The organism is Streptomyces sporangiiformans, from assembly GCF_005768555.2.
GTDB lineage: Bacteria > Actinomycetota > Actinomycetes > Streptomycetales > Streptomycetaceae > Streptomyces > Streptomyces sporangiiformans.
Genome location: NZ_VCHX02000339.1, coordinates 1 through 44,136 on the forward strand (window position 1 = coordinate 1; position 44,136 = coordinate 44,136).

Below are 44,136 nucleotides of genomic sequence, written 5' to 3' on the forward strand. Positions count from 1 at the left end.
CACGGCCTGGCGCTCGCGCCCGAGCCGCCCGGCCCGGGCGAGGTGCGCGGGGCCGCGGGCCGCTGGCTCACCGGACGCTCCGTCGGCGGCGTCCTGTCCGACCCGGTGCTGCTGCGGCATCTCCTCTGGATCGCCGTCGCCTCGGGGCGGCCGCTCCAACTGCACGCGGGGCTCGGCGAATCAGGCCTGCGCCTCGACCGCACCGACCCCGTGCTGCTCACGGACTTCGCCCGCGCCACGGCCGGCCTCGGCACCGACCTCGTGCTGTTGCACGGATATCCGTTCCACCGGCACACGGCGCACCTCGCCGGGGTCTTCCCGCATGTGTACGCCGACCTGGGCGCGGCCCTCGTCCGTACGGGCGCCCGCGCGTCCGCCGTACTCTCCGAGATCCTGGAACTCGCCCCCTTCGGCAAGCTCCTCTTCTCCTCCGGTGCCCAAGGCCTGCCCGAACTGCATGTGGTCGGGGCCCGCCTCTTCCGGGAGTCGCTGACCCGGGTCCTCGGCACCTGGGTGGCCGAAGGAGCGTGGTCACCGGCGGACGCGCAGCGGGTGGCGGAACTGATCGCGGCGGGGAACGCGCGGCGGGTGTACGGGCTGGACTGAGCTGTCCAGACTGTGCGCATGCCCCGCAGCGACGCGACCGACCGGCTCCTCGACCGCTTCCTCACCGAACTGTGCGACCTTGCCCCGGTCGCCGTATGGGCCCACGGCTCACTCGGCGGCGGCGACTATCAGGAGGGCCGCAGTGACCTGGACCTGATCGCGGTGCTGAACGGCCCGATCACGGTGAGGACGGTCTGGCGGGTGGCGCGGCTGCACGCCCGCCTGCGTGCCGAGCGGCTCGTCGACAAGCTGCACTGCAGCTATCTGACACCCGACACGGTGGGCGGCGCCGAGCGGCGGCACCTCACCTGGGCGCACGAGCACCTGTTCAAGCGGCCGGTCACCCCGGTGACCCGGCGTGAGCTGCACACCTTCGGGCTGGTCCTGCACGGTGAGCCGCCCATGGGCCTGCTGCCGCCGGTGCCGGACAGCGAACTCGCCGAGTTCGTCGTGCGCGACCAGCGGGACTTCTGGCGTCGCCAGGTCGACCGGGCCGCCAACTGGACGCAGGACGTCTGGGTGGACCTGGGGCTCGTCACGTACGCCCGTGCCGCGGTCACCCTGAAAGAGGGGCGGCTGATCACCAAACGGGAGGCACTGGATCTGCTGCCCGGACTCGGCGCGCCCGGCGAGGTGGTCGAGGACATCCGGCGGCGACGGTACGGGGACCGTGGGGCGCCGAGCGAGGAGTGGGCCGCCCGCCGCGGTGGGCTGACCCGGGACTATCTCGGCCCGGCGATCGACGCCCTCGTACAGGCGTACGCGTGACTCACGAACGCGTCACTCGCGAACGTCATGCGTGACTCAAGCCGGCGTGGCGACTCTCACGCGCGCGTGGCCACCGGTTCCGTCGACGGACCCGGTACTTCCACCAGGTCCTCCGGCCGTTCCCGGAGGGACAGCAGGACGCGCAGCGTCGCGATCCAGACCACGCAGGAGCCGAACATATGGAGGCCGACCAGGATCTCGGGGAGGTCGGTGAAGTACTGGACGTAGCCGATGACGCCCTGGGCGAGGAGGACCAGGAAGAGAACGCGGGTGCGGACGAGGGGGCCCTTGGGGGCGTCGACCGCCTTCAGCACGAACCACAGGGCGAAGGTCAGCGTCACCACGATCCAGGCCAGGACGGCATGCAGCTTGCTGACGTCCTCCCAGCTCACGGGCATGCGTTCGACGTCCCTCGAGTCACCGGCGTGCGGGCCCGCACCGGTGACGACCGTGCCGACCGCGATCAGCAGGACGGTGGCGGCGACCATGAACCACACGAGCTGCCGCACCGACTTGCCGACCAGCGGGCGCGACGCGCCGTCGCCCTCGCGGGTGCGCTGCCACATCACCGTGGCGACGGCGATCAGCGCACTGGAGAGAAGGAAGTGAGCCGCGACCGTGTACGGGTTGAGGCCCACCAGGACGACGATGCCGCCGAGTACCGCGTTGCCCATGACGACCCAGAACTGCGTCCAGCCCAGCCGCGTGAGGCTGCGCCGGTACGGCTTCTCGGAGCGTGCGGCGATGATCGCCCAGCCGACCGCGGCGCACAGGACGTACGTCAGCATGCGGTTGCCGAACTCGATGTAGCCGTGAATGCCCATCTCGCTCGTGTTGGTGAGCGAGTCCTCGGTGCACTTGGGCCAGGTCGGGCAGCCCAGCCCCGAGCCGGTCAGCCGTACGGCACCGCCGGTGACCACGATGAGCACCGCCATGACCAGCGCGGCGAGGGCCGCGCGCTGAACCGTCCGGGGACCGGGAGTCCAGCGTGCGGCGATGAAGGCGAGGGGGTTGCGTACGGCCTCGGTGGCCTCCGCGCGGGTCAGATTCGGCACGGGCACCATCGTAGGGGGCCGCTTGTGCACGCCTTCACGAGGGGGAGGTCTCTACTCCCACCGGAAGAAACGGGCGGCGGCCGCGAGGCCGACAACCCCCCAAACGGCCAGGATCCCGAGGTTCCCCCACGGCATCCCGGCCCCGTGCTGGAGCACGTCCCGGAGCCCGTCCGAGAGGGCCGAGATCGGCAGCAGGCCGAGGACGTCCTGCGCGGCGTCCGGGAACTTGTCCAGGGGCACGACGACTCCGCCGCCCACGAGCAGCAGCAGGAAGACCAGGTTCGCGGCGGCCAGCGTGGCCTCCGCCTTCAGCGTGCCCGCCATCAGCAGGCCCAGGCCCGAGAAGGCGGCCGTGCCGAGGAGAAGCAGGAGCAGAACGGCGAGAGGGTTGCCGCCGGGGGACCAGCCGAGGGCGAACGCGATCACGGTCAGCAGGAACACCTGGAGGATCTCCGTGACCAGCACGGAGAGCGTCTTCGCCGCCATCAGCCCCCAGCGCGGCAGCGGCGAGATCGCGAGCCGCTTCAGTACCCCGTACCGCCGCTCGAAGCCCGTCGCGATGGCCTGGCCCGTGAAGGCCGTCGACATCACCGCGAGCGCGAGGATGCCGGGGGCCAGGAAGTCGACGGCCTCGCCCTCGCCCGTGTCGACGACGTCGACCGAGCTGAACAGCACGAGCAGCAGCGTCGGGATGACGACCGTGAGCAGCAGCTGCTCGCCGTTACGCAGCAGCATCTTCGTCTCGAGCACCGCCTGCGCCGCGATCATGCGGGACAGCGGGGCCGCCCCCGGCTTCGGGGTGTACGTACCGGCGGTGGTCACGAACGCAGCTCCTTGCCGGTCAGTTCCAAGAAGACGTCTTCCAGCGTGTGCCGCTCCACCGAGATCTTCTCCGGCATCACGCCGTGCTGGGCGCACCAGGACGTGACGGTCGCGAGGAGCTGGGGGTTCACCTTGCCGCCCACCCGGTACGCGCCCGGGGTCAGCTCGGCCGCGGTGCAGTCCGGTGGGAGGGCCTTGAGGAGGGAACCTATGTCGAGGGCGGGACGCCCGCTGAAGCGGAGGGTGTTCTCGGCGCCGCCGCGGCACAGCTCCTCCGGCGAACCCTGGGCGATGACCCGGCCCGCGTCGATGATCGCCACGTCGTCGGCGAGCTGCTCGGCCTCGTCCATGTGGTGCGTGGTCAGGATGGCCGAGACGCCGTCCGTGCGGAGATCGCGTACGAGGTCCCAGGTCGCCCGGCGGGCCTGCGGGTCGAGACCCGCGGTCGGCTCGTCCAGGAAGACCATTTCGGGCCGGCCGACCACGGCCATCGCGAGCGCGAGCCGCTGCTGCTGGCCGCCGGACAGGCGCCGGTACGTCGTGCGGCCGCAGCTGCCGAGGCCGAGGCGCTCGATCAGGGCGTCCACGTCGAGCGGGCGGGCGTGCAGCTGGGCCACGTGGCGGAGCATTTCGTCCGCGCGGGCGCCCGAGTAGACGCCGCCGGACTGGAGCATCACGCCGATGCGGGGGCGCAGGGCGGCGGCCTCGCGTATCGGGTCGAGACCGAGCACCCGTACCGTTCCGGAGTCCGGCTTCCGGTATCCCTCACAGGTCTCGACCGTGGTCGTCTTGCCCGCTCCGTTGGGACCGAGTACGGCGGTGATGCCTGGCCCGGCCGCCAGATCGAGGCCGTTCACCGCGGTCTTCGTGCCGTACCGCTTCACCAGGGCCTGGACCTGGACGACAGGGTCACTTCGCATGGGGGCCAAGTCTAGGGAACGGGTGCGGGGGCCCCGCCCGGCGGGGCGGCCCGCGGTGGAGAACCGATCGATCAAAGATCATTTCCGCAGGTCAGCTTAGGTAGACCTAAGTGATACAGCGCACCGTCGGTCGGCAGGGGCGCGGCTTGTCACTCTCTGAGGAATTACGCAACAATGGTGTTGTGAAAAACGTCGGCGAGGCTCCGCAGGAGGAACTCGCGACCGGGGAGCGCTCCACGCGCAACCGGGTCGCGCGATCCATCCTGGACCACGGCCCCTCGACCGTGGCCGACCTGGCCGGCCGTCTCGGCCTCACCCAGGCCGCCGTCCGGCGGCATCTCGACGCACTGGTCGCCGACGACGTCGTGGAGGCCCGCGAGAAGCGCGTCTACGGAGCGCGTACGCGCGGCCGGCCCGCCAAGATCTTCGCCCTGACGGACTGCGGCCGGGACGCCTTCTACCAGTCGTACGACAAACTCGCCGCCGACGCACTGCGCTGGATCGCGGAGCGCGAGGGTGGGGACGAGGCCGTCGCGGCCTTCGCCCGCGCCCGGCTCGCCGCCCAGGCCGGGGCGTACCGCAAGGCCGTGGAGGCCGCGACACCCGAGAAGCGCACCGAAGCGCTCGCCAAGGCCCTGAGTGTGGACGGGTACGCTGCTACGGCGCGTAGCGCGCCCCTTCCGCAGAGGGGCGAACAGCTCTGCCAGCACCACTGCCCGGTCGCCCATGTCGCCGAGCAGTTCCCGCAGCTGTGCGAGGCGGAGACCGAAATCTTCTCCCAGTTGCTCGGCACACATGTCCAGCGGCTGGCCACCATCGCCCACGGTGACGGCGTCTGCACGACGTTCATCCCCAAGGCGAGCCATCAGACCACCGATAACGCATCCGCAAGCACGGCCGGGAGGAACCCCGCATGACTCTCCCCACGGAGACTGCCCACCCCGAGCTCGAGGGCCTGGGCAAGTACGAGTACGGCTGGGCCGACTCCGACACGGCCGGCGCCTCTGCCAAGCGCGGCATCAACGAGGACGTCGTCCGCGACATCTCCGAGAAGAAGAACGAGCCGGAGTGGATGACCAAGCTCCGTCTCAAGGGCCTGCGCCTGTTCGAGAAGAAGCCCATGCCGAACTGGGGCTCGGACCTCTCGGGCATCGACTTCGACAACATCAAGTACTTCGTGCGCTCCACGGAGAAGCAGGCGGAGTCCTGGGAGGACCTGCCCGAGGACATCAAGAACACGTACGACAAGCTCGGCATCCCGGAGGCGGAGAAGCAGCGCCTCGTCGCCGGTGTCGCGGCCCAGTACGAGTCGGAGGTCGTCTACCACCAGATCCGCGAGGACCTGGAGGAGCAGGGCGTAATCTTCCTGGACACCGACACGGCCCTGAGGGAGCACCCGGAGCTCTTCAAGGAGTACTTCGGGACCGTCATCCCGGTCGGTGACAACAAGTTCGCCTCGCTGAACTCCGCCGTGTGGTCCGGCGGCTCCTTCATCTACGTGCCGAAGGGCGTGCACGTCGAGATCCCGCTCCAGGCCTACTTCCGCATCAACACGGAGAACATGGGCCAGTTCGAGCGGACGCTGATCATCGTCGACGAGGGCGCCTACGTGCACTACGTCGAGGGCTGCACCGCCCCGATCTACAAGAGCGACTCGCTGCACAGCGCGGTCGTCGAGATCATCGTCAAGAAGAACGCCCGCTGCCGCTACACGACCATCCAGAACTGGTCGAACAACGTCTACAACCTGGTCACCAAGCGCGCCGTGGCGTACGAGGGCGCGACCATGGAGTGGATCGACGGCAACATCGGCTCCAAGGTGACGATGAAGTACCCGGCCGTCTACCTGATGGGCGAGCACGCCAAGGGCGAGACCCTGTCCATCGCCTTCGCGGGCGAGGGGCAGCACCAGGACGCCGGCTCCAAGATGGTCCACATGGCGCCGAACACCTCCTCCAACATCGTGTCGAAGTCCGTCGCTCGCGGTGGCGGCCGTACGTCGTACCGCGGCCTGGTCGAGATCGGTGAGGGCGCCGCGGGCTCGAAGTCCAACGTGCTCTGCGACGCGCTGCTGGTCGACACGATCTCGCGGTCCGACACGTACCCGTACGTGGACGTCCGTGAGGACGATGTGTCCATGGGCCACGAGGCGACCGTCTCCAAGGTCTCCGAGGACCAGCTCTTCTACCTGATGAGCCGTGGTCTCTCCGAGTTCGAGGCGATGGCGATGATCGTGCGCGGCTTCGTCGAGCCGATCGCCAAGGAGCTCCCCATGGAGTACGCCCTGGAGCTCAACCGGCTGATCGAGCTGCAGATGGAAGGCGCGGTCGGCTAACCCCGCCCCATCGGTCAGCACACGTCTTACTCAGAGAGAGAGCACTACGACAGCCATGGCTGAGGCTCAGAACATCCCGGTGGGCTCCACCACCGCCGGCCAGATCGCGGTGGCCGCAGAGTCGACCGTCGCCACGCGCATGAGCGCGCCCCCGTCCTTCGACGTGGCGGACTTCCCGGTCCCGCACGGTCGCGAGGAGGAGTGGCGGTTCACGCCGCTGGAGCGGCTGCGCGGGCTGCACGACGGCTCCGCGGTCGCGACCGGCGACGGCCTGAAGGTCGACATCGACGCTCCCGAGGGAGTCGTCGTCGAGACCGTCGGCCGTGACGACGCCCGGATCGGCAAGGCGGGCACCCCGGTGGACCGCGTCGCCGCCCAGGCGTACTCCGCCTTCGAGAAGGCCTCGGTCGTGTCCGTCCCCAAGGAGACGGTGCTGAGCGAGCCGATCCGTATCGCCGTGCACGGCGAGGGCGGGATCGCCTACGGCCACCAGGTCATCGAGCTGGGAGCCTTCGCCGAGGCCGTCGTCGTCATCGACCACACCGGTGACGCCGTGCTCGCGGCCAACGTCGACTACATCCTGGGCGACGGCGCCAAGCTGACCGTCGTCTCCGTCCAGGACTGGGACGACAAGGCCGTGCACGTCGGCCAGCACAACGCGCTGATCGGCCGCGACGCCACCTTCAAGTCGTTCGTCGTCACCTTCGGCGGCGACCTCGTACGCCTCCACCCGCGCGTCTCCTACGCCGGCACCGGCGGCGAGGCCGAGCTCTTCGGCCTGTACTTCACCGACGCCGGCCAGCACCAGGAGCACCGCCTCCTGGTCGACCACAACACCCCGCACTGCAAGTCGAACGTCGCCTACAAGGGCGCGCTCCAGGGCGACGACGCGCACGCCGTGTGGATCGGTGACGTCCTCATCGAGGCCAAGGCCGAGGGCACGGACACCTACGAGATGAACCGCAACCTCGTCCTGACGGACGGCGCGCGGGTCGACTCGGTGCCGAACCTGGAGATCGAGACCGGCGAGATCGTCGGCGCCGGTCACGCGAGCGCCACCGGCCGCTTCGACGACGAGCAGCTCTTCTACCTGATGGCCCGCGGTATCCCCGCCGGCGAGGCCCGCCGACTCGTCGTGCGCGGCTTCTTCGCCGAACTGGTCCAGCAGATCGGCGTCGACGACATCGAGGAGCGCCTGCTCACCAAGATCGACGAGGAGCTGGAGGCGTCGGTCTGATGACTGCCCCTGCGACGTTCCTGCGCGCCTGTGGGCTGAGCGAGCTGGAGGAGGGCACCCCGAAGAGGGTGGAACTCGACGGCACGCCGGTCTCGGTCGTGCAGACCGAGGGTGAGGTGTTCGCGATCTATGACATCTGCTCGCACGCGAACGTCTCGCTCTCCGAGGGCGAGGTGGAGGACTGCCAGATCGAGTGCTGGCTGCACGGCTCCAGCTTCGACCTCCGTACCGGCAAACCGTCCGGCCTTCCCGCGACGCGCCCCGTCCCCGTATACCCCGTAAAGATCGAAGGGGACGACGTGCTCGTCTCCCTCACCCAGGAGTCCTGAGGCACCCATGGCAACGCTTGAAATCCGAGACCTGCACGTCACCGTCGAGGTCGAGAACGGCACGAAGGAAATCCTCAAGGGTGTCGACCTCACCGTGAAGCAGGGCGAGACGCACGCCATCATGGGCCCCAACGGCTCCGGCAAGTCGACTCTCGCCTACTCGCTCGCGGGTCACCCCAAGTACACGATCACCGAGGGCACCGTGCTGCTCGACGGCGAGGACGTCCTGGAGATGTCCGTCGACGAGCGCGCCCGCGCCGGCCTGTTCCTGGCCATGCAGTACCCGGTCGAGGTCCCCGGCGTCTCGGTCTCCAACTTCCTCCGCACCTCCGCCACCGCCATCCGCGGCGAGGCGCCGAAGCTGCGCACGTGGGTGAAGGAGGTCAAGGAGGCCATGCAGCACCTCAACATGGACCCCGCCTTCGCCGAGCGCAACGTGAACGAAGGCTTCTCCGGCGGTGAGAAGAAGCGCCACGAGATCCTTCAGCTGGAGCTGCTCAAGCCGAAGATCGCGATTCTCGACGAGACCGACTCCGGCCTCGACGTCGACGCGCTCCGGGTCGTCTCCGAGGGCGTCAACCGCGTCCGCGAGACCGGTGAGGTGGGCACGCTGCTCATCACGCACTACACGCGCATCCTGCGCTACATCAAGCCCGACCACGTCCACGTCTTCGCCGCCGGGCGGATCGCCGAGTCCGGCGGTCCCGAGCTCGCCGACAAGCTCGAGGCCGAGGGGTACGAGGCATACACGAAGGGTGGCGTATCCGCGTGACACAGCTGCCGGGCCTCCTCGACACCGAGGCGATCCGCAAGGACTTCCCCGTCCTGGACCGTCTGGTCCACGACGACAAGAAGCTCGTGTATCTGGACAACGCGGCGACCTCGCAGAAGCCGCGCCAGGTACTGGACGCCCTGAGTGAGTACTACGAGCGCTACAACGCCAACGTCCATCGCGGTGTGCATGTGCTCGCCGAGGAGGCCACGGCGCTGTACGAGGGCGCGCGCGACAAGGTCGCGACGTTCATCAACGCGCCCAGCCGCGACGAGGTGATCTTCACCAAGAACGCCTCGGAGTCACTGAACCTCGTGGCCAACATGCTCGGCTGGGCCGACGAGCCCTACCGCGTGGACCACGAGACCGAGATCGTCATCACGGAGATGGAGCACCACTCCAACATCGTTCCCTGGCAGCTGCTCTCGCAGCGCACGGGCGCGAAGCTCAAGTGGTTCGGCCTGACCGACGACGGACGTCTCGACCTCTCGAACATCAACGAGGTCATCAACGAGAAGACGAAGATCGTCTCCTTCGTGCTGGTCTCCAACATCCTGGGCACCTTCAACCCGGTCGAGGCGATCGTGCGCCGCGCCCAGGAGGTCGGTGCCCTGGTCCTGATCGACGCCTCGCAGGCGGCACCCCATATGCCGCTGGACGTCCAGGCCCTCCAGGCCGACTTCGTGGCCTTCACCGGCCACAAGATGTGCGGTCCCACGGGCATCGGTGTCCTGTGGGGACGCCAGGAGCTGCTGGAGGACCTGCCTCCGTTCCTCGGCGGCGGCGAGATGATCGAGACGGTGTCGATGCACTCGTCGACGTACGCGCCGGCGCCGCACAAGTTCGAGGCCGGTACGCCGCCGATCGCGCAGGCGGTCGGCCTGGGCGCGGCGATCGACTACCTGAGTGCCATCGGCATGGAGAAGATCGCGGCCCACGAGCACGCGCTGACCGAGTACGCGGTCAAGCGCCTGCAGGAGGTCCCCGACCTGAAGATCATCGGCCCGACCACGGCCGAGGATCGGGGCGCCGCGATCTCCTTCACGCTCGGCGACATCCACCCCCACGACGTGGGCCAGGTTCTCGACGAACAGGGCATCGCGGTCCGGGTCGGCCACCACTGCGCCAGGCCCGTCTGCCTCCGGTACGGAATTCCTGCGACCACGCGAGCGTCGTTCTATCTGTACTCCACGCCGGGTGAGATCGACGCGCTCGTGGAAGGCCTGGAGCACGTACGGAACTTCTTCGGCTGAGGGATTGGCGAGCGATCGCATGAAGCTGGATTCGATGTACCAGGAAGTCATCCTGGACCACTACAAGCACCCCCACGGGCGTGGTCTGCGGGATGGCGACGCCGAGGTGCACCACGTCAACCCGACGTGCGGTGACGAGATCACGCTGCGCGTGAAGTACGAGGGCTCGCAGATCACGGACGTGAGCTACGAGGGCCAGGGCTGCTCGATCAGCCAGGCCTCGGCCTCCGTACTGAACGAGTTGCTCGTCGGCAAGCAGCTCGCCGAGGCGCAGAAGATCCAGGAGACCTTCCTGGAGCTGATGCAGTCCAAGGGCCGCATCGAGCCGGACGACGCGATGGAGGAGATCCTGGAGGACGCGGTCGCGTTCGCCGGAGTCTCCAAGTACCCGGCACGGGTGAAGTGCGCGCTGCTGAGCTGGATGGCCTGGAAGGACGCGACGGCCCAAGCCCTGGGCGAGGCCGACGCCGAAAGGAAGACGGCATGAGCGAGACCATTGAGATGAAGCCGGCCTCCGAGGAAGAGGTCCGTGAGGCGCTGTACGACGTCGTCGACCCCGAGCTGGGGATCGACGTCGTCAACCTCGGCCTGATCTACGGCATCCACATCGACGACGCGAACATCGCGACGATCGACATGACCCTGACGTCCGCGGCCTGTCCGCTCACCGACGTCATCGAGGACCAGGCCAAGTCCGCCACGGACGGCCTGGTCAACGAGCTGCGCATCAACTGGGTGTGGATGCCGCCGTGGGGTCCCGACAAGATCACGGACGATGGCCGTGAGCAGCTCCGGGCGCTCGGCTTCAACGTCTGAGCCTTGCTGGTGCTCTGAATGTGGTGTGGACCTGACGGTCCGCTTTTCTGTGGCCCCCGGCATACGCCGGGGGCCACAGGTGTTGCCACGGCCGGGCAGGCGCTCAGCTAAGACCCTTGACCAGACGGAACGCGGTGTCGGCCCGATAGAGGCCGCTGTACTCGTAGGGGTCCAGGCGGAGCTGGAAGTCCCGGTGGCGCAGGAAGCGGCCGGGGTAGTTGACCGACTCCAGCATGACGGCGCCGGAGTACGACGCCTGGCGCGGACAGAACGTCGCGTCCTTCTCGAAGAGCTCCGAGCCGTCGTCGCTGTCGGGACGGAGGCGGAAGCTTTCGTGGCGGAGATAGCCGCCCTCGCCGGTGGAGAAGGAATAGCAGTCGGAGTCCGCGAGGCCCGGGACGAGCTGGAAGGTGGCATCCTGCCTGGTCCCGGCGGAACTGCTCGAACTGACCGGGTCGAGACGGACGCTGCTGCCGCTCACGTGCCAGAAGCGGTCGGGATAGTTGACCGCCTGGACGGACTTCCGCGGGGCGGACGGCTCCTTGGCCGGAGGCTTGCCGGAGGCGGTGGGCTTCGACGGCTCGGGGACGGGCTCGGAGCTGCGCTGCTGAGCCTCGGGGGAGCGGGAACTCTCCGAGGATGCCCTGTCGTCGGGCTGCGGAGAGGAGAAGCCGCTCTTTCCGCTGGGCTCCGTGGCTGAGGCCTCGATGGACAAGTCCGGGATCGGTTCGTCGGCGGAGGTCGTCTGCCCCACGCCTTCTTGGGACGTCTCGTCCCTGCCGCTGTCTAACAGGGAGATCGCGGTCACGGCGGCGGCGACCACGGCGACGAAAAGCGCGCCGGCCAGATAGAGCCGACGCGTCCCGGGTATGCGGGATTCGTCCAGGTGCCCGGTTTCCCACACCTTCGGGGTCTGCTCAGGAGCAGGTTCGGGCTTTCTTTCGAGCATGCGCGGTTCCCTCGGCGTCGCTTGGGGCGGACGCGTATTGGTCATGTGTCCTCGGCATAAGAGGAACACGAGAGGAAGCAGAGGACGCAGACACCCGGAACGAACGGCTGTGGCCGCAACACCGGGTGCGCGCCGGTGAAACAGTAGTGGACCCGGTGGCTCCGGAGCAGCGGTTTCGGAGGGCCGCTTCAGAATTCTGACAGCGGTTCAAGAGCCGGTGGCGCGAGCGCGCGCCCGCACCACCGGAGTTGGGTTCACCTGTGTCGTACTGCCCGCGTACGAGGGGCGGTTGGACTCCAAGCATCGGAGCAACAGGGTGCGGGGATTCGGGGATTCGGGGCTTCAGGGCTGGCGGGCGAACGCCGACAGGCGCGTGGCGATCTGTTCGCGCTTTCCGTCGTTCTGGACCGGGGCCGCCGTGATGACGTCCAGATGCTGGTAGCCGGGCAGGACGACGGGGTTCTTGTCCTCGGGGATGTGGTCGGCCAGGATGCCGTCGCCCGCGACGAAGGTGACGGAGGGATTGGCCTTCAGGCCCTCGGTGTGGGGCATATGGCCGGCGATCTGCGGTTCGTCGACCAGGTAGAGATCGGTGACGAGCTTCGTCGGGAAGTAGTCCTCGGTGAAGTCCAGCGGCTGTTCGGAGAGGCTGCGGGCCAACTCCCCGATGTCCGTGACCTCCTTGGCGGCCGTGGTGAACGGCGTGCCGTCGGCCGAGCGGTGCACCGGGTCGTCCGCCGCGCCCACCCGGTCGTAGTTCCGCCAGGTGTAGAGGGGGCCGTCCGGCTCGTCCGGGATCGCCTTCAGCTCCGTACCGAACAGGGCGGGCGAGCCCTGCACGTCGTTCGAGAGCGGGAAGTTCTTGTCCACGATCCTGCCGCCGTCGAAGAGGCCCACACTGGACTGGATGAAGGACAGCGGCGCCGAGTTGTCGTCCATGAAGGTGCCCAGGACGGCCGCGTTGGTGAGCCGGAAGTCGCGGATGGAGGGCTTGCCGGTCAGGAACGTGGCCGCGTTCTTGGAGAACATGGTGCGGGACGTGGTCTCGATGTTGACGTTCGACGGGACGGTGCCGAGGAGCTCGGACTCGGCGCCCGGGGCGACCCGTGCGGCGAGGCCGCCGATCGCGAGCAGGTTCATCGTCTCGGGGTTGAGCACCACGGGCAGGGCCAGGAAGCGGGGCAGCACGCCGCTGCGGAGACCGGCCTGTAGGGCGGTGAAGCCGAGGCCCGTGTCCGGGACGGTGCCCTCGGGCAGGACGCTGCCGTTGAGGGTGCCCGAACTGCCGTTGAGATCATCCAGGTTGGTGGCGATCGTCGTGTCCAGCGCGAAGTATCCCGCGCACTGGTTGAAGCCGGCGTCCGCCTTCGTCGCCTTGTTCCCGTCGAAGTCCCAGGTGGCGAAGACACCGGTGAGGACGCCGCCGAGCGAATGCCCGCCGCACATCACCTTTTCCTTGCGCAGCTTCTGGTCGGGCAGTTCGGCGGCGAGCAGGTCGTACTGGTCACGGACGGTCCGCTCCAGGCCGACCTCGGCGAGCCATCGCACCTGATCGCTCTTCAGGAAGCCGTCGAACTTGCGCCCGTCCACCCGCTTGCCGCGGTAGTAGTAGTCGACGGCCTTGGTGGCGTCGCCCGTCGCGATCCCGGTGTTGTCCTCAAGGCAGTTGGAGCGGCGGTCCAGCGCCCAGAACTCGATGTGCTGACCCTTCTCGGCCGCCGCCTTCACCGTGTTGCGGGCCACGCTGTCGAAGGCACCCGCGCCCTCCAGGATGCCGGGCTGGGCGACCAGGATCCTGTCCGCCTCGGCGGACTTCGACGGGCCGCCCGAGGAGCGGTAGCGCAGATAGGACAGCCAGTCGCACTGCGCCGGGCGGCTGCCGACCGAGGCGGGCAGCGGGATCCGTACGGAGACCTTGGTCTCGGTGACTCCGGTGACCGGGGACGTGGAGGCCACCGGGGACTCGGTGCGGGCCGGGGCCCCGGTACGGGCCGACGCTCCGTCGGCCGAGGGCGCCGCGGTCAGCACGGCCGCGCCGAGGGCTCCGGCGGCGAGTGCGCGCGGCCACCGCCCGTGACGGCGGGGGACTGCTGTACTCATGTTCTCTCCCATGGGACGACGGCGTTCCGGCGAGCCGCACCGTAACCGTCGGTAACTTCCATACGCCATAGGGAAAGTGCGCAATCGAGCGCCGCTTGTGCGCACATCCGCACAGGTGGTGCGGCCGACGCGCTGCCCGGGATCTGTTTCGTGCCGGTCCTTCCCGCCCCCCTTTGTGTACAGGTGTACGCATCGATGTGTACACTCGTACGCATGGGATACGCACTGCTCACCGGAGCCATCGCGGCCGAGGTGGCCGCCACGACGGCGATGAAGTACACCGACGGCTTCAGCAGGTTGTGGCCCTCGCTGCTGACCGTGCTCGGATACGCGATCGCCTTCGTGCTGCTCGCCCAGACGCTGAAGACCGTCTCGGTCGGCACGGCGTACGCGATCTGGGCCGGAGTCGGCACGGCTGCCATCGCCGCGATCGGCATGGTGTTCCTGGGGGAAGGGCTGAGCGCCGCGAAGCTGACCGGGATCGCGCTGATCATCGGCGGCGTCGTGGTGCTGAACCTGGGCGGGGCGCACTGATGGCCAGACGCTACGACCCCGAGCGGCGCCAGCGGATCATCGACGCGGCCATCCGGGTCGTGGGCGCCAAGGGCATCGGCGGGCTGAGCCACCGCTCCGTCGCGGCCGAGGCCGATGTGCCGCTGGGCTCCACCACCTACCACTTCAAGACCCTCGACGAGCTGATGGTCGCCGCGCTGCGGCAGGCGAACGAGGGCTTCGCCAAGGTGGTCGCCGCGCGCGGCGCGCTGGAGGACCCCGGGACCGATCTGGCCGGTGAACTCGCCGGCCTGGTGGGCGAATGGCTCGCGGGCGACCGTACGGGGGTGGAACTCGAGTACGAGCTCTACCTCGCAGCCCTCCGCCGCCCCGCCCTGCGGTCCGTCGCCGCCGAGTGGTGCCAGGAACTGGCCGAATGCATCAGCCGCCGCACGGACCCGGTCACCGCGCGGGCGCTGGTCGCGCTGCTGGACGGGATCTGTCTGCAGGTGCTGCTGACGGGGGCGGCGTACGACGAGGAGTACGCCCGGGAGGTGCTGGCCCGGGTCATCCCCTGAGCCCTTGCTGTGCGGTGCCCAGGTGCCGTGAACCTTCTGCCGCCCATCGGGGAACAGCGGGTGACAAGCTCGGCATGACGAAGCAGGGGGAGGCCTTGTGACGGGACCACCGCAACCGGAGGCGCGCACGCCGGACGGGCGGGACGGGCAGGGCCGGCAGGACCTGCAGGACCGACAGGCCGGGGACGACGCGGAGGTCGTCGCCCAGTCGCTGGAACAACCGGAGCTCTTCGCCCGGCTCTACGACCGGCACGCGCCGGACATCCACCGCTACGTGTCCCGTCGCCTCGGCGACGGCATGGCGGACGACATCACCGCGGACACCTTCCTCACGGCGTTCCGTATCCGCGGCCGCTACGACCTGACGCGCACCAACGCGCGCCCCTGGCTCTACGGCATCGCGGGCAACCTCATCGGCAAGCAGCGCCGCGCCGAGGTCCGGGCGCTCAAGGCGCTGGCGCGGACCGGGCACGACCCCGTCGCGGCCTCCTGGGTCGAGGAGACGGAGAGCAGGGTCGCGGCGCAGCGACCGCTCGCCGGCGCCCTGGCGGCACTTCCGGCGGGGGACCGGCATGTGCTGCTGCTCGTCGCCTGGGCGGACCTGACGTATGTGGAGGTCGCCGAGGCGCTCGACATCCCTGTGGGCACCGTCCGGTCCCGGCTCAACCGCGCCCGCCGCAAGGTGCGTTCGGCCCTCGGCGCCGACCCCGCATTCACGATCGACGCCACGGAGGTGGTCTAGCCATGGACGAGATGACGGCGGTTCGTGAACTGAGGGCCGAGGCTCCCGTACCCCGGCGCGGCAGGCTCGCCCCCGGGCGTGAGCTGCTGCTGCGGGAGGCGGCGCGCGGCCGTCGGAGCCGGAGAATTCGCGCCGACTGGCGGCTCGCCGCGGTGGGGGCGGCCGCCGCGATCACGGTGGCGGCGGTGCTCGGCACCCAGGTGGTGAGCGACGGGCGTGATGCGCAGCCCGGCGCCCAGCCGACGTACTTCCTGGAACTGGGCAGCGCCAAGGACCTGCTGAACGAGGCCGCGGACGTGATCGCGGCCGGCCCCTCGGTCACCGCGCGCGACGGCCAGTGGATCTACGTCAAGTCCGTCGAAGTGAACATCACCGACGACGAGCAGCCGGGGCCGCAGACGGGCGAGGACTGGATGAAGTACGCCGATCCCTCCATGGAGGACGGGCGGGCCGGGGACGACCACTCGCCCAGGGAGGAGTACGAGTTCCTCAAGAGCCTGCCCGACGACCCGAAGAAGATCCGGGAGAAGGCACGCAAGTTCTTCTACGCCACCGACGAGTCCGAGACCCGTACCGAACACGAGTACCGCGCCCTCACCGCGGTCGTCAGCCGGGCGTACGCGTACGACGCCGAGGATCTCGCCAAGGTCTACCGGGCCATGGCCACGATTCCCGGCCTGCGGGCCGCACAGGTCCAGGACGCGGCGGGGCGCGACGCCATCGCGCTGTACCTGCCGAGCAAGGACACGATGGTGGACCGGAACGAATTCCTCCTGAATCCCGGCACCTACCTCTACAGCGGTCATCGGCTGGTGGCCCGGAGGGGCACCGAGGAGTGGAAGAAGGGGGACGTCGTCATCAGCGGTGCCCGGCTGGCCATGGCGGTGGTCGGCAAAAAGGGCGAGCGCCCCTGACGCCGACCTTGGTGCGCCCGGCACGTGAGATGCCGGGCGCACCGGTTAGCCCCTGGCGGCCCCGGCCGGTTAGGTTTCACCCATGACCGACACGACTGCTTCTCGCACCACCGGCGCCGTCGCCGCCGGCCTCGCCACGGTCGCCGCCGACGGCACCGTTCTCGACACCTGGTTCCCCGCCCCCGAGCTCGTCGCCGAGCCCGGCCCGGCCGGCACGGAGCGGCTGTCCGCCGAGCGGGCCGCTGAGCTGCTCGGCACAGGCGCGACGGCGGCGGTCGGGCCGGACGCCCGCCGTGGCGTCGAGGTGGTCGCGGTCCGCACGGTCATCGCCTCGCTCGACGAGAAGCCGCTCGACGCGCACGACACGTACCTGCGGCTGCACCTGCTCTCGCACCGCCTGGTGAAGCCGCACGGCCAGAGCCTGGACGGCATCTTCGCCCACCTCGCCAACGTGGCCTGGACCTCGCTCGGCCCGGTCCCCGTCGACGACCTCGAGAAGGTCCGGCTGAACGCCCGTGCCGAGGGGCTGCACCTCCAGGTGACGTCCGTCGACAAGTTCCCGCGCATGACCGACTACGTGGCACCCAAGGGTGTACGCATCGCCGACGCCGACCGGGTCCGGCTCGGCGCGCACCTCGCCGAGGGCACCACGGTCATGCACGAGGGCTTTGTGAACTTCAACGCCGGCACGCTCGGCACGTCGATGATCGAGGGCCGCGTCTCGGCCGGCGTCGTGATCGGCGACGGTTCGGACATCGGCGGCGGCGCCTCCACCATGGGCACCCTCTCCGGTGGCGGCAACGTCCGCATCACCATCGGCGAGCGCTGCCTCATCGGCGCCGAGGCGGGCGTCGGGATCGCGCTCGGCGACGAGTGCGTGGTCGAGGCGGGCCTGTACGTCACCGCCGGCACCCGGGTCACGATGCCCGACGGCCAGATCGTCAAGGCCCGCGAGCTGTCCGGCGCCTCGAACATCCTCTTCCGCCGCAACTCGGTCACCGGCACGGTCGAGGCCCGCCCGAACAACGCGGTCTGGGGCGGTCTGAACGACGTCCTCCACAGCCACAACTGACGCTGCACGACTTCACGCTCAGCGCCACACCGAGCGCCCTCCCACGGACACCGTGGGAGGGCGCTCGCCTGTGTGGCACTGCGGGGCGGCGCGGTGCGGAGTCTGGGAAATCGCGGAGTCTGGGAAGTTGCGGAGTCTGGGAAGTTTCTCTGCGGCGAAGGCATAGCGGGAGAGGGCCGGGCGCGTCACAAGGGGTGGAAAGCGGGGGAGAACCCGCCGGGGAAGAGAAGGTGACGATGGATGCCCAAGGGCAGGAGCGCTTCCGGGAGTTCGTGGAGAACCGGTCGTCGGCGTTGTTGAAGACCGCTGTCCTGCTCAGCGGCGGGGACCGGCACGCCGCCGAGGACCTGCTGCAGAACGCGCTGATCAAGGCCGCGGGGCGGTGGCAGCGGATCGACGACCCGGAAGCGTACGTACGGCAGATTCTGTATCGCCAGCAGGTGAGCCGCTGGCGGCTGAAGTGGCGCAGGCGGGAGCTGAGCGTCGCCGAGCCGCCCGAGGGGAAGACGGGCGGAGGTGACGCCGCCTCCGCCGCCGATTTGCGGATCGTCATGCGCGGGGCGCTGGCGCGGCTCACCGCGCGGCAGCGGACCGTGCTCGTGCTGCGCTACTTCGAGGACCTGCCGGAGGCCGACGTGGCCAGGATCCTCGGCTGCTCCGTCGGGACCGTGCGCTCCACCACCCACCGCTCGCTCGCCCGGCTGCGCGCCCTCGCGCCCGAACTGGCCCTGCTCGGCCTCGCGGACGTCGAAGAGGCACCGTCCCGTGACTTCTCGCCCGTGGAGGTACGCCCGTGAACGTCGACGAACTGGTCCGTGACTCCCTGCGGGAGCAGGCCGCCGAACCACTGTCCGTCGGTCCGGGGTTCGCCGACCGGGTGCTGACCGTCCGGCGGCGCCGGCACACCCGTAGGCTCGCGGCCCTCGCCGCGGCCACCACCGCCGTGGTCGCCATCGCGGTGTCGGTACCGATGCTGGACTCCGGCAAGGACGACGTGCGGCTCGCGAGCGAGAAGAACCAGAGCGACATCATCGCCCACCCCGACCAGTCGCCGCCCCGCGCCCTGATCGCGGCCGGTGACACCGCGCTGGCCGCGTACTACACCTGGAGCATCGACAAGCAGACGAAGGACCGCGCCGTCCACGTCCGCGACTACTGGCTCCTGAACCAGAAGACGGGCAGGTACGAGAAGACCACCAAGTGGTCCTTCATCGACGTCGCCCCCGGCATGCGCACCGCCGCCGTCCTGGAGAAGGACCTCCCGGCCAAGCGAATCGGCCTGCTCGACCTGCTCACCGGCAAGGTCGAGCGCTGGATCCCGGTCGACCGGGGGGTCGCGGGTGTCGAGTTCTCGCCCGACGGCAGCAAGCTCGTCGCGACGACGTACGGCAAGAACCCGGACCTGCTGTACAAGGGGGACTACGACAGCGACGGCGACGGCAAGAACAACGACTGGATGCCCCAGTGGGGCGAGTCGAGCCGGACCGGCTTCTACGTCATCGACGTGGACTCCGGCGAAAGCTCGTGGAGCGCTGTCTCGTACGAGGCCCAGGACCTCAACGTCCGCCAGGACTTCGGCTTCAGCCACGACGGCAAGCTGGTCTACTCGGGGCTCACCACCGAGCCCCACATGCAGTACTACGACTTCAAGGGCAACGAGGTCGACAAGCCCGCGAACGAGAAGTACACACACTGGATCAGCGACGCGGGAGTGTCCCCGAACGGCAAGCTCGTCGCGGCGGACGGTGGTGCGGTCCTCGACGCCTACACCGGCAAGGTGGTCACCAAGGTGGCCGGAGGGCAGACGCCGCTCGCCTGGGCCGACGACAAGCGGCTCGTCATCTGGGGATGCGATCCCAAGAAGTGCGACGGCAAGAACGAATTCCGCAACCAGCTCCTGCTGGTCACCATCGGCAGCGACAAGGTCGTCCCGCTCAGCGACTTCCGCAAGGCCTCGGCCGTGACCCCGGGCCGCTGGACGCCGATGTTCAGCGAGCGCTGACCAGGTCCTCGAACGCCGCAAGCAGCCCGTCGACCGCCTCGCGGCCGGCGGGCCGCAGCGGTGCGCGCACCGGCCCGGCGGGCAGAGAGAGGCTGTTGAGGATCGCCTTCGCTGTCACGGTGCCGGGAAGCCCCAAGCCCATCATCAACTCCGTGAGCGGAATGGTGAGTCGCTGAAGCCGGGCGGCCTCGTCCGTCTCCCCCGCGTCGAACGCGTCGATGATCGCTCGGAAGTGACGCGGCGTCACATTGGCCACCGTACTGATGTAGCCGGAACCACCGATCGCGTACAGCGCGAGCGCGTACTCGTCGCAGCCCGTGTAGTACGCCAACTCCGTCTCCGCCAGTACCTTCTGGGTGCCCAGCAGGTCGTAGGCGCAGTCCTTCACCGCCGTGATCCTCGGGTGCTCCGCGAGGCGGACCATGGTCTCCGGCTCGATGCGGGTGCCGGTACGGCCGGGGATGTCGTACAGAACGAGCGGCAGCCCACAGGCATCGGCGAGCTCGCGGAAGTGGGCCTCGACGGCGTCCTGCGGGGGTCTGCTGTAGTACGGTGTGACCGCCAACAGGCCGTCCGCGCCCGCCTTTTCGGCCGCCAGGGCGAGCTCCACGGTGTGCCGCGTGTCGGCTGTGCCGACGCCCGCGACGATGTGCGCCCGGTCGCCGACCGCCTCGCGGACCGCGCGCACGAGCTCGGCCTTCTCCGTGTCCGAGGTGGTGGGCGACTCGCCCGTCGTACCGGACAGGACCAGGCCGTCGCAGCCCCCGGCCACCAGCCGGTCGGCGAGCCGTTGCGCGCCGTCGAGGTCCAGCGCCCCGGAGGCGGTGAACGGCGTGATCATCGCGCAGAGGGCGCGGCCGAAGGGAGCGGGGCGCGAAGTCGTCATGGACGTAGTGTCGACAGCACCACCGTGAAGCTCCACTTAATTCTTCTACGAAGTACTGCTCAGGCCTGCTACGTAAAGTGCTGCGCGCCCGAGCAGCACGGCGCCGAGGCCCTGGTGCCAAGGCGCCCTTGATACGTCACCATGGCGAGGACGGTAGTTGGCTGTCGGTCACGGGAGGCGTTATGAGGCTGGGTAAGGCGCTCGCCACCGGAGTCGCGGAAGAGCAGCCGCGGGTAACGGACGAGGAGCTGCGACTCCCTGAGGAGATCGGGGAGATCGGGGAGTTGGAGCCCGCCGCCGAAGAGGTTCCGGTCGCACGATGAGGGTGCGGCTCCCCGAGGAACGTCCGGCGGAGCCGCCCACCGGATTCAAGGTCGCCCACCCGATGCTGTCGCAGGACGGCACCCGGGCCGGGTTCACCGGTGTGTCGCTGGGCGCCGCGCTGCCGTACGAGGTGCTCGACGAGGCGGGGTGTGTGTACGGGCGACGGCACCGGGCGCCGCACCGCCGCTGCGACTGCGGCTTCCACTGTGTGCACGACCGCACGGCGGCGGAGGCGATGCTCTGCACCGCCGAGCACCGGAACGCCGTACTTCTGGAAGTGACCGTCCTCGGTGCGTACATCCGCTTCGAGCGCGGGTTCCGATACGCGCGCCAGCGGGTCCGTACCGCCACGGTCGGCCCCTGCGCCTGCGGCGCCGCGGCCGTGGCGCTGGCCGACGCGGGGTGGGGAAAGCCCGGCTGGCGGGCCCTGGCGGCGGCCTGCGCCGGATGCGTACGCGGTCGTCCGTCCGTGTCCCTGGCGACCTTCGCACGGCTGGGCGGAGAAGGGCTGCGGGTACGGGCCGGTCACGGTGACCGGCTCGCCGGTGCCGACCTGGCGGCGGCCGATCTGCCCCAGGGGCTCGGCGTGTCCGAGCTGGTCGCCGAGGCCGCGCTCCTCCAGGCCCGGCTCGACTGGTTCCAGAGCCAGCTGGCGCGGCTGGACGGCCGCGAAGCCGGACAGGGATAGCGGCGGCTCGGCGGGGTACTCGGAGATCCCGAGACGAGAGGAGGTGGGACGCCGTGACCGGGACCATCCACCGGCTGCCGGAAGAACACCACTCGGTTGGCGAGCTCGTCGGACAGGCCACCGAACAGCTCTCCGAGCTGGTACGGCAGGAAGTGCGGCTCGCGAAGGAGGAGCTGGCGCAGAAGGGCCGGCGCGCGGGACGCGGTGGCGGGCTGCTCGGTGCGGCCGGAGCCGTCGCGTATGTGGGCCTGATGGCCCTGGCCGGCGCCGGTGTCGCCGCGCTCTCCCTAGAGCTGTCGGTGTGGGCGTCCGCGCTCATTGTCGCGGGCGTGCTCTTCGCGCTCGCCGGCGTACTGGGCTTGACCGGCCGCGCCCAGCTGGGCCGCGCCGCGCCGCCCCTCCCCGAGGAGACCCTCAACAGCGTCCGGGCCGATGTCGACGAGATCAAGGAAAGGGCGCATCGATGAAGGAGAGGAAGGACAAGAAGGGCATGGAGGCTGCTGAGCCGGCCGAGGCCACTGGCGCCGGCGCCGCCGGTGCCCCGGAGACCTCGGAGACTTCGGAGACCCCGCAGACCGCCGGCGCCGAGGAGGGCGCCCGGACGGCGGGCCGTGGAGCCAAGGGCCCGGACGAGCTGCGGCAGCAGATCGCGCAGACCCGTCAGCAGCTGGGCGACACCGTGGAGGAGCTGGCCGCCAAGGCGGATGTACGGGGTCGCGCGCGAGCGCGGGGCGCCGAACTCAAGGGCAAGGCTTCCGGGGCCGGGCATGCCGTGCAGGACAAGGCGGCGCGAGCCGGGCACGCCGTTCAGGAAGTGCCGCGGCCCGTGCGTACCACCGCGACCGCCGCCCTGGTCGCCGGAGCCGGAGCCGTGGTCGCGGCAGGGATGCTGCGCCGTCGGCCCCACGGCCATCGCTACCTCACCGGCCACCGCCAGCTCACCGGGCGCCACGCCCTCGTGGGGCGCCGCCACACCAGTGCCCTGAAGCGCGCCATCGGCCGCGGAGGCACCAGTGGTTTCGGCCTCGGCCGTATGGGGCTGCACCGTAAGCACGGCCTCCGTGCCATGCGGCTCCGCGGCGCCAAGGGCCTGGGCAGGATCGTCCCCCGTCGCTCCGGTGGCCTCGCCGACGCGCTCGGCGCGCGCCGCACGAGTGGCCTCCGCGGCGCCGTCGGCCGGCACTGACACCCAGGGGGTGTCGTTCGGATCACCCAGGGGACCCCATGAGCGGAGGGACCCCCATGATGCCGCGACCTGATCCGGCGTGATCCAGAACGACACCCCCAGGGCCTGTCCCCAGTCGTGATCAAGGTATGGGTCGCCGACCGAAGGCGACGAAGACGGCGGCGAAGAACCTGATCTCGGTCCCGTCCTTTTCTGCGTGCCGGAACGCCTCGTCCCAGTGGGCGATGTCGGCAGGTGTGACCAGGCCGTCGGCGACCAGGGCGTCCCGGGCTGCCCAGACCGGGCCGCGCATGCCCGGCGGTGGCTTGACGATGTCGATGTGGCCCTGGAAGGCGACGACTTCCAGGCCGGCCGTGGTGAGCAGTTCGTCGAGCCGGGTGCCGACGGTCAGATCGTTGCCCCGGAGCCGGTGCAGTTCGCGGTAGCAGTCCTCCATCTCCTGGAACGCGGGATCGCCGACCCCGCGCATGCGAGAGGAGTCCGCGTCGATGTCGGCGAGGTAGACCGCGCCGCCGGGCTTGGCCAGCCCGGCGAGGTGGTCCACGATCTCCTGTTCGCGGCCGCCGTTGTGCGCCAGGACGTGCCTGAGCATCACCAGGTCGCACGTGCCCGGGGCCAGTCCCGTGGCATCGGCGGATCCCCTCACGGTATGCACCCGCACGCCGGATCGTTCGGCGAGTGCGTCGGCGACGGCCAAGGCATCCCTGTCCCGGTCGACGGCCCACACTGCGCCGTCCGGAGCGGCCATGGTCGCCAGCCGTGCCGCTATGGCGCCCGGTCCGCAGCCCACGTCGGCGATCCGCGCGCCTGGGACCGCCCCGGCGGCGGTCCAGAGGCCGCGTTCTCTCTGCTCGGCCATGTCGGCCATGAGTTGGTAGCGAGCGATCTCCGGATCGCTCAGAGCCAGTGAGTATTCGGGCATCTTGGCCTCTCCCATCACGCTGCCGGCCGTGGCTGCGGTCGGTGCGATCGGTCGGTCGTGACGACCGGGGCGGCGGCCGGTGTCAGCGGTCGCGGTCGGCGGTCGCGGTCAGCGGTCGATATAGGGGTCGGTGATCTCGCGAAGCCTGGTGAGGGTGTCGCGGAGCTGCTCCATCCGACGTTTACCCAGGTAGGAGGTCCACTCGGCCTCGACCTCGGAAACCGCCGCAGCGCCGATGGGGAGCAGGTCACGAGCCTTGCCGGTGAGGCGGACCAGACGGGCTCGGGCGTCGCCGGGATCCGGGCAGCGTTCCACATAGCCGCCGCGCTCCAACTGGTCGACCAGGTAGCCGGCGGTCTGCTTGGTCACCTGGGCGGACTCGGCGAGCTCGCTGAGGCGGGAGCCGTCCTCGTCGACGCGCTGCAGGAGCTTGCCCTGTGCAGGGGTGATGTCTTCGTACCCCGCCGCCGCGACCGCGGCGAAGGCCCGGTTTTCCATCGCCCGGTAGGCGACGAAGAGCAGGACTCCGATGTTGACCTCGTCGGTCATGCGACTACGACTCCTTGACACTGGTCAGAGCTTCTGACTAATTTGAGTGGGAAGGTAGTCAGAGATACTGACTACTTTGGTCAGAGCATCGTACCGACTTCACCTCTGGGGGCGGTCATGGCGGGCATGCACAAGGCGGCGATGTGGAGGGTCATCGACGAGGAGCGGGCCGACCTGGCCGACCTCTTGGTCTCGCTGACCCCTGAGCAGTGGGCGTGCCCGTCGCTGTGCGAGGGGTGGACCGTGCGGCATGTGGCCGCACATCTGAGCCTCGCTCCGCGGGCCCGACTTGCGCCAGTGCTGTGGGACGTCGTCCAGGCCCGCGGCAACTTCGACCGCTTCGTCGACAACGTCACTCGCCGGGAAGCGGTCCGCCCCCCGGCCGACCTCGTCACCGAACTGAGGGCGGCATCGGGCTCCCGGCGCCTGGCGCCGGGCCAGAAGCTCGCCGACGCCATGATGGACGTCCTGGTCCACGGCCAGGACATCGCCGTACCGCTCGGCATCGATCGCCCCATGCCGTTGGAGGCAGCCCGCCACTCCACCGAGCACGTCTGGCGGATGGGCTTCCCCTTCCATGCCCGCAAGCGGCTGCGGGGCTTGCGCCTTGTGGCCACCGACACGGACTGGTCCGCCGGGGAGGGCGGCGACGCCGTGGTCGAGGGACCGATCGCTGCCCTTCTGCTCCTCGTCGCCGGCCGTCACGCAGCGGCCCTGGCCCGGCTGAGCGGGCCTGGAGTGGCTGTACTGGCGAAGCACTAGAGGGCGAGTGCCGGGATCAGGGCGGGGCCGGCGGCCGAGCGAGCGCCGACCGCGCCGGTCTTTCTTCTTGTGGTCGGCGGCCTTGTCGACCTTCTCCGGAATCACGGCTTTGATCTGGCGTTTACGCAGGTAGGCGCGGTCGGCGCGGGACGAGTACGCCTTGTCGTCGGCGACCGCGTCGGGTCGGGTATGTACTCGTGCTCGGCCCCGTCCCCGAGTGACTCCTCGCGCACCGCACCAGGCGTAGCGCAGCCCCGTTGGCGCAGCCCCTTCTCACCGAACACTGGAACCGTCTGGACAAAAAAAGTTTTCGGTGGAAGGGTGGAGTCATGTTGGACGTCACCGTGATCGAGGACCCGGCCGCAGCCGCCGCCTCCCTGGACCCCATGAGGGCCCAGCTGCTCGCCGAGCTGGCAGCCGGCCCGGCGTCGGCCACCATGCTGGCCGGCAAGGTCGGGCTGCCACGTCAGAAGGTGAACTACCACCTCAAGGCACTGGAGCGGCACGGCCTGGTCGAGCTCGCGGGCGAGCGCCGCAAGGGCAACGTCACCGAGCGGCTGATGCGCGCGACCGCCGCGTCGTATGTCATCTCGCCGCTAGCCCTCGCCTCCGTGCAGCCCGACCCGGACCGCTTCCGGGACCAGCTCTCGGCGCGCTGGCTGCTGGCGCTCGGTGCCCGGCTGGTCCGGGACGTCGGTTCGCTCATCACGGGTGCGGCCAAGGCCCGCAAGCGGCTGGCGACGTACGCGCTCGACGGCGAGGTGCGCTTCGCCTCGGCCGCGGACCGGGCCGCGTTCATCGAGGAACTGACGGCGGGCGTGAGCGCGCTCATCCGCAAGTACGACGCGCCCCACGCCGAGGGCGGCCGCAGCCACCGGATCGTCGTCGCCGTCCACCCCACGGTCAAACCCCAGGCCGACGAGCCCCAGGTCGACCATCCCCAGGTCACGGAGCCCGAGGCCCCCGAACTCCCCCAATGACAAGCTGCCTTGACGCACAGGAGCCCATCATGTCCAAGGAATTCGAGATCACCAGCGAGTTCGAGGTCGACGCCACGCCCGAGCAGGTGTGGGATGCCGTCACCAGCGGCACAGGCGGCTGGCTGTGGCCGATGGAGGCCCCCGAGCCGCGCGAGGGCGGCAAGGGCCCCTTCGGGTCCACCGTGACCGCCTGGGACCCGCCGCACCGGTTCACCAACCGCGTCGAGGACGTCGAGGGCATCTCCGAGCAGACCCTCAACCAGCTCGACTACACCATCGAGCCGCGCGACGAGGGCCGCCGCGCCTGGGTGCGGTACGTGCACAGCGGCATCTTCGTTGACGACTGGGACAACCAGTACGACGGTGCGAGCAAGCACACCGACTTCTACCTGCACACCCTGCGCCAGTACCTGACGCACTTCGACGGCCGACCGGTCGCCTTCGCCACGTTCGACGGGCCCGAGGCGTCCAAGGCGTCGGATGCGTTCGCCGCCGTCGGCCGGGCGCTCGGCCTCGCGGACGACACCAGCGAGGGTGCGCGTGTCCAGGCACAGGGCCCCGATGGACAGCCCCTCGACGCCTCGGTCGACTACCGCAACCCGTACTTCATCGGACTGCGCACCGACACCGCGCTCATCCGCTTCTTCGGCCGCAACCACTGGGGCTACATGGTCGGCGTCAGCATCCACGACTTCGCCCCGGACGCCGACGCCGAGCGCAACGAACTCGCCTGGCAGGGCTGGCTGAACGGGGTGTTCGGCGGCTGAGCCCGCGCCCGCGCATTCGAAAGCGAGCGAGCAGGGAACGAGCCCGGCCCCCCGGACGACGGGGCCGGGCTCGTCCGCGCGCAGGAACTACGGCACTTACGGCACTACGGCTCGAAGCGCAGCACCTGCGGGTCGTGGTCGCTGATCTGGTCGGCGAACTCGGCGTTGATGTGGACGCTGTCGTAGCTGAAGTCGCAGTCCCTGCGGATCGACGGGCTGATCAGGATCTGGTCGAGGACCTGGCTGTTGCCCTGGAAGTCGTAGCTGTAACGCTCGCTCTTCGGCAGGGACTTGACGGCCGACCAGAGAGCGCCGTCACTCTCCAGAAGCTTCGTCGTCTCGGAGAACTCGAAGTCGTTCATGTCGCCGAGCGTGACGACGTCCGCGCTCTTCTGCGCCGCGAGGATGTCCTTGACGAAGGCGTTCACCGCGGTCGCCTGGAGGTGGCGCTGGGTCTCCGAGGAGCGGACCGGCGGCTGGTACTGGGAGTGCAGCGCCTGATCGCCGCCCTTCGACGAGAAGTGGTTCGCGATGACGAACACGGTCTTGCCGCGGAAGACGAACTCGCCCGCCAGCGGCTTGCGGCTGTTCTTCCACGCCTCGCCCGCCGGGTCGATACGCCCCGGGGACAGGGTCAGGCGTGCCTTGCCGTTCGCCTTCGTGACGCCCACGGCGGTCGTCGCGTCGCCGCCCGCCCGGTCGGTGAAGGAGACGCGCGCCGGGTTGAAGAGGAAGACCTGCCGGATGTTGCCGCCCGGCTCGCCGCCGTCCGCGAGGTCGACCGGGTCGATGGACCGCCAGTCGTACGCCGGGCCGCCCGCCGCCGCGATCGCGTCGACCAGCTTCCGCATGGTCTGGTCGGCGGCGACCGTGCCGTCGTTCTTCGCGCCGTTGTTGTCCTGGATCTCCTCCAGGGACACGATGTCGGGCGATCGCAGGTTGTTCACGATCGCGGCCGCGTGGTCGGCGAAGGAGTCGTCCGTCGGGTCGAGGTTCTCGACGTTGTACGTCGCCACCGCCAGCTCGTCGCGCGCCTGCTTGCGGGTCGTCTCGCGCTTCAGGCCGCCGTCGGCGACCGTGCCCAGTGTGCGGGCGGTCAGCGTGTAGCCGCCGAACTGCGTGTAGTCGAGCGGGCCCTCGGTGGTGCCCTTGAGGGTGTCGCCGACGTTCGCCGTCGGGAACGGCTGCGTGGCGGTCGGGACCAGCGACTGGATCTGCAGCCGGCCGGTGTTCTGCGAGCTGTACGAGCCGTAGACGGTGCCGCCGCGGCGGTTCGGGTTCTCGTACGGCTTCACCGTCACCCACAGCTCGGAGAACGGGTCGGTCGCGGTGACCACGCGGGACGAACCGATCTTGACGTTCATGCCCTCGAGGGACTCGTAGAAGTCGAGGGCGTACTTCTTCGGCTGCAGGGCGAGCCCATTGACGGAACCCTTCGCCGCCGAGTCGCCCGCGGGCGTGTACGCGTCCGGTACGGAACGGCTGTTGATGACCGTGGCCGCCGGCAGCGCGTTGCCGCTCGACACCACCGTCACCGTCGGCTTGGTGATCTGCGTGACCGACTGGTTGCCCGAGGAGGCGCCGCCCGGCACGAACTCCGTGACCGTGCCGGAGACCTTCACCGAGTCCCCGACGGCCACAGTCGGCGTGGAGCCGGTGAAGACGAAGATGCCCTCACTGGTGGCCGGGCTGTCGTCCGCGGCCGGGTCCTGGAGCCAGAAGCCCCGGGACGAACCGTAGGTTCGTACACCCGTCACGATGCCGGTCACGTCCGTGACCTGCTGGCCCGCGAGCGGGGATATCCGGGTACCGCCCTGGATGTCGTGGACGGCGACGGCGTCCGCCTGGGCGGGTGAGGTGAACACCACGGCGGAGACCGTGGAACAGATGGCGGCGACGGTGAGCGCGGCTGTGCGCGCGGAAGACTTGCTCGGCAACGGGATCACTCCGGAACGTACGTGGGCGCCGGGACGAGGATGGAGCAGCAGAGACACACAACCGGTGCGGCGGTGGCGACGCGCGTAGAAACTGACCCGGGTAGCCATGGGGGAGCTACCCGGGAGTTTCTACGCGCGTCAATCTCGTGTGTGGCCAGGGCAGTTGTCAAGGTTTCCCGGATTACTGGCTTCTGACAGGTTCATGAACTGGGCGGCATGGGTGGAAATCCGTCTAGGCTGAAGCTGCATTTCCGGGGCGGCCGGTACGCGATGTCCGGGACGTCCCGTGGACCCGTGTACGTCCCGAGGAGAACCAGCCGATGTCAGACAGCTCCCCCCTCCCGCCGGTGCGGCTGCGCTCCGAAGCGGAGCTCGCGCGAGACGCGCTCGCCGCGCCTCTGCTCGCGCGTGCCGTGCGACTCGCCCGCTGGGCCGGCCCGGACACCCGGGTCGGAGCCGGTGGCGAACTCGTCGAGGAGCAGCTGCCGGGCGCGGCTCGGGAACTCGGCCTCGAAGGTGAGGACGCCGCCGCCTTCGCGAGTGAGGCGTGGCGGGTGGCCGTCGACACCGGTCTCGTCGACGTGGTGGACGAGGAGGAGGGCACGGTCGCGCCGGGCGCGGACCTGGAGCTCGTCACCTCCGGGGCGCCACGGGACGTACTGGGCCTGTGGCTCGGCGCGCTGGAGACGGCGCTCGCCGACGCGAGCGTGCCCGATCTCGACGATCTCGTGGAAGCCATGGACGGCGGCGGCGAGATCGACCTCTCCGAGCTCGACTGGGACCCGGAGGCGGAGGCCGAGTTCCTCGACGGCGTGCTCGGCAACCTCTATCTGCTGACCGTCAACGAGGACGGCCCCGGCGAGGAGCCGGTGCCGCTGCCCGCGCTCGCCGCGTCGATGATCGTGCCGGACGACATGGGAGAGCCCACCAACGACGTCCTGGAGCAGGTGTCGGACGCGATGATGCGCCTCGACGACCAGTTCCGGCTCCTGGAGCCCGTCGGGCTCGTCGACTTCCAGCCCGTCGACGAGGCGCTGATGGCCGACGCCGAGGAGGAACCCGCGTCGCCGGTCGACGACACGGACGTCTCGCGGTACGGGATGGTGCGGCTCACCCCGCTCGGGCTGTACGGCGTCCGGGCCCGCCTGCTGGAGGCGGGGCTCGTGGCGCCGGCGGTGGGGGACCTGGCGGACAAGGGTGCGGACGTACTGCTCGACGGCACGTCCACGTTTCCGCCCGCGGCCGCTCAGGCCGAGACCGAGCAGTGGCTCGCCCGGCGCGAACCCCTCGAAGCCGCACGGGAGTTGCTCGCCGCGGCCCGTGGCCTGGACGCGGGCGCCCCGCTGCGGCGGCTGCGCTGCCAGCAGGCCCTGTCGCTGGTCGGCACGGAAGCCTCGCCGGCGTTGCGCGAGGTGCTCGACGACGCCGAGCTGGGCGGACTCGCACGGGTGTGGCTCACGGAGCGGGGCGCCCCGGACGTGCCCGCGCCGTCCGAGGACATGGTCTTCTGGCTGACCGTCGACACGATCGCCGCCCAGCTGGCGGCGGAGGGCAACTCGGAGGAACTCCGCGCCCTCGTCGAGGGGCTGGCGGCGCAGCACAGCAGCTTCTTCACCGCCGCCTGGCGCGTCGACCACCCGGCCACCCCGGACGTCCTCGAGGCCATGGGGCGGCTCCACCCGGACAAGAAGGTCGCCAAGCAGGCCCGCAAGGCGGCGTTCAAGGCCCGGTCGCAACAAGGGGGTTGAGTCACCGTCCGGCTCCGGAGCCAGGGCGCCCGGCGCCGGTGCCGGCCCGTCCGGTGCCGGAGCCGGAGTCGGACCTCGTTCGGCCGGTGCCGGAGTCAAGGATGTCCCCAGGGCCGGACAGGCCTGGGGCCTAGCCCTCGTCCTGCTCCTCGGTGCCGTCCTGCCCGTCCTGCCCGTCGTCCCCGCCCATCCCGAGGACGCGGACCGGCACACCCTCGAGGTCGTCCGGGATCACGTCCTCGGGACGGAGGCGGTCACGGGGGACCTTGTGGGTGACGAAGACGACGATCACGTCCTCACCCGAGCTCTCGTCCTCTCCGATTCCGACTCCGGTCACGTTGGCCATGGCCATCAGCCGGTCTTCATGGAGGCGGCGCGCCTGACGTGCGTCCACTGCGGCTCGCCTCCCAGGAGTAGTGCGGGTCGGTGGTGTCTATTTTACGAAGATTCTTCCAGCCGTCCGTCCGGACGCCAGGTTTGCTGGGCCGTACGGGTGCGCCGTTGGCCCGGACGGGCGCGGATGCGAACGGATCCGGCGTGCCGATCCGAACGGGTTTACGGAAGGAGGCCCGGGACGTCGGCTCGTGTTCAGCGGGCGTTCAGGCATGAGCGCAACCGTGTCGCCCGAGGCTCACTCCGCCCACCGGTCACCCTCCACCGCCACGGTCCCACTCCACTGTCACAGGAGACAGCATGTCGCTCACCCGTAGGGACTTCGCCAGACGCTCAGCGATCACCGGCGCCGGTGTCGCACTGGTCGGCAGCGTCGGTGCCTTCGCCACCACGCCCGGTGCTCTCGCGTCCCAGGACACCGAGACCACGGGCGACGACCCGGACGTGCAGGGCGGCGGGGTCGGCTACGGCCCGCTCCTCCCCGACCCCCAGGGCATCCTCGCGCTGCCCGCCGGCTTCTCGTACCGCGTCCTCACCTACAGCGGCAAAACCAAGCTGGAGTCCGGCGAGATCACCCCGTCCAACCACGACGGCACGGCCGCCTTCGCGGGCCCGCGCGGCACGACCCTCCTCGTCAACAACCACGAGCTCAAGGGTCCGCGCGCCAAGTGGACGTACCCCGTGCCGCTCACCGAGGGCCTCGTGTACGACCCGGCCGCGTCCGGCGGCTGCACGGTCGTCGAGGTACGCCCCGACGGACACGTCGCCGAGTGGGTCGGCATCGCCGGCACCTCCACCAACTGCGCGGGCGGCAGCACGCCTTGGGGCACCTGGCTCACCTGCGAGGAGAACTCCGACCGGGCCGGCGAGAACGGCATGACCAAGGACCACGGCTACGTCTTCGAGGTCGACCCCGTCGACCAGCGCGCCAACCGCGACCCCAAGCCCCTGAAGTTCTTCGGCCGTTACGACCACGAGGCCGTCGTCATCGACCCCAAGCGCGGCCACGCCTACCTCACCGAGGACGACTCCGAGCCCAACGGCCTGTTCTTCCGCTGGACCCCGCCGAAGGGATTCCAGTACGGCCCCGGCAAGTTCCGTACCCTCGCCGACGACGCGGGTGTTCTCCAGGCTCCCACGTGCTACGACTCCGGCGGTCGTTACGTCGACGACCTGTCCCGCGCCACGAAGATCGGCACCGTGTACGGAGTCGACTGGACCGACGTACCGGACCGTGACGCCAAGACGGTCGCGGTGCGTGAGCAGTTCGCCGAGGGCGAGGTCACCCGCGCCCGCAAGCTCGAAGGCATGTGGTGGGGCGACGGCGGCGCGTACATCGTCTCCTCGTACGCCCGTGAGGAGAGCCCCGTCCAGCACGACGGCCAGGTCTGGTTCTACGACCCGAGGCGCCGCACCCTGACCCTGAAGGTCCTCCTCGGCGTCAACCCCGACCCGTCCGTGGACGGCGCCTTCGACGGCCCCGACAACATCACCGTCTCCCCGTACGGCGGCATCGTCCTCGCCGAGGACGGCGAGGGCGTCTCCCACCTGTTCGGCGCCACTGACAGCGGCCGTACGTACCCGATCGCCCGCAACGACCTGAACGTCGGCACCGAAGAGGAGCCGGAGTACAGCGAGTTCGCCGGTGTCACCTTCTCGCCCGACGGAAAGACCCTCTACGCCAACATCCAGACCCCGGGCATCCTGCTGGCCATTACGGGTCCGTGGAAGCGCCAGCGGCGCGCGTAATTAATTCAGTCGCTCACCCCGCGGTACGCCTCCTAAAGTGATGCATGTCCAGGTGCGAAGGCAGGACCTACTTCCACTGATAATGGGGCGGCCGCGGGTTCGAGTCCCGCCACCGGCACAACGCGCCGGTGTAGCTCAGGGGTTAGAGCACCTACGTCGGTTCCGCCGGCCTTGAACTCTGGACACCACAACTTCACGCACCTCCCGGTGCGCTGGCTGCGGCTACTTCTTTGGGTGAAACTATGCCGCCGCCGACTTGATCTCGGGAGGCGCGACATATGGTGTGCGCCCGGTGTGCAGGCTGCGGTTACTTCTCTGGATCAGACGGTTGCGGGTTCGAGTCCCGTCATCGACTTCGGGTCGGTGTAGCTCAATTGGTAGAGCTTCTGGCTAAGTCCGTCGCCGACCCCTGATCTCGGGCACGCTCCATTTTCGCGGCTCCCCCAGAAAATCGATGAATTCGGGGGAATTCTCATGGCGCGTTTTAACACCAAGTCCGTCAAGGCGCAGCCCACTTCGCGCGTGACGTCGACCGGGCGCGTGCTGCGCACGTATCAGGGCGGCCGCGGCCAGGAGCGCGACGCACGATCGGAGCTCTTCCTGCTGGCTCTCGCCAACTTCGTTTCGCAGAAGACCTTCTACGAGACCGGTGCCGATCGCGACGACCGGTTCTCCGCGCTCGTACGCAAGCTCGCTGTCGAGGACCCGGTGTGGACCGCGGGTCTGCTCGGCTGGCTGCGTGGCGAGGGCAACCTGCGGACCGCCTCGATCGTGGGCGCCGCCGACTACGTGAAGGCGCGCCTCGACGCGGGCGCGACGGACGGACCCGCGAACCGGCAGGTCATCGCCTCCGTACTGCGGCGCCCCGACGAGCCCGGTGAGCTGCTGGCGTACTGGACCTCGACGTACGGCCGCGCCATTCCCAAGCCCGTGAAGCGGGGCGTCGCCGACGCCGTGCGCCGGCTCTACAGCGCCAAGTCGCTGCTGAAGTACGACACCGCGTCCAAGGGCTACCGCTTCGGCGACATCCTCAACCTCGTGCACGCGGCGCCGGACCCGGACAAGCCGTGGCAGGGGGACCTGTTCCAGTACGCCCTCGACCGGCGGCACAACCCGGACACGGCCGTCGTGCCCAAGTCGCTGCCCGTCCTCACGGCCCACCGTGACCTGATGGCCCTGCGGCCCGCCAAGCGGCGCAAGGTCGTGACCGGAGCGCACGGCGCACAGCGCCTTGCGGACGCGGGAATGACCTGGGAGGCGCTGGCCGGCTGGCTGCAGGGGCCGATGGACAAAGCGGCCTGGGAGGCCGTGATCCCGTCCATGGGCGCCATGGCGCTGGGTCGTAACCTGCGGAACTTCGACGAGGCGGGTGTCTCGGACGAGGTGGCGGCCCAGGTCGCCGCGAAGATCAGCGACCCGGCGGAGGTCGCGCGCTCGCGGCAGTTCCCGTTCCGCTACCTCGCCGCCTACCAGCACGCTCCCTCGCTGCGCTGGTCGTACCCGCTGGAGCAGGCGCTCGGCCACTCGCTGGCCAACGTGCCGGCGCTGCCCGGACGGACGCTGGTGCTCGTCGACCGCTCGGGCTCGATGTTCTACTCGCGGCTGTCCGACCGCTCGGAGCTGACCCGGGCGGACGCCGCGGCGATCTTCGGTACGGCGCTCGCGCTGCGGGCGGCCGACGCGGACCTCGTCGAGTTCGGTACGACGAGCGACCGCGTGCGGTTCCGCAAGGGCGAGTCGGTGCTGAAGGTGCTCGAGCGGTTCGGTGACCTCGGCGGTACCAACACCAGCGAGGCGGTGCGCCGCCACTACAGGAAGCACGACCGGGTGCTGATCGTCACGGACGAGCAGTACGCGTACAGCCACCAGGGCGACCCGACCGAGCAGGTCCCGGCACAGGTGCCGGTCTACACCTGGAACCTGGCCGGCTACCGGGCGGGCCACGGCCCGTCGGGGCAGGGAAACCGCCACACCTTCGGCGGCCTCTCGGACGCGGCTTTCCGGATGGTCCCGCTGCTGGAGGCCGCGCGGGACGCGGACTGGCCGTGGGCCGTGTGAGGACGGGGGACGACGGGGGGTGACTGTGGCCCGCACTTTGGTGCGGGCCACAGTACGTGCTCGGGCGGGGAGCCCGAGAAGGCATCTCGGCGTGGTCTCCGGAGAGCAACTGTGCGAGGCGTGCACCTGATGGCTCTTCGCGCGAGGTCATTGTTGTACGTCGCTGTGGAGCGTGAACCAGACCGTCTTGCCGATGCCGCCGGTACGAGGTTCCGCGCCCCACTCGTCCGCCAGCGTCGCCACCAGGGGCAGGCCCCGGCCGGACTCGTCGGCCGGTGTTGCCTCCCGGAGCGTCGGCAGCGTGTCGTTGGTGTCCGCCACGGACACGCGGAGACGGCCGGCGTCCAGGACGCAGCGGGTCCGGATCTCGTGGCCGGAGGCGACCGTCGCGTGGCGGTACGCGTTCGTCATCAGCTCGCTGAGCAGGAGTACGGCCGTTTCCGCCATCTCGTCCGGGAGCTTCCATGCGGTGGCCTGTTCGCGGAGGAGGGCGCGGGCCCGGCCGACGCTGCGGGCGTGGCGGGGCAGGTGCCATTCGACGTCTTCGATGAGCCCGGCGTCGTCGCGGTTCTTGGGCATGCGTGCGCTGTTCCTTGCGTGTGATTCTCCGTCATTTGCGGTGATCAGGCTGGTGCTTGGTGCGTAGCCTCGGGGAGTGGCGGAGTGGGTACACAGCGTGCTTGTACACGGTGTGGCAGCGGGAGGCGGGTGGGTGCATGGCTTCCGGGGAGTCGCAGCAGGCGCAGCAGAACTGGCGGTACTGCGGTGGGCAGATCAAGTTGTGGCGGGAGGAGGCGGGGGTCAGCCGGCAGCAGTTGGCGAGTGAAGCCGGCTACGACTTTGAGTACGTCAAGTCGATGGAGTGCGGGAGGCGTAGGTCGACGCTGCGGCTGTTGCAGGTTGAGGATCAACTGTGCCGAGCACGGGGCAAGTTGGTGGCCGCGCACGAGTTTCTGAAGCCTGAGTCGTTTCCTCAGCGGACGCAGCAGTACGTGCTGGTGGAGTCAGAGGCGATCACGGTGCAGTGGTACGAGACGATGCTGATTCCGGGGCTGCTGCAGACGGCGGAGTACGCACGGGAGTTGATCAGCAACGACTGCCCGCCGCTTGATGAGGAAACGGTGGCGGAGCGGGTCGCCGCGAGGCTCAAGCGACAGGAGAAGCTGACCCGCAAGCCACTCGCGCTCTTCAGCTTCGTCCTCCATGAGGCCGCACTACGTGGCGTAGTCGGCGACGAAGGGGTGATGCCCAGGCAGCTTGAGCACCTGTTGGAGGTGGGGCAGCAGCGCAACGTCTCTATCCAGGTGCTGCCGTTCAAGTCTGCCCCAGCGGCTGCACTCAGCGGGCCGATCGTACTGGTGGAGACCGCCGACCACGAGCAGTACGCATTCGCCGACGGCCAAGAGACGGGTGCGCTGTACGGCAGCGGGGACAAGCTCAGCATTCTCACTCAGCGGCATGGCATGATCCGCATGCAGGCGCTTAGCGTTGAAGAGTCTGCCCGGTTCATCAGGAAGTTGGCGGAGGAGCTATGAGCGCCGAGCTGTCGTGGTTCAAGTCCAGCTACAGCGATTCGTCGGGCAGCGCCTGCCTCGAAGTCGCTTGCCGTCGACGCGACTCCAGCCCTCACACCATCCACATCCGCGACTCGAAGCTCGGCCCTGGGAGCCCCCGCTTTGCCGTCCCCGCCGACGCCTGGGCCGTCTTCGTCGCGTACGCCTCCCGCGAGGCCTGAGCTCCGGCCGAGCCCGAAGTCGCCCCCGGCGATGACACTTCAGGCCGAACTGTCATCGCCGTACGAGAACCCCAGGAACGGAACTCGGTGAGGACTTGGCCCCGCAGCGCGAGCCACTGGTGTCGGCGCACTGGATCGGACAAGCTGCGGGCCCATGGACTGGATGCCCCTGCTTTCCACACTGTCCGGCGCCGTCATCGGCATCACAGCCACTCTGATCGCCGATCGCAACCGGTGGCAGCGGGAGGAGGTCAGGCACGCGCTGGAAGCACGGCGCGAGGTTTACACCGAGTTCGTTTCCGCCCTCAAAGCCGCAGGTGAAGAGATACGGGCCGTCGCCTTGGGCGATCACATGTCAGAGTCGGCGCGTGACTCGGCCGTGCGGGAAGCCGTCCGTGGCACTGGCATCTACACAGCAAGTGAACGCCTCTGGCTCGTGGGCCCGCCGCAGGTGGTGGCGGCAGGGAACGAGGCGTTCCACAGCCTGCGCGCGATACGCGACGCATACGCCCAGGGGGTGGCTGTCGGTTCCGCCGAGGAAGCTCCGCTGATAGCGCAGCGGCGTACGGCCATGGCTCAGATGCGTCGCGTCATGCGTGAGGACCTGGGCGTCGGGCCCCTCGGGATCGAGTGATCGCGCGGGCCGCCGTCGTTCCGCAATGCGGCCTTGTGTGTGCCCACGATTGACATCTAACATTTCAATTCGTGGAGGCCATACGACCCGTGCGCCGCACCCTGCTCAGGGACCGCGCCTACGAAGCGATCCGGGACGCCATCGTGGCCGGGGAGATCGAGCCCGGTGCGGTGGTGCGGGATGCCGAGCTCGCGGAGCGGCTCGGGCTGTCCCGGGCCCCCGTGCGCGAGGCCTTCTCCCGGCTCGTGGACGAGGGGCTGCTGGAGAGCAAGCCGCAGAGCTACACACGAGTGACCCCTGTCGTGGCCTCCGACGTGCGGGACGCGGCGGCCGTGGTCGGCGCCATGCACGAACTGGCGACGCGGGTCGCCGTGCCCCGGCTGTTCGCCGCGGACGTCGAGGCGATGCGCGCGGCCAACGAGCGGTTCACGGAGGCCGTTCGGGCGGGCGACGTGGACACCGCACTGCGCGCCGACGACGAACTGCACGACGTGCTCGTCCGCGTCAGCCGCAACCGCGCGGCCGCCGCCACCATCACCCGCTACACCCCGCTCATCCGCCGGCTGGAGCGACGGCGCTTCGGTGAGGGCGGCAACTGCCGTTCGGCCGGGCTGCACGAGCGGCTGATCGAGGCCTGCGCGGCCGGTGACGTGGACGAGGCGGTCCGCGTCACCGCGGAGATCTGGCGCAGCCTGGCCGACATGGACGCGCTCGCCGACGAAGAGGCCCACTGACTCAGGGAGGACTCCCATGTCCCTTTCTTCCTACGAGCGTTACCCCCTCCTCTTCGGGCCGTCGCCCGTGCACCCGCTGGAGCGGCTCACCGAGCACCTCGGCGGTGCCTCCCTGTGGGCCAAGCGCGAGGACTGCAACTCCGGTATCGCGTACGGCGGGAACAAGACCCGCAAGCTGGAGTACCTGGTCGCCGACGCGCTTGCGCAGGGCTGCGACACGCTGGTCTCGATCGGCGGGGTGCAGTCCAACCACACCCGCCAGGTCGCGGCCTGCGCCGCCCGCGCCGGGCTCAAGTGCGTGCTGGTACAGGAGAGTTGGGTGGAGTGGCCCGACGCCGTGTACGACAAGGTGGGCAACATCCTGATCAGCCGGCTGGCCGGTGCCGACGTCCGCCTCGTACGGGCCGGCTTCGGGATCGGCTTCAAGGAGAGCTGGGAACAGGCGCTCCGGGAGGTCGAGGAGACGGGCGGCAAGCCGTACGCCATTCCGGCCGGCGCCTCCGACCACCGTCTCGGCGGGCTCGGATTCGCCGGGTGGGCTTACGAAGTCGCGGAGCAGGAACGCGAGTTGGGCGTCTTCTTCGACACGGTCGTGGTGTGTTCCGTGACCGGCTCGACCCAGGCGGGCATGGTCGCCGGTTTCGCCGCCTTGGAGGAGGCGGGCGGACGCCCCCGGCGGGTGCTGGGCATCGACGCCTCGGCTGCGCCCGGCCGCACCCGCGAGCAGATCGCCCGGATCGCCCACCGCACCGGCCAACTCATCGGCGTACGCAAGGAGCTGACCGAGGCGGAGGTCGAGCTGGACGAGCGGTACCACGCGGGCACGTACGGCGTCCCGGACGAGACGACCCTCGACGCGATGCGCCTCGCGGCCCGCACCGAGGGCATGGTCACCGATCCCGTGTACGAGGGGAAGTCGATGGCCGGGATGATCGACCTGGTGGCGCGCGGCGAGATCGGCAGGGACTCCACCGTGCTCTACGCCCACCTGGGCGGACAGCCCGCGCTCAACGCGTACAGCGCGCTGGTCTAGAACGGGTGGGTCCACCCGGCACCCCGTGCCGCGGTGGCCGGATACAGTGCACAGCGTGTGGGCCGACAACCAGCAGCGGGAGCCGCGTACCGACCAGCCTGACGGCCCCCGCCGCCGGGCCACGATCCACGACGTCGCCCGGCTGGCCGGAGTGTCGCGCCAGACGGTCTCCCGGGCGGTCAACGACAAGGGCGAGATCGACCCGGCCACGAAGGAGCGGGTGCTGGAGGCGGCCCGCATGCTGGACTACCGGCCGAGCCGGTTCGCGCGGGGCCTGGTCCGCAAGGGGGCGGTGACGGCGGGCCTGGTGATCCCGGACCTGATGAACCCGTTCTTCCCCGAGGTGGCCGCCGGTGTGCTGGAGGCCGCCGAGCAGCGCGGCTGGCAGGTGGTGGTGTGGGACTCCCGCACCGACGACGCCAGGGAGCGGGAGACGCTCGACGTGCTGTCCCATCAGGTGGACGCGGTCGTGGGCTACTTCAAGAACGAGGACGACGTCCTGGCCCGGCACCTCGGCGGGGTGCCGCTGGTGTTGCTGGAGCGCGGCCCGCAGCAGACCCGGTTCGCGGCCGTGGGCATCGACGCCGCCGCCGGCCTGGAGCAGGGCATCGCCCATCTGGTCCGCGCGGGGCATCGCAGGATCGGCATGCTGGACGGCGAGCGGCTCGAATCTCCCGGCCCTCGGCGGGAGGCCTTCCTGGACCAGGTCCGGCGGCACGGTCTGCCCGTCGACGAGAGCTGGATCGTGCTGTGCCGCGAGCACAGCGTCGCGGGCGGCGAGACGGGTATGGCGCGACTGCTGGACGCCAAGCCCGAGATCACCGCGGTCTTCGGCTTCAACGACCTGATCGCCATCGGCGCGATGCGCGCCGCCCGGCGCCGCGGCCGGCGGCTGCCCGACGACCTGGCCGTCATGGGCTTCGACGGACTCTCGCTGGGGGAGCTGGTGGAGCCCGCCCTGACCACCCTGCACCTCGACAAACGACAGCTGGGACGGCTGGCCGTCGAGCAGGTGGCCCGGCTGCGGGCGGGCGAGAAACCGCTGAGCGGCGCGGACGCGTGGGTGCTTCCCGAACTGGTGGTACGGGCGTCCGCCTGACCTCGCCTGCTCCCGGCCGACCCCGCACGCACCGTCGGAGCGCGCCAACACATCGACGGTGTACGTCCCTTGACACTGGTTTTTGGCCACCCCGATACTCGACGGCAACGTTCACGTGAACGCTCACGGACCCCCACGGATCCCCAGACGCTGTCGGCCAGAGCCCGGGACCTTCTGCCGACATCGTTGTCATGCCTCCCCCCTCACGTAAACGGGGCCGCGGCAGCGCCCTGTCCTGGCCGAGCCGCCCCCGGAAAGCGAGTGCGCGCCCATGGAACACCGAACGATGTCCCGCAGAGGCCTGCTGGGGGCCTCCCTGGGCGGCGCGGGCGCCGCTCTGCTGGGCCTGTCGGGATGCGGGGCCGCCAATGGCTCGGTCTCGGCGGGCACCGACCATCTCGGCCTCTGGTACTGGAACGGAGCGTTGAGCGACAAGCTCCTCGCCACCGCCGCGCGCGGAGTGCCTGGTGTGCCCGGACTGAAGGTGAAGGGTTCGCCGATCGCCGGCGAGTACGAGTCGAAACTGCTCACCAGTCTCGCGGCCCGCGCCTACGTGCCGGACCTGGCCTGCGTGAATTCCAGCGTCTCGGTGTTCTTCCCGGACGAGCACGAGTTCCTGGATCTGAAGGACCTCGGCGCGGGTGCCCTCGAGGACCAGTACCTGGACTGGAAGTGGAAGAGCGGCACCAGCCCGTCGGGCCGGCTGGTCGGCTTCCCGCTCGACGCGGGCCCCACCGCGCTCTACTACCGCAGGGACCTCTTCGAGAAGGCCGGGCTGCCCACCGAGCCGGGGGACGTCGCGGAGGCCACCTCGACCTGGGAGAAGTACCTCGCGGTCGGACGGACCCTCAAGGCCAAGGCGCCCGGCAACCCGTACCTGGTCTCCCAGATCGCCTACGTCTTCCGGATGGCCCTGTACCAGAGCCCTAAGCAGTTCGTCGACGCCGACAACCGCTTCATCGGCGACCAGGAACACGTCAAGCACGCCTGGGACTTGGCGGTGGAAGCCTACCGTCAGCGGCTGAGCGCCAGGGTCCTGGACTCGACGCCCGACTACAACGCGGCCATGAGCCGCGGCCGGGTCGCCACGATGATCAACGCGGTGTGGGCCATCAACGGCCTCAAGGAGGTGGCGCCGAAGACCTCCGGGGACTGGCGGCTGACCGCGATGCCCAGCGGGCCGGCCAACTACGGCGGCTCGTACGTGACCATCACCCGCTACTGCCGTGACCCGGAAGGGGCGTTCGCCTTCCTGAAGTGGATGCTCGGGCCCGCGAACCAGCTGAAGAGCTATCAGGAGATGGCGCTGTTCCCCACCACCCCGGCCGTCTACACCAAGCCGGCGATGCAGAAACCCGACCGCTTCTTCGGTGGTCAGATCCCCGTCGACGTCTTCGGCCCGGCCGCCGAGAAGGCCCCGGTCATCTTCTTCAGCCCCTACGAGGACACCGCCAACACTCCCGTCTTCCAGGAGTTGACCAACGTGGAAACGCTCGGCAAGAACCCCGACAAGGCCTGGCGGGACGCCATGAACGCCTGCGAAACCGCGCTGTCCCACCTGGGGGTGAGCTGACGTGGCCACAGTCGCAGGAACAGCGCAGGTCCCCGCGGCCGGCAGCGGCGACGAGGCGGGCGGCCGCCGTGCTCGCGCCGACGCCCCGCGCGGCCGGTGGCGGCGCCATCTCCCGCCCTACCTCGCCATCTCCCCGTACTACGTCCTCTTCGCCGTCTTCGGGGCCTTCCCCGTGTTCTTCTCCCTCTACCTGTCCTTCCAGGACTGGGACGGCATCGGGGACATGCGCTTCGTCGGCCTGCAGCAGTACTCCTGGCTGCTCCAAGACTCGGTGTTCTGGCACTCGATCCTCAACACCTTCGAGATCTGGTTCATGTCCACGGTGCCGATGCTGTTCCTGGCCCTGGTTCTCGCCTTCCTGCTGCACTCGCAGGTGCGCTACGCGGCCGCCTACCGGGTGGCGTACTTCATCCCCAACGTCACCTCGATGGTCGCCATGACCATCGTCTTCGGCTCGGTCTTCGCGCAGTCGGGCCTGGCCAACTCGATGCTCAAGGCGATCGGGATCGACGGCGTCAGCTGGCTGACCTCCGCCCTCGGCATCAAGTCGGCGATCTCCATCATGATCATCTGGCGGTGGGTCGGCTACAACGCCCTGATCTTCCTGGCGGGTCTGCAGGCCATACCTTCCGAACTCTTCGAGGCCGCCCGGGTCGACGGGGCGAGCAGCCGGCAGACCCTCTTCCGGGTCGTGGTGCCGCAGCTGCGGCCGGTGATCCTCTTCGCCGTCATCACGTCCACCATCAACGGCCTGCAGATCTTCACCGAGTCCCAGGTGCTCTTCTACTCGGACGACCCCGGAACCACCGGCGGGCCGGGCCAGGAAGGTATGACCATCGTGCTCTATCTGTGGCAGAAGTCCTTCAACGACCACCAGTTCGGCTACGGGGCGGCGATGGGCTGGCTTCTCTTCGCGCTCATCGCGCTCTTCGCGATCATCAACTGGCGGCTGGTGTCCGGCTCCGACCGGGACGGCCGTCGCGGCATCGCCTGGCGCAAGGAGGCCCGCAATGGCCGCTGACCACACGTCCTCCACCGCAGGGCTCGCCATCGGCGCCGGCAGCAGGAGGGCCCGGATCTGCGTCCGCGTGGCCCTGCTCCTCGGGGTGCTGGTCTCGATGTTCCCCTTCTACTGGCTGGTGGTGATGGCCTCCGGAACCAACCAGGACATCCTGGACTACCCGCCGAAGCTGGTGCCGGGCACCCAACTGCTGCACAACATGGGGGAGGTGATCGACCGCATCGCCTTCTTCAACTCGCTGTTCAACACCGTCGTGGTCGCCGTGACCGGCACCGTGCTGGTGCTGTTCTTCGACTCCCTGGCCGCCTTCGCCTTCGCCAAGTACGAGTTCCCGGCGAAGAAGTTCCTCTTCGGCACCCTGATGGCCACCTACATGATCCCCGCGCAGCTGTCGCTGGTGCCGCAGTTCGTCACCATGGCCCACTTCGGTTGGGCCGGCACGCTGAAGGCGCTGATCATTCCCGGCGCGGCCAACGCCTTCGGCATCTTCTGGCTGCGCCAGTACGCGCAGAACTCGCTGCCCGACGAACTGCTCGACGCCGGACGGATCGACGGCGCCGGCTTCTTCCGGCTGTACCGGACGGTCGCGCTGCCGCTCTTCCGGCCCGCGCTGGCCTTCCTCGGCATCTTCACCTTCATCAGCATCTGGAACGACTACATCTGGCCGCTGGTCGTCATGGTCAACCCCGACCGGCTCACCCTCCAGGTGGCTCTCGCCAACCTCAGCGTGGCCTACAACACCAACTACGCCGTGGTGATGGCGGGGGCGTTGATGAGCGTCGTCCCGCTGATCGTCGTCTTCCTGCTCGGGGCGCGGCACTTCTTGCGGGACCTGGCCGCGGGGGCGACGAAGATGTGACCGCCAGTCGAGTCCGCAGACCGGACATGCGGCGGGGCGCCCCCTCGAAGGGGGCGCCCCGGATGCGTGCGGGCTCTTAGAGCGCCTGCGCCGCGGGCTTGACCATGCCGCGGACCGTACGCGACTTGACGAAGTCGCCCATGGCCGTCATCTCCCACTCGCCGGAGAACTGCTTGATCAACTTGGCCATCATGACGCCGGTCTGAGCCTCGGCGTTGGTGAGGTCGAAGCGGACCAGCTCCTCGCCCGTGGCGGCGTCCAGGAGGCGGCAGTAGGCCTTGGCGACCTCCGTGAACTTCTGGCCCGAGAAGGAGTTCACCGTGAAGACCAGGCCGGAGACCTCCTGGGGGAGGCGGCCGAGGTCGACCGTGATGACCTCGTCGTCCCCGCCGCCCTCACCCGTGAGGTTGTCACCGGAGTGCTTGATCGCGCCGTTGACGATCGAGAGCTTGCCGAAGTAGCAGCTGTCGATGTGGTTGCGCTGCGGTCCGTACGCGATGACCGACGCGTCCAGGTCGATGTCCTTGCCGCGGTAGGCCGGCTCCCAGCCGAGGCCCATCTTGACCTGGGACAGGAGCGGGCGACCGCCCTTGACCAGGGACACGGTCTGGTTCTTCTGGAGGCTGACGCGGCCCTTGTCGAGGTTGATCTTTCCGGTGCCGGGTGCGGGCGGGGCGGGCGGTGCCGGGGGAGCGGCCGCGGGCGGGGGCGTGGCGGCGAGGCGCGGGTCCAGGGGC

General features: G+C 69.7%; 48 protein-coding genes, 1 tRNA gene and 1 pseudogene. 37 read left to right on the forward strand and 13 right to left on the reverse strand.

The features are described 5' to 3' along the window. Both FGD71_RS43035 and FGD71_RS43040 read left to right on the forward strand, forming a co-directional pair. Positions 1-606 (forward strand): amidohydrolase family protein (locus FGD71_RS43035; protein ID WP_140936067.1); only part of this gene is annotated, 606 nt, incomplete at its 5' end. A gap of 18 nt (positions 607-624) precedes the next feature. After that, positions 625-1,374 (forward strand): nucleotidyltransferase domain-containing protein, encoded by a 750-nt coding sequence (locus FGD71_RS43040; protein WP_119106039.1) that lies wholly within the window; start codon positions 625-627, stop codon positions 1,372-1,374. Positions 1,375-1,430: 56 nt separating this feature from the next. Here the strand turns inward: FGD71_RS43040 and FGD71_RS43045 are convergent, their stop codons facing one another. The 3 genes from FGD71_RS43045 to FGD71_RS43055 are packed head-to-tail and all read right to left on the reverse strand — an operon-like array spanning position 1,431 to position 4,171. Next, positions 1,431-2,438 (reverse strand): COX15/CtaA family protein, encoded by a 1,008-nt coding sequence (locus FGD71_RS43045; RefSeq protein ID WP_119106040.1) that lies wholly within the window; start codon positions 2,436-2,438, stop codon positions 1,431-1,433. A gap of 42 nt (positions 2,439-2,480) precedes the next feature. Further along, positions 2,481-3,197 carry an ABC transporter permease gene (locus tag FGD71_RS43050; RefSeq protein ID WP_119106075.1) on the reverse strand — a complete coding sequence of 239 codons (717 nt, stop codon included), beginning with the start codon at positions 3,195-3,197 and terminating at the stop codon, positions 2,481-2,483. A gap of 50 nt (positions 3,198-3,247) precedes the next feature. Beyond that, positions 3,248-4,171, reverse strand: coding sequence for an ABC transporter ATP-binding protein (locus tag FGD71_RS43055; RefSeq protein WP_119106041.1), 924 nt, complete (start codon positions 4,169-4,171; stop codon positions 3,248-3,250). 182 nt (positions 4,172-4,353) lie between these two features. Between FGD71_RS43055 and FGD71_RS43060 the strand changes: the two genes are divergently transcribed. Genes FGD71_RS43060 through FGD71_RS43095 form a run of 8 tightly spaced genes read left to right on the forward strand, consistent with a single transcriptional unit; the run spans position 4,354 to position 10,913 of the window. Next, positions 4,354-5,088 carry a helix-turn-helix transcriptional regulator gene (locus FGD71_RS43060; protein WP_119106042.1) on the forward strand — a complete coding sequence of 245 codons (735 nt, stop codon included), beginning with the start codon at positions 4,354-4,356 and terminating at the stop codon, positions 5,086-5,088. Then, a complete protein-coding gene (sufB, locus tag FGD71_RS43065; RefSeq protein ID WP_119106043.1) occupies positions 5,085-6,506 on the forward strand; it encodes a Fe-S cluster assembly protein SufB in 1,422 nt (473 codons plus the stop codon). The genes FGD71_RS43060 and sufB overlap by 4 nt, the downstream gene beginning before the upstream one ends. Before the next feature lie 55 nt (positions 6,507-6,561). Further along, positions 6,562-7,743, forward strand: a complete 1,182-nt coding sequence (gene sufD / locus FGD71_RS43070; protein ID WP_119106044.1) for a Fe-S cluster assembly protein SufD — start codon at positions 6,562-6,564, stop codon at positions 7,741-7,743. Further along, positions 7,743-8,072 carry a bifunctional 3-phenylpropionate/cinnamic acid dioxygenase ferredoxin subunit gene (locus FGD71_RS43075; RefSeq protein WP_119106045.1) on the forward strand — a complete coding sequence of 110 codons (330 nt, stop codon included), beginning with the start codon at positions 7,743-7,745 and terminating at the stop codon, positions 8,070-8,072. Before sufD ends, FGD71_RS43075 begins: the two co-directional genes overlap by 1 nt. A 7-nt stretch (positions 8,073-8,079) precedes the next feature. Next, entirely contained in the window at positions 8,080-8,844 is a 765-nt protein-coding gene (sufC, locus tag FGD71_RS43080) for a Fe-S cluster assembly ATPase SufC (protein ID WP_119106046.1), read from the forward strand. Then, complete coding sequence (locus FGD71_RS43085; protein WP_119106047.1) at positions 8,841-10,097, forward strand: cysteine desulfurase; 1,257 nt, start codon at positions 8,841-8,843, stop codon at positions 10,095-10,097. Before sufC ends, FGD71_RS43085 begins: the two co-directional genes overlap by 4 nt. A 19-nt stretch (positions 10,098-10,116) precedes the next feature. Continuing rightward, a complete protein-coding gene (gene sufU, locus FGD71_RS43090; protein WP_119106048.1) occupies positions 10,117-10,584 on the forward strand; it encodes a Fe-S cluster assembly sulfur transfer protein SufU in 468 nt (155 codons plus the stop codon). Beyond that, a complete protein-coding gene (locus FGD71_RS43095) occupies positions 10,581-10,913 on the forward strand; it encodes a metal-sulfur cluster assembly factor (RefSeq protein WP_030612912.1) in 333 nt (110 codons plus the stop codon). The genes sufU and FGD71_RS43095 overlap by 4 nt, the downstream gene beginning before the upstream one ends. Positions 10,914-11,016: 103 nt before the next feature. Here FGD71_RS43095 and FGD71_RS43100 read toward each other — a convergent pair whose 3' ends face one another. Both FGD71_RS43100 and FGD71_RS43105 read right to left on the reverse strand, forming a co-directional pair. Beyond that, on the reverse strand, positions 11,017-11,862 hold the full coding sequence (locus FGD71_RS43100) for an AbfB domain-containing protein (RefSeq protein WP_119106049.1): 846 nt from the start codon (positions 11,860-11,862) through the stop codon (positions 11,017-11,019). A gap of 342 nt (positions 11,863-12,204) precedes the next feature. Next, positions 12,205-13,962: a hypothetical protein gene (locus FGD71_RS43105; protein ID WP_119106076.1), complete on the reverse strand. Its 1,758-nt coding sequence runs from the start codon at positions 13,960-13,962 to the stop codon at positions 12,205-12,207. Positions 13,963-14,175: 213 nt separating this feature from the next. Between FGD71_RS43105 and FGD71_RS43110 the strand changes: the two genes are divergently transcribed. The 7 genes from FGD71_RS43110 (at position 14,176) to FGD71_RS43140 (ending at position 19,762) form a co-directional block, all read left to right on the forward strand. Beyond that, positions 14,176-14,496, forward strand: coding sequence for a DMT family transporter (locus FGD71_RS43110; protein WP_119106050.1), 321 nt, complete (start codon positions 14,176-14,178; stop codon positions 14,494-14,496). Further along, a complete protein-coding gene (locus FGD71_RS43115; protein ID WP_119106051.1) occupies positions 14,496-15,032 on the forward strand; it encodes a TetR/AcrR family transcriptional regulator in 537 nt (178 codons plus the stop codon). The genes FGD71_RS43110 and FGD71_RS43115 overlap by 1 nt, the downstream gene beginning before the upstream one ends. Positions 15,033-15,129: 97 nt before the next feature. Further along, a complete protein-coding gene (locus FGD71_RS43120) occupies positions 15,130-15,774 on the forward strand; it encodes an RNA polymerase sigma factor (protein ID WP_119106052.1) in 645 nt (214 codons plus the stop codon). 2 nt (positions 15,775-15,776) lie between these two features. Then, a complete protein-coding gene (locus FGD71_RS43125) occupies positions 15,777-16,688 on the forward strand; it encodes a CU044_5270 family protein (protein WP_119106053.1) in 912 nt (303 codons plus the stop codon). A gap of 82 nt (positions 16,689-16,770) precedes the next feature. Next, positions 16,771-17,760 carry a 2,3,4,5-tetrahydropyridine-2,6-dicarboxylate N-succinyltransferase gene (gene dapD / locus FGD71_RS43130; RefSeq protein WP_119106054.1) on the forward strand — a complete coding sequence of 330 codons (990 nt, stop codon included), beginning with the start codon at positions 16,771-16,773 and terminating at the stop codon, positions 17,758-17,760. Between the two features lie 236 nt (positions 17,761-17,996). Next, positions 17,997-18,557 (forward strand): SigE family RNA polymerase sigma factor, encoded by a 561-nt coding sequence (locus tag FGD71_RS43135; RefSeq protein ID WP_119106077.1) that lies wholly within the window; start codon positions 17,997-17,999, stop codon positions 18,555-18,557. Next, complete coding sequence (locus tag FGD71_RS43140) at positions 18,554-19,762, forward strand: WD40 repeat domain-containing protein (RefSeq protein WP_119106055.1); 1,209 nt, start codon at positions 18,554-18,556, stop codon at positions 19,760-19,762. The genes FGD71_RS43135 and FGD71_RS43140 overlap by 4 nt, the downstream gene beginning before the upstream one ends. On the opposite strand, the gene dapA is transcribed toward FGD71_RS43140, so the two are convergent. After that, positions 19,749-20,648, reverse strand: coding sequence for a 4-hydroxy-tetrahydrodipicolinate synthase (gene dapA / locus FGD71_RS43145; protein ID WP_162931386.1), 900 nt, complete (start codon positions 20,646-20,648; stop codon positions 19,749-19,751). The genes FGD71_RS43140 and dapA overlap by 14 nt on opposite strands. A gap of 182 nt (positions 20,649-20,830) precedes the next feature. Between dapA and FGD71_RS47785 the strand changes: the two genes are divergently transcribed. The 4 genes from FGD71_RS47785 to FGD71_RS43160 are packed head-to-tail and all read left to right on the forward strand — an operon-like array spanning position 20,831 to position 22,846. Further along, positions 20,831-20,971, forward strand: coding sequence for a hypothetical protein (locus FGD71_RS47785; RefSeq protein ID WP_162931387.1), 141 nt, complete (start codon positions 20,831-20,833; stop codon positions 20,969-20,971). Further along, positions 20,968-21,660, forward strand: coding sequence for a hypothetical protein (locus tag FGD71_RS43150; RefSeq protein WP_119106057.1), 693 nt, complete (start codon positions 20,968-20,970; stop codon positions 21,658-21,660). Before FGD71_RS47785 ends, FGD71_RS43150 begins: the two co-directional genes overlap by 4 nt. Positions 21,661-21,713: 53 nt before the next feature. Then, positions 21,714-22,127: a phage holin family protein gene (locus tag FGD71_RS43155; protein ID WP_119106058.1), complete on the forward strand. Its 414-nt coding sequence runs from the start codon at positions 21,714-21,716 to the stop codon at positions 22,125-22,127. Continuing rightward, positions 22,124-22,846, forward strand: coding sequence for a DUF3618 domain-containing protein (locus FGD71_RS43160; protein WP_240437051.1), 723 nt, complete (start codon positions 22,124-22,126; stop codon positions 22,844-22,846). The genes FGD71_RS43155 and FGD71_RS43160 overlap by 4 nt, the downstream gene beginning before the upstream one ends. Before the next feature lie 121 nt (positions 22,847-22,967). Here the strand turns inward: FGD71_RS43160 and FGD71_RS43165 are convergent, their stop codons facing one another. Further along, the gene (locus tag FGD71_RS43165) at positions 22,968-23,768 is read right to left on the reverse strand and encodes a class I SAM-dependent methyltransferase (RefSeq protein ID WP_119106059.1); all 801 of its coding nucleotides are present in this window, start codon (positions 23,766-23,768) and stop codon (positions 22,968-22,970) included. 108 nt (positions 23,769-23,876) lie between these two features. After that, positions 23,877-24,317: a MarR family winged helix-turn-helix transcriptional regulator gene (locus FGD71_RS43170; RefSeq protein WP_119106060.1), complete on the reverse strand. Its 441-nt coding sequence runs from the start codon at positions 24,315-24,317 to the stop codon at positions 23,877-23,879. Positions 24,318-24,434: 117 nt separating this feature from the next. Between FGD71_RS43170 and FGD71_RS43175 the strand changes: the two genes are divergently transcribed. After that, positions 24,435-25,079 (forward strand): maleylpyruvate isomerase family mycothiol-dependent enzyme, encoded by a 645-nt coding sequence (locus FGD71_RS43175; RefSeq protein ID WP_240437052.1) that lies wholly within the window; start codon positions 24,435-24,437, stop codon positions 25,077-25,079. Between the two features lie 36 nt (positions 25,080-25,115). Here the strand turns inward: FGD71_RS43175 and FGD71_RS43180 are convergent. Beyond that, a pseudogene (locus FGD71_RS43180) lies at positions 25,116-25,277 on the reverse strand (IS5/IS1182 family transposase); the annotation flags it as partial. Positions 25,278-25,408: 131 nt separating this feature from the next. On the opposite strand from FGD71_RS43180, the gene FGD71_RS43185 reads away from it, so the two are divergent. Continuing rightward, a complete protein-coding gene (locus FGD71_RS43185; RefSeq protein ID WP_119106061.1) occupies positions 25,409-26,059 on the forward strand; it encodes an ArsR/SmtB family transcription factor in 651 nt (216 codons plus the stop codon). A gap of 29 nt (positions 26,060-26,088) precedes the next feature. Then, a complete protein-coding gene (locus tag FGD71_RS43190) occupies positions 26,089-26,826 on the forward strand; it encodes an SRPBCC family protein (RefSeq protein WP_119106062.1) in 738 nt (245 codons plus the stop codon). 104 nt (positions 26,827-26,930) lie between these two features. Here FGD71_RS43190 and FGD71_RS43195 read toward each other — a convergent pair whose 3' ends face one another. Further along, positions 26,931-28,763: an endonuclease/exonuclease/phosphatase family protein gene (locus tag FGD71_RS43195; protein ID WP_119106063.1), complete on the reverse strand. Its 1,833-nt coding sequence runs from the start codon at positions 28,761-28,763 to the stop codon at positions 26,931-26,933. Positions 28,764-29,083: 320 nt separating this feature from the next. Here FGD71_RS43195 and FGD71_RS43200 point away from each other — a divergent pair, with 320 nt between their 5' ends. Beyond that, entirely contained in the window at positions 29,084-30,511 is a 1,428-nt protein-coding gene (locus FGD71_RS43200; RefSeq protein WP_119106064.1) for a hypothetical protein, read from the forward strand. A gap of 130 nt (positions 30,512-30,641) precedes the next feature. On the opposite strand, the gene FGD71_RS43205 is transcribed toward FGD71_RS43200, so the two are convergent. After that, positions 30,642-30,905: a hypothetical protein gene (locus tag FGD71_RS43205; protein WP_240437053.1), complete on the reverse strand. Its 264-nt coding sequence runs from the start codon at positions 30,903-30,905 to the stop codon at positions 30,642-30,644. A gap of 299 nt (positions 30,906-31,204) precedes the next feature. Between FGD71_RS43205 and FGD71_RS43210 the strand changes: the two genes are divergently transcribed. The 3 genes from FGD71_RS43210 to FGD71_RS43215 all read left to right on the forward strand — a co-directional run bounded on the left by FGD71_RS43210 (position 31,205) and on the right by FGD71_RS43215 (position 34,711). Continuing rightward, a complete protein-coding gene (locus tag FGD71_RS43210) occupies positions 31,205-32,653 on the forward strand; it encodes an alkaline phosphatase PhoX (protein ID WP_119106066.1) in 1,449 nt (482 codons plus the stop codon). A 45-nt stretch (positions 32,654-32,698) separates the two neighbouring features. Continuing rightward, positions 32,699-32,768, forward strand: a tRNA-Ile gene (locus FGD71_RS47790). Between the two features lie 359 nt (positions 32,769-33,127). After that, positions 33,128-34,711, forward strand: a complete 1,584-nt coding sequence (locus FGD71_RS43215; protein ID WP_119106067.1) for a TROVE domain-containing protein — start codon at positions 33,128-33,130, stop codon at positions 34,709-34,711. Positions 34,712-34,858: 147 nt separating this feature from the next. Here the strand turns inward: FGD71_RS43215 and FGD71_RS43220 are convergent, their stop codons facing one another. Next, the gene (locus FGD71_RS43220) at positions 34,859-35,290 is read right to left on the reverse strand and encodes an ATP-binding protein (protein ID WP_119106068.1); all 432 of its coding nucleotides are present in this window, start codon (positions 35,288-35,290) and stop codon (positions 34,859-34,861) included. A gap of 137 nt (positions 35,291-35,427) precedes the next feature. On the opposite strand from FGD71_RS43220, the gene FGD71_RS43225 reads away from it, so the two are divergent. The 9 genes from FGD71_RS43225 to FGD71_RS43265 all read left to right on the forward strand — a co-directional run bounded on the left by FGD71_RS43225 (position 35,428) and on the right by FGD71_RS43265 (position 43,399). Continuing rightward, complete coding sequence (locus FGD71_RS43225) at positions 35,428-36,246, forward strand: helix-turn-helix domain-containing protein (protein WP_119106080.1); 819 nt, start codon at positions 35,428-35,430, stop codon at positions 36,244-36,246. After that, positions 36,243-36,446: a DUF397 domain-containing protein gene (locus FGD71_RS43230; protein WP_119106069.1), complete on the forward strand. Its 204-nt coding sequence runs from the start codon at positions 36,243-36,245 to the stop codon at positions 36,444-36,446. The genes FGD71_RS43225 and FGD71_RS43230 overlap by 4 nt, the downstream gene beginning before the upstream one ends. 154 nt (positions 36,447-36,600) lie before the next feature. After that, positions 36,601-37,080 carry a hypothetical protein gene (locus FGD71_RS43235; protein WP_240437054.1) on the forward strand — a complete coding sequence of 160 codons (480 nt, stop codon included), beginning with the start codon at positions 36,601-36,603 and terminating at the stop codon, positions 37,078-37,080. A 71-nt stretch (positions 37,081-37,151) separates the two neighbouring features. Next, positions 37,152-37,814: a GntR family transcriptional regulator gene (locus FGD71_RS43240; protein ID WP_119106070.1), complete on the forward strand. Its 663-nt coding sequence runs from the start codon at positions 37,152-37,154 to the stop codon at positions 37,812-37,814. A gap of 16 nt (positions 37,815-37,830) precedes the next feature. Further along, positions 37,831-38,847, forward strand: coding sequence for a 1-aminocyclopropane-1-carboxylate deaminase (locus tag FGD71_RS43245; protein WP_119106071.1), 1,017 nt, complete (start codon positions 37,831-37,833; stop codon positions 38,845-38,847). 55 nt (positions 38,848-38,902) lie between these two features. Then, entirely contained in the window at positions 38,903-39,946 is a 1,044-nt protein-coding gene (locus tag FGD71_RS43250; RefSeq protein ID WP_119106082.1) for a LacI family DNA-binding transcriptional regulator, read from the forward strand. Positions 39,947-40,232: 286 nt separating this feature from the next. Then, positions 40,233-41,519: an ABC transporter substrate-binding protein gene (locus FGD71_RS43255; RefSeq protein WP_119106072.1), complete on the forward strand. Its 1,287-nt coding sequence runs from the start codon at positions 40,233-40,235 to the stop codon at positions 41,517-41,519. Position 41,520: 1 nt separating this feature from the next. Beyond that, positions 41,521-42,540, forward strand: coding sequence for a carbohydrate ABC transporter permease (locus tag FGD71_RS43260; RefSeq protein ID WP_119106073.1), 1,020 nt, complete (start codon positions 41,521-41,523; stop codon positions 42,538-42,540). Further along, on the forward strand, positions 42,530-43,399 hold the full coding sequence (locus tag FGD71_RS43265; RefSeq protein WP_119106074.1) for a carbohydrate ABC transporter permease: 870 nt from the start codon (positions 42,530-42,532) through the stop codon (positions 43,397-43,399). Before FGD71_RS43260 ends, FGD71_RS43265 begins: the two co-directional genes overlap by 11 nt. 76 nt (positions 43,400-43,475) lie before the next feature. Here FGD71_RS43265 and FGD71_RS43270 read toward each other — a convergent pair. Then, on the reverse strand, positions 43,476-44,136 hold a 661-nt coding region (locus tag FGD71_RS43270; RefSeq protein ID WP_181359392.1), incomplete at its 5' end, for a TerD family protein.

Bases quoted from the DNA above. Each gene is read 5' to 3' on its own strand.
- FGD71_RS43055 (WP_119106041.1), bottom strand. From the start codon at position 4,171: ATGCGAAGTGACCCTGTCGTCCAGGTCCAGGCCCTGGTGAAGCGGTAC.
- FGD71_RS43105 (WP_119106076.1), bottom strand. From the start codon at position 13,962: ATGAGTACAGCAGTCCCCCGCCGTCACGGGCGGTGGCCGCGCGCACTC.
- FGD71_RS43220 (WP_119106068.1), bottom strand. From the start codon at position 35,290: ATGCCCAAGAACCGCGACGACGCCGGGCTCATCGAAGACGTCGAATGG.
- FGD71_RS43125 (WP_119106053.1), top strand. From the start codon at position 15,777: ATGGACGAGATGACGGCGGTTCGTGAACTGAGGGCCGAGGCTCCCGTA.
- FGD71_RS43050 (WP_119106075.1), bottom strand. From the start codon at position 3,197: ATGATCGCGGCGCAGGCGGTGCTCGAGACGAAGATGCTGCTGCGTAAC.
- FGD71_RS43215 (WP_119106067.1), top strand. From the start codon at position 33,128: ATGGCGCGTTTTAACACCAAGTCCGTCAAGGCGCAGCCCACTTCGCGC.
- FGD71_RS43210 (WP_119106066.1), top strand. From the start codon at position 31,205: ATGTCGCTCACCCGTAGGGACTTCGCCAGACGCTCAGCGATCACCGGC.
- sufD (WP_119106044.1), top strand. From the start codon at position 6,562: ATGGCTGAGGCTCAGAACATCCCGGTGGGCTCCACCACCGCCGGCCAG.
- sufB (WP_119106043.1), top strand. From the start codon at position 5,085: ATGACTCTCCCCACGGAGACTGCCCACCCCGAGCTCGAGGGCCTGGGC.
- sufU (WP_119106048.1), top strand. From the start codon at position 10,117: ATGAAGCTGGATTCGATGTACCAGGAAGTCATCCTGGACCACTACAAG.
- FGD71_RS43235 (WP_240437054.1), top strand. From the start codon at position 36,601: ATGGACTGGATGCCCCTGCTTTCCACACTGTCCGGCGCCGTCATCGGC.
- FGD71_RS43230 (WP_119106069.1), top strand. From the start codon at position 36,243: ATGAGCGCCGAGCTGTCGTGGTTCAAGTCCAGCTACAGCGATTCGTCG.
- FGD71_RS43100 (WP_119106049.1), bottom strand. From the start codon at position 11,862: ATGCTCGAAAGAAAGCCCGAACCTGCTCCTGAGCAGACCCCGAAGGTG.
- dapD (WP_119106054.1), top strand. From the start codon at position 16,771: ATGACCGACACGACTGCTTCTCGCACCACCGGCGCCGTCGCCGCCGGC.
- FGD71_RS43115 (WP_119106051.1), top strand. From the start codon at position 14,496: ATGGCCAGACGCTACGACCCCGAGCGGCGCCAGCGGATCATCGACGCG.
- FGD71_RS43185 (WP_119106061.1), top strand. From the start codon at position 25,409: ATGTTGGACGTCACCGTGATCGAGGACCCGGCCGCAGCCGCCGCCTCC.
- FGD71_RS43040 (WP_119106039.1), top strand. From the start codon at position 625: ATGCCCCGCAGCGACGCGACCGACCGGCTCCTCGACCGCTTCCTCACC.
- FGD71_RS43265 (WP_119106074.1), top strand. From the start codon at position 42,530: ATGGCCGCTGACCACACGTCCTCCACCGCAGGGCTCGCCATCGGCGCC.
- FGD71_RS43190 (WP_119106062.1), top strand. From the start codon at position 26,089: ATGTCCAAGGAATTCGAGATCACCAGCGAGTTCGAGGTCGACGCCACG.
- FGD71_RS43160 (WP_240437051.1), top strand. From the start codon at position 22,124: ATGAAGGAGAGGAAGGACAAGAAGGGCATGGAGGCTGCTGAGCCGGCC.
- FGD71_RS43225 (WP_119106080.1), top strand. From the start codon at position 35,428: ATGGCTTCCGGGGAGTCGCAGCAGGCGCAGCAGAACTGGCGGTACTGC.
- FGD71_RS43150 (WP_119106057.1), top strand. From the start codon at position 20,968: ATGAGGGTGCGGCTCCCCGAGGAACGTCCGGCGGAGCCGCCCACCGGA.
- FGD71_RS47785 (WP_162931387.1), top strand. From the start codon at position 20,831: ATGAGGCTGGGTAAGGCGCTCGCCACCGGAGTCGCGGAAGAGCAGCCG.
- FGD71_RS43255 (WP_119106072.1), top strand. From the start codon at position 40,233: ATGTCCCGCAGAGGCCTGCTGGGGGCCTCCCTGGGCGGCGCGGGCGCC.
- sufC (WP_119106046.1), top strand. From the start codon at position 8,080: ATGGCAACGCTTGAAATCCGAGACCTGCACGTCACCGTCGAGGTCGAG.
- FGD71_RS43135 (WP_119106077.1), top strand. From the start codon at position 17,997: ATGGATGCCCAAGGGCAGGAGCGCTTCCGGGAGTTCGTGGAGAACCGG.
- FGD71_RS43110 (WP_119106050.1), top strand. From the start codon at position 14,176: ATGGGATACGCACTGCTCACCGGAGCCATCGCGGCCGAGGTGGCCGCC.
- dapA (WP_162931386.1), bottom strand. From the start codon at position 20,648: ATGACGACTTCGCGCCCCGCTCCCTTCGGCCGCGCCCTCTGCGCGATG.
- FGD71_RS43170 (WP_119106060.1), bottom strand. From the start codon at position 24,317: ATGACCGACGAGGTCAACATCGGAGTCCTGCTCTTCGTCGCCTACCGG.
- FGD71_RS43095 (WP_030612912.1), top strand. From the start codon at position 10,581: ATGAGCGAGACCATTGAGATGAAGCCGGCCTCCGAGGAAGAGGTCCGT.
- FGD71_RS43165 (WP_119106059.1), bottom strand. From the start codon at position 23,768: ATGCCCGAATACTCACTGGCTCTGAGCGATCCGGAGATCGCTCGCTAC.
- FGD71_RS43075 (WP_119106045.1), top strand. From the start codon at position 7,743: ATGACTGCCCCTGCGACGTTCCTGCGCGCCTGTGGGCTGAGCGAGCTG.
- FGD71_RS43200 (WP_119106064.1), top strand. From the start codon at position 29,084: ATGTCAGACAGCTCCCCCCTCCCGCCGGTGCGGCTGCGCTCCGAAGCG.
- FGD71_RS43245 (WP_119106071.1), top strand. From the start codon at position 37,831: ATGTCCCTTTCTTCCTACGAGCGTTACCCCCTCCTCTTCGGGCCGTCG.
- FGD71_RS43175 (WP_240437052.1), top strand. From the start codon at position 24,435: ATGGCGGGCATGCACAAGGCGGCGATGTGGAGGGTCATCGACGAGGAG.
- FGD71_RS43045 (WP_119106040.1), bottom strand. From the start codon at position 2,438: ATGGTGCCCGTGCCGAATCTGACCCGCGCGGAGGCCACCGAGGCCGTA.